The sequence below is a fragment of the Polaribacter staleyi genome (genome assembly GCF_038024045.1).
Taxonomy (GTDB): Bacteria; Bacteroidota; Bacteroidia; order Flavobacteriales; family Flavobacteriaceae; genus Polaribacter; species Polaribacter butkevichii.
This window is the reverse complement of sequence record NZ_CP150665.1, coordinates 3,165,001-3,222,671: the sequence shown is the minus strand read 5'-3', so window position 1 is coordinate 3,222,671 and position 57,671 is coordinate 3,165,001. Positions and strand designations below refer to the sequence as shown.

The window sequence follows — 57,671 nt, the reverse complement described above, 5'->3', positions numbered from 1 at the left end:
GAATTAAGTCTTCAGAAAAAACATTTTGTCCGCTATTAAACTTATTGGCAACTTTATGTAAAATACATTTGGTAATTTCTGCTTTGGTTTTTCTTATCATCAGTTAAAATTTTGGAGCGTAAAAATAGTCGAAGTTTTTAAATAATTAGAACTTATTCTATAAAGTTTACAAACAAGTTTAGCCCTGATTGAACGGTTTGTTTGAGCTCTTTTTTGCCTTTTTAGGCAAAAAAAGCGAGTAGTGAAAGCAGGAAATAGCTTCTAAAAAATGTTTTATAACTTTAATTTGGTTTGTTCTGGCAACAGTTTAAAGGTTTTTCTGTGGTATTTAGTTGCACCAAATTCTCGTATTCCGTTTCGGTGTTCTTTTGTTGGGTATCCTTTATTTTTTGCCCAATTATAGACAGGAAATTCTACATGAATTTTTGCCATATACTCGTCTCTATACGTTTTTGCGAGGACAGAAGCTGCGGCAATACTTAGGTATTTGGCATCTCCTTTTACGATAGCTTTGTGCGGAATATCTTTATAATCTTTAAATTTATTACCGTCTACAATAATAAATTCTGGCTCAATTTTAAGCATTTCTATAGACCTGTGCATGCCGGTTATAGAGGCTTGCAAAACATTTATTTGATCTACTTCTTCTTGCCAAACAAAAGAAACGCCAAAGGCAAGAGCATTTTTTTCTATAAAAGGACGCAATTCTTCCCTCTTTTTTTCTGATAATTGCTTAGAATCATTTAAAAAAGGATGTGTAAAATCTTTTGGTAAAATTACGGCTGCTGCTACTACAGGGCCACATAAACAGCCTCTACCGGCTTCATCTGTACCGGCTTCTAAAGAAAAACCACTATAATTTGATGCTAACATTTTACAAAGAAAAGAAAAGTTTAAATAAACATGGCTTAATTAACAGATTTCATGATAATTATTAACAATTATTTTCGTTTAATTATTTTACATTTGCCATTGCAGAAACAATCTATGAACAAATTACGATTCTTCTTATCAATACTTGGTTTTCTAGTGGCTGGTTCTTTATTTTCACAAAGAACTCTAAACCCTATTCAAGAAAATAATGGTTTTAATACGATTCAGAATGACACCCTTAGAAATACGGGAGAAATTACGGTAAAATTATCTGGTAAAACAAAGTATACAGACTACAAAATATTTTCTCACGAAAGAGATACCACGTATATAGACACCACATTAACCATACAAAAAGATTATAAATTTAATTATTTAAGAACGGATAATTTTGAGTTATTAGCCTTTCATAACCAAGGGCAAACCTTTACCAATTTAGGGTATAATTTTAGCAATTTAAATTTCTTGCCAGACATTGGTTTTACTGCAAAACAGTTTAGCTATTTAGATATTGATGAAATTAAATATTACGAAGTACCTACACCAACAACCGAAATTACTTACAGAACAGGGTTGCAACAGGGGCAAGTTTTAGATGCTATCTTTACCGTAAATTTTTCACCAAGATTAAACGTATCGCTTTCTTACAAAGGAATTCGTTCTTTGGGAGCTTACAGAAGATCTTTAGCGAGTCATGGTAACTTTAGAGGTGCTTTTCACTACAGAACAGAAGAAAACCAATACGAAATTCGTGGTCATATAACCTCTCAAGATTTTTTTAATGAAGAAAGTGGTGGATTGCCACAAGATGAAATTGATAAATTTGAAAGTAACGATGACAACTATACCACAAGGGCTAGATTAGATGTAAATTTAGATGATGCCGAAAATGATTTTGAAGGTAGAAGGGTTTATTTTGATCATAGCTACAAACTGTTATCTAGTAAAGATAGCATCAACAAAAAGGATTTTAGCAACTTAAAAGTTGGACATGTTTTTACTACGGAAACAAAAGAGTATAGTTTTACACAACCTACAAGTACTACAACTATTTTTGGTGATGAAAACTCTGCTGGTGCTAGTAACAACCTAGCAAAAAACACCATTACAAATAACGAATTAAACCTAGAATTTAACTCTAAATACGTACTTGGTAAATTTAAAGCCAAAATAAATATTACCAATTATTCTTACGGATATGATACTATTTTAAACACAAATAGTAATATTTCTAAAGTTAAATTAGAGGGAAGTGCCATTTCTGTAGGTGCAGATTGGAACGCAAAAATTAAAAACTTTCATTTAAATGCTACCGGAAATCTATCTCCTGGAAGCGGCAGATTGTCTGGTACCTTTTTACAAGGAGAGGCATTGTATAAAAAAGACAGTCTTTTTGCAGTAAAAGGAAGTTTATTAATTAGCTCTAAATCGCCCAACTTTAATACGCTTTTACACCAAAGTAAATATGACGATTACAACTGGCAAAATGATAATTTTACGTCTGTTAATACAAGAGACCTAGGCTTCTCTTTTAGTTCTAAATGGCTAAATGCAGCTCTTAACTTTACAAATATTGACAACTACACTTATTTTGGTGAAGACAACAAACCGCATCAATTCGATAGCCAAATTACTTATTTAAAAGTAAAAGCGAACAAAGAAATTAAGTATTGGAAACTAGCTTTAGATAATACGGTAATGTACCAAAACGTTAGTAGTGGTAGCTCTGTTTTTAGAGTACCAGAATTGGTTACAAGAAACACATTATACTACCAAGACTACTGGTTTAAAGGAAAACCAATGTTAGTTAACATTGGGGCTACTTTTAATTATTTTACAAAGTATAAAATGAATGCCTACAACCCATTGTTAGCGGAGTTTACATTACAAGATACGCAAGAAATAGGTTTTCCTTCTGTAGATGTTTTCTTTAACGCACAAGTGCGAAGAACACGCTTGTATTTTAAAATTGAAAACGTAACTTCTAGTTTTACATCAAAAAACTATTACTCGGCTCCTAATTATCCATATAGAGATTTTACTATTCGTTTTGGATTGGTTTGGAACTGGTTTATTTAAACTTTAATGTGTTAAATCATTTATGAAAGACCAACTTAAAAACAACTGGAAATTATTTTTAATGGCTAGTTTAACTTTAGGACTTGCCCCTTTTAATCCGCCACATATTTTAGGTAAAGTTCAATGGATTTTAGGTGGAGGTGCTTTTATAGGAGCACACCCAATGCAAGCTAAAGATTGGTTTGATGTTTTACTACACGGAAGTCCTTGGGTACTTTTATTAATTTCTATTGTTTTAAATCTTTTTGCATTAAAGACAAAAAACGTCCCAAAATAGCACTCCCTATTTGCCCCTTTTCTACAAAACCTTGAGATTTATAAAAAGGAATAGCATTAGGGTCTGCAACTAACTCTATGGTTTTTGCATTAGAAATTGTTGCTTTTTCTAAGGCATGTGCTAATAATTTTTTACCGATACCTTTACCAATAAATTTAGGTAAAACAAACAGCATTTCTAATTTAACGAAATCTTCTTTCGGATTATTTAAAACGTAAAAACCTACAACTACATCTGCAACCATAAATTTAAACACGTTGCAAGTTTCTATGGTAGTAGATGTTACTGTTAAATCATTTCTCCAACCTTCTATCAACTCTTTAGAATACCCCCAAAAAGCTTTCGATTCTAATGCAACCTCAGTAAGTTGTTTTGCATCCGAAAGAACAGCAGCAACAATCATATTATTTTTTTACTAACTGTTTAATTTTAATATTAAAAGCAGCAAAAATTAAAGTCATAATAGGACTTAACCAGTTAAAAATAGCAAAGAAAAAGTACTCTGAAACACTTACACCTAAAACACCCGATTGATATGCTCCACAAGTATTCCATGGAATTAAAACCGATGTTACTGTACCAGAATCCTCTAAAGTTCTACTTAAATTTTCTGGTGCTAAGCCTTTATCTTCATAAGCTTTTTTAAACATTTTCCCGGGTACAACAATGGCTAAATACTGGTCTGAAGCCGTAACATTTAAAGCTAAACAACTGGCTACAGTACTTGCAAATAAACCAAAAACAGAAGATGCCATACTTAATAACGCCTTACTAATTCTTGCCAAAGCACCAATTGCATCCATAATCCCTCCAAAAACCATAGCACAAATTATCAACCAAATAGTACCTAACATACCACTCATACCACCTGCAGAAAACAAATCGTTTAATTCTACACTTGTAGTTTCCACTGCAGAATCTATTGTAATTGCATTCATAACGCCTCTATATGCAGAATTAAAAGTTAAAGAATCTGCGCCTGCAACATTCATCACTATTTCTGGTTGCGCAATAATAGCTACAACACCTGCAAATAAAGTACCCACTAACAACGCTACCAATGGTTCTGTTTTTTTTATAATTAGAAAAATTACCGTTATAGGAACCATAAATAACCAAGGAGAAATATTAAAGGCAGCATCTATAGCTGCTAATTTATCTGATACATCTGGCGTACCTGTTGTTTCTATAGAAAAACCAATAATTAAAAAAACTAATAGTGTAATTAAAATTGTTGGCACTGTTGTTAAAGACATGTATTTAATATGTGTAAACAGATCTCCACCGGCCATTGTAGGCGCCAAGTTTGTTGTATCTGATAAAGGAGACATTTTATCTCCAAAATAAGCACCAGATAACACTGCACCTGCCGTCATACCCGCAGAAATACCCAAAGTATTTCCAATACCTACCAAAGCAATACCAACGGTTGCAGAGGTGGTCCAAGAACTACCGGTTGCAATAGAAATAATGGCACAAATAACAACCGAAGCTGCCAAAAAGATAGTTGGGTTTAAAATTTGTAATCCGTAATAAATCATAGAAGGAATGATACCACTTATTAACCAAGTTCCGGCCAAAGCACCTACCATTAACAAAATTAAAAGAGCTCCAGAAGTAGATTTTATATTTTCAGAAACCTCTTCCATCATTTGTTTGTAAGAAACCTTGTTTCTAAAACCAACAATTGCAGCTACCGCTGCTCCCATTAACAAAATAAATTGATTACTACCACTTAAAGCATCATCACCATACACAAAAAAAACATTGTAAAACAACATACCAACCAACGCAAAAACCGGTATTAAGGCTTCCCAAATATTAAGTTCTTTATTTTCTATAATATTCTCGTCTTCCGGGTTTGTTGGTGTAATATTCTTGCTCTCCATATAGTTAAAATTTCGTTTTGTAATGTTACGATTTTACGGAGTTTTACGCAAATTGATTTCAGCAACTTATATTTACCCTTTCGGATTTGTCAACTCTATTTTTTTTAGTCTGTTTTTTTAAAGAATATTTTTTTTAGAATAGTAAAAAATAATAATTTGTTTTTTTATAAAACCCCTACACTAATCATACAAGATTTCATTGCCTGATAGGTTCTTTCAATATTATTATCTAAACCAATAGAAAAACGGATTAACCCCTCTGACAACCCCATTTCTACTTGTTCTTCTTTAGGTATTTCTGATGATGTTGAACTGCCAGAAGCAGAAAATAATGTTTTGTAAAAGCCTAAACTTACCGCTAAATACCCTAAATTTTTATGCTGCATTAACTCCATTAATTCATTGGCTTTCTCTAAAGAACCAACATCAATTGTTAAGATTCCTCCAAATCCATATTCCTTATTCATAATTTCTTTAAAAAGCATATGAGAAGGATGAGAAGCCAAACCAGGATAGACTGTTTTTAACCCATCCGCTTCAAATTTTTCTGCCAAAAAAGCAGCATTAAAACTGTGTTGTTTCATTCTAAGATGCAGCGTTCTCATATTTTTTAAAATCGATGAAGCCCTTAAACTATCCATCGTAGAACCCAATAACATACTAGCTCCGCTATTTACATTTCGTAAATCGTTGATAAATTCTTGTGTACCACAAACTACACCACCAACAGTATCTGAAGAACCATTAATAAATTTTGTTAAGCTATGTATTACAACGTCTGCCCCTAATTTTGCAGGAGAAATTGATAATGGAGAAAACGTATTATCTATCACCAATTTTAAATTATATTTTTTTGCTAACGCAGATAAACCTGCAATATCTGCTACTTCTAAAAGCGGATTACTTACAGATTCGCAATACAAAACTTTTGTTTTTTCTGTAATAGAAGCTTCTACAACTGCCAAATTTGTAATGTCTACAAAAGTGGTTTTAATATTAAATTTTGGGATGAAATTTTTTAAAAACGCATAGGTTCCTCCGTAAATAGTTCTACTAGAAACAATATGTTCTCCTGCATTTACCAATTGCAACAAAACAGGTGTAATGGCCCCCATACCAGATGCAGAAACGTTTGCTGTTTCTGTACCTTCCATTGCAGCTAAAGTTTCTCCTAAATATAAATTTGAGGGTGATGAATGTCTTGAATACAAATAACAGCCATCTGCATTACCTTCAAAAGTATCGAACATGGTTTTTGCTGATATAAATGTATAGGTAGAGGAATCTGAAATGGATGGATTTACGCCACCAAACTCTCCAAAATATTGTAAATCTTGAATTTTATCTGCGGGTTTAAATTTCATAATTATTTAGTTTTATTGATTACAAAAAAACGACTAACAAGAAATAAAATCAACATAAACTAAAAAATATAGTTTTATTATCTAAATTTATAAAATAAACTAGACTTAAAAACTAAAATAAGTTCTATTCCGATATCTTTTCAGAAAATTTAAAACCATGGCATTAGATTCTACCGATAAAAAACTCATTAATTTATTACAAGAAGACAGTAAACAAACCACAAAACAGTTATCACTTCAATTAAACTTGTCTGTTACGGCTGTTTATGAACGTATCAAAAAATTAGAAAACCAAAATGTGATTGAAAAGTACGTAGCCATCATCAACAAAAATAAAATTGATAAATCGTTCTTAGTTTTGTGTCATCTAAAACTGATTCAACATTCTAAAGAATATGTAACTACTTTTGAGCGAGAAATTTTAAAATTAGAAGAAGTATCAGAATGCTTTCATGTGAGTGGAGATTATGATTATATTCTAAAAATTTATGTAAAGGATATGGAAACTTATAGAAATTTTATGGTTACCAAATTAACTGCCATAAAATATATTGGCAGTACACATAGTATCTTTGCTATTGAACAAGTTAAAAACACAACCGCTATAAACTTATAAAACATGCAAACTACTCGTTGTAAATTTTTTGAACTTTTATTAATTTTTGTGCTAATTCCAATAAGTTTTGCATTTGATTATTCTCCTATTTTAAAATTGATTATAGGTCTTTTAGGTTTTACTTATATTACCTATGTACTTTTTAAAGTTGAAAAAATTAAATTCAGAATTGAGAAAAACATCAACTGGAAACATTTTTGGACAACTACATTGATAAAATTTTTAATTATTGCCCTTATTACCACTTCTTTTGTTTGGTTTACAGATAAAGAAAATATTTTTACCGTGATGTTAAATAAACCTAGCTTATGGATTTTAATCTTGCTTTTTTACACTTTCTTTTCGGTGTATCCCCAAGAGCTTTTGTATAGAACTTTCTTTTTTAAACGCTATCAAAATCTATTTAAAAACGAAAGCTTATTTATACTTGTAAACGCCCTTTTATTTTCTGCTGCGCATCTAATGTTTAGAAATACACTTGTATTATTTTTAACCTTTATTGGTGGAATTTTATTTGCTATAACGTACAATAAAACAAAGTCTACACTTTTAGTTTCTATTGAGCATAGTATTTATGGTTGTTGGTTATTTACGGTTGGCATGGGCAATATGCTTGGTTTTCCTTCTTAATAATAGCAATGCAATTGTACTCTTTTTCATTCAATTTATTTTTGTGTAATAGCAATTCTTAAATTTTCATATTTAGCAATACTTCTTCTAAAACTTCTGTAGTTTTTATATGCTTCTTTAGGGTAAACGCCTTCTTTAATAACCATTGTTTTATGATACTTAAAGGTTGTATCATCTACTTTTGTAAACGTAACTTTATAGGTTCCAAATTTTGATGAAATATTTTTTTCTGAAGGTAAAACCCCCAAAACATAGCCTTCAGGAATTATAATTTCATACTGATCTTCATCTTTATATCCTCTAGAAATTTTTAATGGCAACTTTCTACTTCTGTATCTTTTAGGTATAAAATTGTTTCTATTAAAAACATTAACTCTAAACAAATATTCTTTGTTATTTACAGAAGCATAGTTTTTAATGGTTACTTTTAAATCTTCTTTAAAAACTACCTTATCTTTATCATTTAACAAATCTACAGCATCAATTTCTAAATTGTTATTATAACTCCAATCGTTAGATTTGTATTTTTTTGTAAGTTCTTCTTTTGATAAAGTTTCATAAAAAGATTTATCATCATATTGAATTCCTTTAGAAACTCTATGTAAACTAGCTGTTAAACTTCCGTTTTTTTCTAATTGAATTTTTCCGTTTAACTCTTGTAAGTTTGTTTCATTCTTGTAGGCAGGAGTTCTTTTTATAACTCCGCCTTCTGGTGTTATTACCAACACATTTCTGTCATCTGTAAAATCTCCCAAAAACCCAAACGGAATTGTTTGACTGGTACACTCCAACCAAATATCATTACCATTATTAGGGATATTTAGAATAACATGGTTTCCTTGAGCTAAGGAAGCAAAATCTGTATCGAAAGAAACTTTATCATCTCTATTGGCCTCTACATGCACGTAATTAGATTGAACCCCTACAACATCTAACAATGCTTTTGTATAATTAGTTAACCCCTTACAATCCCCGTAACTAACCTTGTCTACCTCGTTTGCTGATATGGGCTGAATACCTCCAATACCAACTTGTACACTTATATAACGCGTTTTATTTTGCATAAAATTGTAAACAATTTTCGCTTTTTTAATAGGATCTTCTACTCCTTTTACTAAACTTAAAATTTTTTGTTTAGTTGTTTCCTCTAAATTAGACTTTCCTCTTAAAATACTTTCGTTCATCCAAACACCTAGCTCTTTCCAATTAGAATAACTTCCTTTTATATTGTCTGTTTGAAAATCTAGAGGAACCACCATTAATGTTGGTAAGATCTCATTGTAAGAAACACTATTTTCTTCATATTTAAGTGCCGGTTGATTTTTTAGAGTTGAGTGTAACTCATAATCTGTATGTTTGTTTTCTATATTATAACCCTCAAAGTTTTTTTCTTTCTTATTAAAATTTATTTTTAATGGATTTTTAAAAACATAACTACTTTTTTCAATAGAAACAAAATAGCCTTTAATAGGGTACCAATTAGGTATAAAACCTGTTGATGATGTTTTATATTCAGACTCAAAAACCACTGTATACGGATAAGAAACTGGCGTATAATCTAAATATTTTACTCTAGAGTCAGAATACAAAGTCCCTCCACTTACAGCACTTTCGTCTAAAAATTTATTTTTAGAAAACTTATTTATTTCCTTACCAAAAGCATTATAAATAACCGCAGATAGTTCTGTTATTTTAGTGGTATTATCATAATACTCATACATAGAAGCTTTACTGTCTCCTAATTTATTTAAGACAGTTACTACTTTTGTTTTATGCACAACCATATCATCTACATCATCTAGCGTAATATGTAAAGTATTATCTCTTATAACAGCATTTGCATTTTCTTTTAACTCTGTAGGAATTAATAGTGCAGCGTAATTTGGTTTTTGACTAAATGTGTTGGGTACAATTAACAATAAGGCGGCTAAAATAGCGCCGAAAATAAACTTTTTCATAGATTTTTTTGATAGCAACCAAAGTTAAAAAAAAAGCACAAAAAAGAGGCTAAAAACAAAAGTTTTTAGCCTCTAAAATTGAATTTGAATTAATCTAATTTACGCTTTCGTTTTTACAACAAAAGAGAATGTCATTATATCGTTTATAAATTTATCTTTTAATCCTTCAAAGAATTTTTTAGATCCGTATTTTACATTAAAATCTGCTCTGTCTACATTAAAAGCTTCACTTTTAAAAACTGTAACTCCGTTTTCTGTAGAAATTGTTGCAGGTATTGTAATACTTTTTGTTACATCTTTAATTTGTAAGTTTCCTGTAACAGCTAATTTACCAGCTACTTCTTCTACTTTTGTAATAACAAATTTTGCTGTTGGATATACTGCAACATCAAAAAAGTCTTCATTTTTTAAATGTCCTTCAATTTTACCTGCTCCTTCGCTACCTGCCATGTCTACGTTTTTAATAGTAGCCATATCAATTACAAACTCACCACTTGTAAGTTTACCATTTTCTATTAATAAACCACCACTTTTTAAAGCAACAGTTCCATTATGTGCTCCTCCTGGTTTTGTTCCTTCCCAATTTAATACAGAAACAGCAGTATCTACATTATTTAATTCAGCTACGTTAACGGCAACTTTAACAGCTTCCTTTACTTCTACTTTTTCTTTCTTTTCTCCTTTACATGCAGTTAAAACTGATGCTACTACTACTAATGATAAAATTATTTTTTTCATGTTATTTTAAATTTAATGGATATTATTTTATTTCCCATGGCAAATATACAATATTTATTTCCCTTGGAAACTATTTTTTTCTATTTATGATAAAATTAACTACAAAAGCTGCTGCTTGTAGACCAAAAAGTGCTGGCATATAGCTTATAGTACCATAATACGATTTCTTAAAATGGGTTCCGTCGGTTCTTTTTACACTTTTAGAAATTTGCATTTCTTCAGAATACACCGCTTTTACACCTTTATTTACCTTACGTTCTTTTAATCGCTTTCTTAACACACGTGCCATTGTACAATTTTTAGTATTAGCAATGTCTTTTATTTTTACTTTGGTAGCATCTAATTTACCACCTGCTCCCATAGAAGAAATTATTTTTACTTTTTTTCTTCTTGCCGCTACAATCAAATTTACTTTAGGTGTAATACTATCAATGCAATCTAAAACATAATCAAACTCTTTTGTTACAATTTCAAAGGCTCTTTCTGGTGATAAAAACTCTTCTAAAACTGTTAATTCAATTTCTGGATTTATATCTATTAACCTTGCTGCCAAAACCCTTGCTTTCGATTTTCCGATGGTAGAATCTAAAGCTGTTAATTGACGGTTTTTATTGGTTTCATCAAAAACATCACCATCTACAATCATCATTTTTTGTACTCCTGATCTTGCAATAAATTCTGCCGCATAAGACCCCACACCTCCTAAACCAACTACTAAAATATTGGCTTTTTTAAGTTTTTCTAACCCTTCTTTTTGCACTAATAATTCAGTACGTTCTAACCAACTCATATTACTTTTATATATTATTTATGTCTGGTCAAGCGCAGTGGAGACCTCATTAAAATTCTATAAATCATTAAAACCTCTCTGCGCTTGAGGTATCAAATTGATGAAATTTTGTGTTATTTTTTGTTGAAGCTTTTCAACCGAAATATTTTTTATTTCTGATGCTTTTTTATAAATTTCTGATATATCAATTTCATTATCATCTGTTTCTAATACTATTGATGACAACGGAAGTGCTAAAAAAGTTTCTTGTAATTTTTTGTTTTTGATAAAAGCTGCACCAAACGAAAGCATCAATCCGTTTTTTATACAGTTTTCTGCCAATTGTTTACTTTTATGAAAACCATGTAAAATCCAAACTTGATTGGGGTTTACCTCCTTTTTAATTGCTATAATTTCTTGATGTGCTCTTACACAATGAATTATTATAGGTTTTTGGTATTTCTCTGAAAGAGCCACCTGCTTTTTAAAGACATCTTTTTGAATGTCCAAATCAGTTTTTGATAGTTTGTCTAAACCACATTCGCCAACGGCAAAACAGTTATCTTTTTGCAGCTGATGTTCTACAAATAAAAGTTCTTCTTTTAAAGTTTCTTGGTTTATAAACCAAGGATGAATTCCGATTGAAAATGGTTGGGAAAAACTAGTGCTATTTGGGTATGTATTTACTATTGAAAACACATTCTCATTAGAATATATTTTATGTGTATGCACATCTAAAAAAAGCATAAAAGTTACTCTTTATTTTTAGAATCTATGATAATAGTAACGGGACCATCATTAACCAAAGCTACTTGCATATCTGCACCAAACTGACCGGTTTGTACTTTTTTACCAATTTCTTTTTCTAAAGTTTGTACAAAATTGGTATACAATGGTATGGCAATATCTGGTTTTGCGGCTTTAATATAACTTGGTCTATTTCCTTTTTTGGTAGCCGCTTGCAATGTAAACTGACTTACTACAATTGCTTCTCCTGCAATGTCTATAAGCGATTTATTCATTACTTCATTTTCATCGTTAAAGATGCGTAGGTTAGCTGTTTTTCTTACCAAGTAATTAATGTCTTCCTGATCATCATCTTCTACAATACCTAATAAAACTAAAAGTCCGCTTTGTATTTCTGCAACTTTATGGTTCTCTATGCTTACACTTGCTTCAGATACGCGTTGAATTACAATTCTCATGACTTATTCATTATCTTCTTCGTTCCAAACATCGGTTCTAAAATGCTCTTTATCTTCATCTCCACTTAAAATTTGAAGGTAACTTTTATAACGAGACCAAGAAATTTTTTCTTCTTCTAAGGCTTCTTTTACAGCACATTGAGGCTCTTTTGTATGTATGCAATTGTTAAATTTACAATGTTCTTTTAAGGCAAAAAACTCAGGAAAATAATCACCTAATTCGTATTTATCAATATCTACAACTCCAAAACCTTTAATACCTGGTGTATCTATTATTCTTGCATCGAAACTTAAATCGAACATTTCTGCAAAGGTAGTAGTATGTTTTCCTTGGTTGTGTTGATCTGAAATTTCTTTAGTTTTTAAATTTAAAGAAGGCTCTATAGCGTTTACTAAAGTAGATTTACCAACACCAGAATGCCCAACAAACATAGAGGTTTTACCAATCATCATATCTTTAATAGTATCTACATTTTTATGCTGAGTAGAGGAAACCTCAACGCATCTATATCCAATAGCTTCGTAAATATCTTTTAAATACAGAATCTCTGCACGTTCTTCTAACTCGTAAGAATCTATTTTATTAAAAACCAATATAGTATCTATTCTATACGCTCTTGTTGCAACTAAAAAACGATCTATAAAAGTGGTAAAAGTGGGTGGATTATTTATGGTAATTAGTAAAAAAACTTGATCTATATTGGCTGCAATAATATGTGTTTGCTTAGAAAGGTTTACAGATTTACGAACAATAAAATTATCTCTATCTAAAATCTTTTTAATGACGCCTGTTTCTTCATCATTCTTTTTCTCTAAATCGAACACCACTTTATCACCAACCGCAATTGGGTTGGTGCTTTTGATGTCTTTAATTCTGAATTTTCCTTTAATTCTACATTTGTAGAATTCTCCGTTTTCAGCTTTTACTTGATACCAACTTCCGGTAGATTTATAAACGATTCCTGTCATTAGTACAAAGATGCAGAATTAAAATTGATTTAAGAAAAATTGGGTTGAAATCAATAGTTATTTCGTGATACTCCTTTAAAAAATCGATTAAACTCTAAAAAAAACGTTAAAATTACCACTATATTCGCTTTTTAAAATTTTAAAAAAATATTATGAAAAAAATTATTACTCTATTTGCTATTGTAATTGGTATAACAGCAACAAATGCACAAACTAAATTATATGTACATGATGATGCTGAAACTTATGTTGAAAACACCAAAACAATAGCTATTCTTCCTTTACATGTTCAAGTAAAATTAAGACCAAAACAATTGAAGGATTTTAGTTCTGAACAAATTATTGAAATGGGTAAAAATGAGGCTTTAGACATACAAAAAGCGATGTATTCTTGGTTTTTAACTAGAAAAAAAAGAGGAACTCTATTGGTTGCTGTTCAAAACCCTACAAGAACTAATGCTTTATTAAAAAAGAAAGGAATAGATATTCATGCTTATGACGAATATTTACCAAGTGAATTAGGAGAAATTTTAGGAGTAGAAGCAGTTATTACAGGTACTTATGAAACTTCTAAACCAATGTCTAACGGAGCCGCAATAGGACTGGCTGTTTTAACTGGTGGAATGTTTGCTACAAATAGTGCAACTATGAATATGGATTTTACAAGTACTATAGATGATGAATTAGTGGTTAATTATCATAAAAAAATAAAAGGAAGTCTTGGATCTGATGCTCAAGATTTAATTAATGTATTAATGAGAAAAGTGTCTAGAAGGATTCCGTACACAAAATAACAAACGATTATTTATAAACTTTAAAAACCGCCAATTGGCGGTTTTTTTTTGTTAAACTCATGCTGTTTTATCGAATCAAAGTAAGTTGTTTGTCATTTCGACCTTTTGAAAGAAATCACATAAAATTTGATTGAGTTTGACTTATCACTGTTATGGGGTTTCTCCCATCGTCGAAATGACACGATTATAATGACAAGTTTTTTGTAATGAGAATGCTTTTTAAACTTTCACTATGCGTTAAGGATTGAGCAATTGTTTGAGCTCTTTTTTGTTTTTCTACAAAAAAAGCGAGTGCGAAAGCCTGACCATGCTTTTTTGCATGGTAACGCCAAAAAAAATACCTTCAAATTATAAAAACTTGAAGGTATTTTAAATAAATGTGTATGCTTAAGAAAATTATGCGTTGATAATTTTTTCTTGATGATTGATAGATTCTTGGTGAATTGCTTTAAACATTTTTAAAACAAACTCCTCACTTAAACCTTTGCTACTACCTTCTAAAACCATGTTTCCTAAAATCTCGTTCCAACGACGCGATTGTAAAACGGCAACGTTTTGATCTTTCTTTAATTGACCAATTTTATCGGCAACTTGCATTCTTTTACCTAATAAATCAATTAATTGATCATCTACCACGTTAATTTGTGCTCTTAAGTTTTCTAAAGGTTCTCTGTAACTAACTGCAGTTTCAGTTTCTTTTTTAACTTTTAAATCTACCATAATTTGCTTTAAAGCATCTGGCGTTACTTGTTGTGCAGCATCTGACCAAGCATTTTCTGGATCGAAATGAGTTTCTATCATTAAACCATCGAAGTTTAAATCTAAGGCTGTTTGACAAACATCAAAAATCATGTCTCTCTTACCTGTAATATGAGAAGGATCGTTGATTAAAGGTAAATCTGGAAATTTATTTTGAAACTCAATAGCTAATTGCCATTCTGGTGTGTTTCTATATTTTGATTTTTCGTATGTTGAAAATCCTCTGTGAATTGCTCCAAGATTTTTAATACCTGCAGTATATAATCTTTCGATACCACCTAACCATAAAGCTAAATCTGGATTTACTGGATTTTTTACTAATACAATTTTATCTGTACCTGCTAATGCGTCTGCAATTTCTTGCATAATAAAAGGTGATACTGTAGAACGTGCACCAATCCATAATAAATCAACATCGTTTTCAATTGCTAATTTAACGTGTGCAGCGTTTGCTACTTCTGTACAGGTTTTCATACCTGTTTCTTCTTTTACTTTCTTTAACCATCTTAAACCAATTTCTCCAACACCTTCAAACATTCCTGGTCTTGTTCTTGGTTTCCATATTCCAGCTCTAAAATAGCTTACATCAGAATCTTTTAGTTCGTGTGCAATTTTTAAAACCTGTTCTTCGGTTTCTGCACTACAAGGCCCTGCTATTACTAGTGGATGATTTAATTTCATATCGTCCAACCATGTTCTTAATTCTTTTGTATTCTCCATTTTTCTACTTGTTGTGGCTTATTATTTTATGCCGTTTAAAATTTGTTTTATATAATTTGTGTTCTCCATTTCGTTAAAAATTTCAGAGAAATCATCTTTTTGCATCAACTCTTTAAATTGTTGTAAATTGTTGATGTATTCTTCTAACGTTTCTATTACGTTTTCTTTATTTTGTTTAAAAATTGGTGTCCACATTGCTGGCGAACTTTTTGCCAAACGAACTGTGGATGCAAAACCAGAACCTGCCATATCGAAAATATCGCGTTCATTTTTTGCTTTATTAATAACCGTTTTACCTAACATAAATGAACTTATGTGAGATAGGTGCGAAACATACGCAATATGCTTGTCATGAGAAACCGGATCCATGTAACGAATACGCATTCCAATGTCCATAAAAAGCTTTAATGCTTTTTCTTGCAATTTAAAAGTTGTCTTTTCTACTTCGCAGATAATGTTCGTTTTTCCAACGTATAAGCCGGATATAGCTGCTGTTGGCCCAGAATTTTCTGTTCCTGCAATAGGATGACATGCTAAAAAATTTCTTCTTTTTGGATGATGTTCAACCACCTTACAAATTTCTTCTTTTGTGGATCCAGCATCAATTACCAAACCATCATCAGAAATTTTATCTAAAATTGTTGGTAATAATTTTACGGTAGCATCTACCGGAATAGACACAATTACCAAGTCTGCATTTTCTATATCATCTAAAGTTGCCTTCTTATCAATTAGGTTTAATTCTAATGCCTTGTTTAAGGTTTCGTCTTTTCTACTAATTCCGTGAATTACAACATTTGGATTGTTTTTTTTAATATCGATAGCAAAACTACCACCTATTAAACCAATACCAATCATGTATATATTTTTCATTTATTTTTGCTTTATGCCTTATGCTTTAGGCTTTATGCCTAGAGTTTAAAGCTTATTGCTTATAGCTTATAGCCTTGAAATTGCTTCTTTAATTATATCTGTTGTTACACATAATGAAAAACGAATGTATCCTTCTCCTTGAGAACCAAAAATGGTTCCTGGTGTAATAAAAATATCATAATCGTATAAAACTGAATCTGTTACTTCTTCTGATTTTTTACCTGCTGGTATTTTTGCCCAAACAAACAATCCTGTGGAGTTTTTATTATAAACAGCATCTAATTTGTCTGCCAATTGCCAAATTAAGTTTCTACGTTCTTGGTATATTTTATTTTGTGCTAAAAACCAATCGTCTGATAATTGTAATGCTTCTATGGCTCCTTTTTGAATTCCGTAAAACATACCAGAATCCATATTAGATTTTACTTTTAAGATCTCGTTGATGTAAGATTCTTTTCCGATTACCATTCCAACTCTCCAACCTGCCATATTAAAGGTCTTACTTAAAGAATTTAATTCTAAAGCAATGTCTTTTGCACCTTCTACTTGTAAAATACTAATAGGATTATCATTTAAAATAAAACTATACGGATTGTCATTAATAATTAAAATATGATGCTTTTTTCCAAAAGCTACCAACTTTTTAAATGTTTCTAAAGTTGCATTTGTACCTGTTGGCATGTGCGGATAATTTACCCACATAATTTTTACATTCGTTAAATCTTGTGCTTCTAATTCTTCAAAATTTGGTTGCCAATTAGTTGCATCACTTAAATTATAAAAAAGAGGTTCTGCGCCTACCAACTTCGTTACAGAAGTATAGGTTGGATACCCAGGATTCGGAATTAATACTTTATCGCCTTCGTTTAAAAAAGCCATAGATATATGCATAATCCCTTCTTTACTTCCCATTAAAGGCAATACTTCATTTTCTGGATTTGACTCTACAGAAAACTTGTTTTTGTAAAAAGTAGCAATCGCATTTCTTAATTCTGGCAATCCTTGATAAGATTGATATTTATGCGCACTCGCATCTCCTAAACTACCCTGAATTGCTTCTAAAACCGTAGTTGGTGGTTGCAAATCTGGAGACCCAATTCCCATATTGATAATTGGTTTTCCTGCTGCTGCTAACCCCCTTACTTCTCTTAATTTTTTAGAGAAATAGTATTCTTGAACTGTATCTAATCTTTTGGCTGGTTTAATCATAATAACTGTGTTATTTTCTACCGTTTTTATAAGTTCCTAAAATCTTGAACTCTTCTGCCATTATTTCTATAATAGCTTTTGCTTTTTCGTAATCTTTATATGCTTCAAAAGTTACATCTACAAAAAAGGAATATTTCCAAGGTGTTTCTATAACTGGTAAAGATTGTATTTTGGTTAAGTTTAGCTTGCAATCGCTCATTACATTTAAGATTGTGGCTAAACTTCCTCTTTTATGACTCAATTGAAATTTTAAGGATGCTTTATTAACTGCTTCATTAACTGCTGGCTCTTCTGTTTGTACTATTACAAAACGAGTAGAGTTGTCTTTAATGGTTTGAAGTTTATCTTCTATCACTTCTAAATTAAAAATTTCTGCCGCAATTTTTGGTGCAATTGCTGCAATACCTATTAAGTTTTCTTTAGATATTCTTTTGGCAACTTCTGCCGTATCTACATCTTCTACTAATTTAATATGCGGATGTTTTTTAAAAAACTCTTTGCATTGCAACAATGCCATTGGATGCGACCAAACTTCTTTTATATCTTCTATTCCCTGACCTTTTAAAGCCATTAAATGGTGATGAATATTTAAATATTCTTCTCCTATAATATGAAGATTATTTTGATCTATTAAAGCATAATTAGGTATAATAGAACCTGCAATTGTATTCTCTAAAGCCATAATACCCAAATCTGCAGAGTTGTCTAACAAACTATCTACCAAGACATCAAAAGACATGCATTCTTTTAAATCTATTGAGGTTCCATAAAAATCGCGTGCAACTTTATGGTGGTTTGAGCCTTCGGCTCCCTGTATGGCTATAATTTTATTCATTAATTTCAAATAATGTCAAAAAAAAAGCCTCGAATGAAATTCGAGACTTTATATGATATGAATGTTAGTTAACAACATGATACAAAGTCTCCTCTCTTACTAAAAAAGTAAAAGTAGAAATAGAAACGAGTATAATTGTTATTTAACATTTGTATTCTCTTTGTTTAAAGGAACAAATCTAAAGATTAAATTGAAACAAACAAATTAAATAGCATTTTTTATAACAATTTTGATAAATTATTAAAAACTACATAAAATGTAAGGGTTCTATTATGAAATTCTTTAACGAAAAAGGATTTAGAAACAATATTCTAAATCTGAAACCACTCTTTTACCAATTCTTTCTCTATTGGAGCAACTGTTTTATGGCTATAATCGTTTTTAATGGCTTCATATTGATAGTCTTTAGACCATTCTTTAATATTTACTGAAAGCTCTTTTAAAGATGTACAGATAAAATTTAATTCTTCTGTAGTAATAGTGGGATGCACAGATAAACGAACCCAACCTGGTTTTTGAGTATTGCAGCCGTGTAAAATTTCATCTTTAATTCTATTAGAAGTTTCATGATCTACATTTAATAAAAAATGTCCATAGGTTCCTGCGCAAGAGCAACCTCCTCTTGTTTGAATTCCGAATCTGTCATTTAAAAGCTTTACAACTAAATTAAAATGATATTTTTCAAAATAGAAAGAAAAGATACTCAATCGCTCTTTATGGTTTGGTGCTAGAATTTTAACTCCAGGTAGACTTTCTAGAGTATCAAAAATAACCTCGTTAATTTCTTCTTCTCTTTTTTTAATGTTTGCAACGCCCATTTTTTCTTTTAACTGAATAGAAAGTGCTATTCTAATGGTTTGTAAAAAACCGGGTGTTCCACCATCTTCTCTGGTCTCTACATCATCAAAATAATCATGTTGCCCCCAAGGGTTTGTATAACTTACGGTACCGCCACCTGGATTATCGGGAATGGTATTTTTGTATAATTTCTTATTAAAAATTAACACACCAGAACTTCCTGGTCCACCTAAAAATTTATGAGGAGAAAAAAATATGGCATCTAAATATTCTTCTTCATCTTCTGGATGCATATTAATATTAACATAAGGTGCACAACACGCAAAATCTACAAAACACAATCCGTTATAACTATGTATCAGTTTTGCAACTTCGTGATAAGGAGTTTCTATACCTGTTACATTAGAACAAGAGGTTATAGAAACTATTTTTATTTTTCTATCTTGATGTTTTTGAAAACACTTTTCAAACTCTTTTAAACACAACAAACCTTCATTATTACAAGGTACAACCTCAACATCGGCAATGGTTTCTAACCAAGAAGTCTGGTTAGAATGATGTTCCATGTGAGAAACAAAAACAATAGGTTTTAAATCTTCTGGAATCTCTGTATAATTCTTTAAATTTTCGGAAACCTTTAAACCTAGAATACGTTGAAACTTATTAACCGCTCCTGTCATTCCCGTACCTGTAGTAATTAAAACATCATTTTTTGTTGCATTTACATGTTGCTTAATAATATTTCTAGCTTCATGATACGCCAAAGTCATGGCTGCTCCAGAGGTAGATGTTTCTGTATGGGTATTTGCAACAAAAGGGCCAAATTGATGCAGCATTTTATCTTCAATTGGTGCATAGAGTCTACCACTTGCAGTCCAATCTGTATAAATCAACTGCTGCTCTCCATAAGGTGAAAGAAACGTCTGATTGATACCTACAATATTTTCTCTAAATTGATTAAAATACTGCTCTAAATCTAACTTCCCTATATTTTCTTTTGATGATATCATACCTTATAAAAGTTTCAATTTTATTCTTTATTACTCGTTTTAAAAACTTCTAACCCACATTCTAAAAACTGTGCATAATCCTCTTTATCTGGCGTATAACCAACTGCTTGATTTAATATTTTTGTTCCATCAGAATTTAATAAAACATAATAAGGTTGCGAATTTGTTTTAAAAAACTGCGTTTGAAAGTTAGCCCATTTATGACCGTAATTATCAAGCCTTCTAGTTCCGCCGTTAATACGGTTTACTAAAATTTGTTCTTCTTTTGGCAATGCCTTTTTATCATCTACATAAAGTGATATTAAAACATACTCATTTCTTAAATAGTTATCAATTTTCGTATCAGGCCAAACATGCTCTTCCATTTTTCTACAATTTACACAAGCATATCCTGTAAAATCTAAAATAATTGGTTTATTTACTTTTTTAGCAAATTCAATTCCTGTTTTTAAATCTTTAAAACAATCTAAATTATTAGGACAATCATTTGGATATAAAAAACTATACCCAACTGGTGGAGCCAAACCACTTAATAATGTTAAAGGTGTATAGGTTTTTGTTTCTTTATTCACCATAAAACCAGAGGCTAAATAAATTACAAAGGCTATCACTAAAACACCTCCTGCAATTCTAGGAAAAGATAATTTTTTAATAGGAGAATCATGTGGAAACTTTAGTTTCCCTAGTAAAAAGAGTGCCAAACCTGTAAAAATCACAATCCACAGTGCTAAAAAAGGTTCTATTTTTAAAAGATTCCAATGCGCTACTAAATCTGCATTCGATAAAAATTTAAAAGCTAAAGCCAACTCTAAAAATCCTAAAATTACTTTGGTTGTATTTAACCATCCGCCAGATTTTGGCAAGGCATTCATCATATTAGGAAACATTGCAAAAAGAGCAAAAGGCAATCCTAAAGAAACTCCAAAACCTGCCATACCTGCTGTTAATTGCCATGCACCACCATCTGCAGTTAAAGAACCCGCTAATAAAGATCCTAAAATAGGTCCTGTACAAGAAAAAGAAACAATAGCTAAGGTTAATGCCATAAAAAAGATTCCGATAATACCACCAGAACTTTCTCCTTGTGTGGTTTTATTTGTCCAACTTGCAGGAAGTGTTAACTCATAATATCCGAAGAAAGAAAAAGCAAAAAACACAAAAATGACAAAGAAAATAATGTTTAACCAGATGTTGGTAGAGATTTCATTTAAAATATCTGGATTTACAGAATCTAACAAATGAAAAGGAATGCTTAAAATAATGTAAACTGCAAAAATAAAGAAACCGTATAGCAATGCTTTAGAAACGCCACCGCTTTTATTTTGTCCGTTTTTCTTTGTAAAAAAACTAACGGTTAAAGGAATCATCGGAAAAACACAAGGCGTTAATAAAGCTAACAATCCACCTAAAAAACCGAGTCCAAAAATACTCCATAAAGTTTTACCTCCTTGTTGTATTTGGTTTGAACTACTACTTACTTCACTATCACATTTTATGGTTGAAAACGTTAAATCGTCTGTATTTATACCATAGAGAAGACTATTTGTAACCGCATTATCTATTTTTGATTTAGCTACCGAATTTACTTTCTCCCCATTTAAAGAAAACGTAAAATTCTCATCAATTTGTATGCACGCTTCTTTACAAACTTGTCCGGTTAAATTTAAAGTAACCGAAGACAATTCTTTATTTAATTTTATTCTTTGTTTTAAAACTCCTTTTTTCTCAAAAAAAGTTTCTTCTACTTTAAAAATTTCACTAAATTTTTTAACAGTAGCACTTTCTATTGCTTTACCTACTAATTGATAATCGTTATTTTTATCCGCTTTTGTAATGATAATTGGTAATGAACCTCCGTCTTCCGTATATTGAGAATACAAATGCCAATCTTCTAATAATTCGGCATTTATAATTAAGTCGTATTCATTTTTAGAAATTTTTTCTATAGATGTTTTCCATTTAACCGGACTTAATATTTCATTTTGATTACCGAACGTATTATTTACTTTTTCAGGTATATTAAATACCAAATCAATTTCTGTTGGTGCTAAACATTTAGAATCATCACACACCATAAATTCTACAACACCGTTAATTGTACTAGCATCAGAAGTTGTTTTAATTTTTTGTTTAAAAACAGCTGAATTTTCAAAGAACTTAATCCTCATACCAAAAATAGGATCGTCTATTGTATGACCTTCTTCTTCTATTGTATTTCCATCTAAAGAAAAACCTCCTTTGGACACATCATAGGTAAATGTTGTTGGTATTGGTCCATCATCCGGAACATCTTGTGAGTACAAATGCCATCCTTTTTCTATACTAGCTTCTGAAATTAAAATAAACTCTGTATCAGAAACTTTTTTTACAGACGTAGACCATTTTACAGGATCTTCTATTTGAGAGAATATTCCTAAACTAAATGTTAGAAATAAAAAAATAAATATATTCTTCATAAATTAAAATAATAATAAAAGGGCTGATTAAAAGGATACTAACCTACTTTAATTTCTTTCACTTATCAAAGATAAATAATTAGAGAATACTAAGTTTAACGAAAGTAGATTTTAACAAAAGAGTAGCATTTCTTACACCTATAATTCAAACAACAAATAAAAAAAAACACAGTTTAAAATTCACTAAAAATAAATGTGTTTTTTTTTCTTTTTTATTGTTTGATACAAATTATTTGTATATTTGCATCCGTTAAGAGGATTCATCTTAACACCCCCCTTAAACATTTATCGCTTCCCCCAAAAACATTTTCAAAAAAGAAACCATGGAAAAAACTACTTTTCAGGTATGTGAATTTGGGGAAATTCAACGCCTATTAAAAAACAAAACAAACAGAACCTTACTTCTTGTAACACTGCTATTTACATCCTCATTTATTACAAATGCACAAGTACCTGTAGACAATAATGACAACATTAGCTTCTACAAGAAATTCTCTGGCGCAAACCTAACCTATAAACAGATAGGAAATAGTGAAATTAAATATAATAGAAATAGTGGTGTAACATCTCAATGTTCTAAAAGTGATGGTGCCCCTACAAGCGCTAACTTAGTTTTACCTGCAGATGCTGAAATACAAGCAGTATATGTACAGTGGTTTGCACTTGTAAAACACGATAGAAATGGCATAACAAATTATGCTCCTTTAAAAACATCTATTCCTATCACTTTTCCTAATGGAGTTACAAAAACCATTTATAAAGACAAAGGCTATAGAGAAACTGTACCATTTAGCGGTCTCCTCCCAAAGTACGAAGGTTATATAGCAGACATCACAACAGAGGTTTTAGCACAACCAACCCCTACCGGAACCTACACCGCAGATGTACAATTAACAAATGACTATAGAGCTCTAAGAGAAGCCTGCGCGTATTCTCAGGAAAATGTAAGAGCATGGCAAATGCTTGTGGTATATAAATCTCCAACAGACGAAAGTGGTATCAATCAGGTATATGTATATGATGGTTTAAAAGGCTTTGTTTACGGAACTATCGATGTCCCTGTTACTGGCTATAAAGTATATTCGGGAGATGTGGCAGGAAGTATATCTGTAGCTACTTTACAAGGAGACGCTGCCATTTCTGGGGAAACTATTAGTGTTTCAGATAATGCTTTTGCTAACTTTCCTATTGATTTTGCAAATTCAGGTGGTGTTTCAAATCCAGCTCCTGGTAATAATGCCAACACAGGAGATCCTTATGGAGCTTGGGATATTGACGTTGTAAATAGTAATTTTACACCAAATACTGACAAGTTAACTTTAAAGGCAGGTTCTTGGCAAGACCTTATAATGTTAGATTTAATTGTACTAAAAATACCTACCGGAGGATTAGTAGTAACTAAAAAAACCACTACTCCTAATGTAAATATAGGTGAAAACGGTACCTATGAAATTACCTTAACAAATACAACTAATGTAGATTTAAAAGGAATTACGGCTCAAGATATATTACCTTCTGGCTTTACCTATGCAACTACAGCAAACTTAGTTTTAAATAAGGCAACACAAACATCCACAACAACTCCATCTAAAGGAGATACAACACTTAATTGGGGAACTTTTAATATTGATGGAAAAGGAAGTGTAACTATTATTTTTGATGTAACTGTTTCTGAAAATGAACCTTTAGGCACCTATCACAATGCAGCTACAGCTTCTGTTTCAACTCCAAACGATACTGTTATCACAAACTATGATGGTAGCTCACATGACGAAGACATTACTGTAGGTAACCGTTGTGATGCCATTTCTTCAGGTAATTTAGACACTGATGGAGATGGAATTAGTGATATTTGTGATTTAGATGATGACAATGATGGTATTTTAGATGTTGATGAAAACATTTGTGGTAATAGTGGTACTCCTTTACTTATAGAAGACTTTGGCATAGGTAACGCCACCACAAGTACCCCTTTACCTTCAGGTGTCTCTACAAATTACACCTATTTAGAGCAAAAAAATCCACGTAGCAACAATACTACTCGCGATTTACAAGATGACTTTTACGCTGTTTTTAACAACATACCTGCATCAGCAAGTTGGGCTAATGTAAAATGGCAAACTGTGGGAGACCACACTAGCGGTAGCCTTACTCCTACTAGAGATAATATGCTAATGGTAAATGCAGGTGAAACACTTGATATTATTTATCAAAAAACAATTACAGGAGTTACAGCAGGAGCTCTATTAGATGTGTCTTTTTGGGTACTAAATTTAGATGTAGATAATGCAATTAATGATGATCCTCAAAGAGTTTTACCTAACATACAAATAGAACTTTGGCAAAACGGAGCACTTTTAGGACCTCCGGTAAACACAGGAAATATTGTTCGTGAAAAAGCAGGTAGTAGTACCGCTTGGAAATATTATAAAACAATTGCTCCTTTAACCACCTTAAACAGCAGTAACATTACCGTTACTATTAGAAATAACACAAAAGCAGTATATGGTAATGATTTAGCTATAGATGACATTATAGTAAGACAATTATGTAATACCGATTCAGATGGTGATGGTATTCCTAACAGTTTAGATTTAGACTCAGATAACGATGGTATTCCAGACGTTATAGAAACTGGTGGTATAGATAATAATCATGATGGAATGGCTGACGGATCAGTAGGTAATACTCCATCTACAAACGGAATTCCAAATACTGCAGACACTGGTAGCTCACTAACATCTACAGATAATGATGGAATACCAGATTACATAGATATAGATGCAGATAATGACGGTATTCCAGACAACATAGAAGTACAAACTACGGCAGACTATATTGCTCCTAGTGGCGTTGGTACAGCAATGAAAGATGATAACAACAATGGTATAGATGACCGTTATGAAGCAGGTGGAAAAGTTTTTACTCCTGTAGATACTGATGGTGATAAAATACCAGATTACTTAGACCCAGACTCAGACAATGATGGCATTCTTGATATTACTGAAAATGGAGACCCACAAAATAGTCTTTCATCAACAGACACGGATGGTGATGGTTTAGATGATGCTTTTGACGACAACACAGACAACCCTAATACTGGATTTACAGTAAATGACGGTGTAAGTCCAGATAAGAGAGTTACAAACTTAACTACTTTAGAAAACTCTTTTGGAGATGAAGATAATGACTTCAACCCTAGCAACCCAGCTACAGGAAATCTTGATTATAGAGATATTAGAGACAATGATAAAGATGGTATTGCAGACAGCATCGATTTAGATGATGATAATGATGGTATACCAGATACTGTTGAAAACGGAGGAAACTTAGCAGAAGGAGATGAAGATGGTGATGGTATTCCTAACTATTTAGACACTCATGACGATGGAGATGGAGATGGCAGTACTACAAACTATACAGATGCTGATGGCAATGGTATTCCAGATGTATATGATAATGACGGTGATGGTGTTCCAAATCACTTCGATTTAGACTCAGACAACGATGGTATTCCAGATATTGTAGAAGCAGGTGGTATTGATAGTGATGGAAACGGAAAAGTAGATGACATCAACACCAATGGTACATTAGTAAACGACAAAGATAAAGACGGTTTAGATGATCGTTACGACACTAATGTATCAGGTGGTACTAATGGAAATGCCATTACAAACCCAGATTCAGACGGAGACGGCATTCCTGATACTCGAGATTTAGATTCAGACAATGATGGTATTCCAGATATCGTAGAAGCGGGTGGTACAGATACCAACGGAGACGGTAAAGTAGACAACATCAACCTTGATGGTTCTCTCAAAAACGATACAGATAATGATGGTTTTGACGATCTTGTTGATGGCGATGTTGGCCAACTTGGTACACCTAATAACAAAGACAATGCTTTAATTATTACTGGAAGTACGGACGAAAACAACGATGGTAAACCAGACTCATATACTACTGGAGACACAGACGGTGATAGCATTCCTAATCACATAGATCTAGATTCAGATAATGATGGTATTCCAGATTTAGTAGAAGCTGGTGGTATTGACACGGATGGAAATGGGTTAGTAGATACTATTAGAAATAATGGAAAACTAAGAAACGACGTAGATAAAGACGGTTTTGATGATGCGGTAGACGGTAATGTTAACGGCACAAATAATCAAGCAAAAGCCTTAATAATTACAGGATCTGATACAAACAATAATGGTAGACCAAACACCTACCTTAATGGAGATACAGACAATGATGGCATACTAGATAACCTAGACCTAGATGCAGACAACGATGGTATTCCTGATTTAATTGAAGCTGGCGGAATAGACACAGACGGAAACGGAATGGTAGATAACATTACAAGTAAAGGAAAATTATCTAACGATACCGATAACGACGGTTTTGATGACGCTGTAGACGGTACAGTTGCTGGTACCTCTAACAATAAGGACAATGCATTGGTAGTTACGGGTACAGATACTAATAACGATGGAAAACCAAACTCTTATGATACTGGAGATAGCGATAAAGACGGTATTCCTAATTATCTAGATTTAGATTCAGACAACGATGGTATTGTAGACATTATTGAAGCTGGAGGCGAAGATGCTAATAGAGATGGTAAAGTAGATGCTATCGCTACAAATGGTACATTAACAAAAGACATCAATTATGATGGGTTTGATGATAATGTTCAAAATACACCTTTAGTTACTACAGGACTAGATACGGATAATGATGGTAACCCTAACTCTTACACAAAAGGAGATACTGATAGCGATGGAAAACCTAACTTTTTAGACATTGATGCTGATGATGATGGTATTCCTGATAATATCGAAGGACAAACAACAGCTGGTTACAAAAAACCATCTGGTATAGGAAACGGAATCATAGATAACAACCATAATGGTGTAGATGATACTTACGAATCAGGTGCAATTATTGGCTTAATACCAGAGAACACCGATGGTGATACAGGAGCTAATTATCTACCAGACTATTTAGACACAGATGCTGACAATGATGGCATTCCTGATATTGCTGAAAATGGAGACCCACAAGATACTCTTCAAATGAATGCTGGTAAATTAAAAGATACTGACGGTGATGGTTTAAATGATGCTTTCGATGATAATCTTGATAATTCTAATAACGGTTTTACTGTAAATGATGGTTTAAACAGTAATAAAACAGTAGAAGATTTATTATCATTAAAAAACTCTTTTGGAGATACTGATAATGACTTCGATCCTGACAACCCTGCAACTGGTAATCTTGATTATAGAGATATACCTACCGCTGCAAACGCAATGATTACCCAAGTATATCAATTTGGCACAGAAAGATGGATAGAAATTACCAATATAGGAGATTCAACAATTCCTGCAAACACTATTAATGTAGAACTTTACAAAAATAAAACGATTGCTGAAATAGAAGCTCTAACAAATGTAAATCCAGATGCAGAAGGTCTTGTAGATTCTGAATTGAAAGCAGGTGAATCTATTTTATTTAAAAATAACAAAAATAAAATTACTCATTTAGGAACTGCAACAATTATAGAAGACAATCAGTTAACAGATTTCGATAATGTAAATAACGTTATTACACTATCATCTGTTACGGGAGTTTATGCTTGGCCTAACAGATACGATGTTGCTTCTAAAATTGCAAACAACACTTCTGTGGTTAGAATTGATGAGGCTACAACACCAAATAAAAACTTCGATGCAACCAAGTGGGTTACCTTTATAGATGATGCAATAGCAACTTATCAATCTGGATATGATATAAAAGATAGCAGCACTAAAAGACATTCTCAAGATCCATTAATTTCAGAAATAACAACTTCTGATATGCAAGCAAATACTTTGCTAGGGTTACACCGAATTAAAAAAACAACTACCAATACAGATGGTACTTGGGATAATGGTTTTCCAGATAGATCTCGTTATGTAGTAATTGATGAAAATTATACGCATACAGACAATAGATTAAGTGCTAGAAAACTAAAAGTAGCAACAACTAATAAATTAACTGTAACAGATCAATTATTAGTAGTTACCAACGGTATCGAATTAGATGGAGATATTCGTTTAAAAGGTGCTTTAGCTCAATTGATACAAACACATGCTAATACAAGTACAGTTACAGGAAACGGTCAATTATTGGTAGATCAAAACTCAGAAGTACCTAGCACATATCGTTACAACTATATGAGTTCACCAGTTACATCTGTTGGCAAGTCTACTTATTCACTCGAATCTGTTCTTAGAGATGGTACCGATTTAGACAACCCTAAAGCAATTAAATTTGTTTCTGGTTATGATGGTTCTTTTACAGGAACTAACATTTCAGTAGCCGACTACTGGATATACACATACGCTGCAGCAAGTAATGGAAGGTCTAACTGGTCACATAAATATAAAAATGGAGCTATCAATAGAGGTGATGGATATATATTTAAAGGACCTGGTAGAAACCAAAACTATACATTTGTAGGTACGCCTAATGATGGTAACTTTAGTACTAGCTACGAAATAAATGAAGGACAATCGTATTTAATTGGAAACCCTTTTCCATCTGCTTTAAATGCTAGAAAATTTATTGATGATAATGATAGCACTATTTCAACACTTTATTTTTGGCAACATGTAGCCGAAGTTAACGCTAATGGAACAGCTGGACACAATTATAATGGATATATTGGTGGTTATGCAACACAAAACACATCAATGGCCACTGCTGCAAATTATGGTAAAAACGAACCTGTAAACAGCACCCTAGAAGCCGAAAATGCGAGTGAAACAACGGGTATTACATTCCCAATAGGACTAGGTACTGGTAAATATGAAGTTTCTTTAAATCTAAATGACCACATAACGTATTCTAACGTTCCAAGTGGTGTAGATTCTTTAAGAATAATATATAGAGCCATTGGTAGTAAAAAACTAAAAGTTAAAATCAATAATATTGAAAGAGGTGAATTTACCTTTCCAAGTACACTCAACGGGATATTAACATCTTACCAAGAGATAAAATTTGCTATGTGTATAGAACCAGGAAGTGATATTACATTAACTTCTAGCTCTAATTCTTTAAACCCTATTTTTATAGATAAAATAATATTAAAAGATCAAGACGGTAAAATTGCTTGTGCACCAAACACTGGTAGCGATGAATATGCTGATAAATACAAAACTCCTGAACCTTATATTGCAATTGCACAAGGATTCTTTGTTGTAGGACACAACACGGGTAAAATTAATTTTAACAACAGTCAAAGAGAATACAAAACAGAAGGAGACGGCAAATCTATCTTTTTAAGAAGTAACAAGAAAGCCTCTGAGAAGAAATCATCTAATTCTGAACTACCTGTTTTAAAACTAGGCATGAACTACTCTAACACAATAGGGAGCAGTCTACATAGACAAATTGGAGTTTCTTTTAGTAAAACAAACTCTTTTGCTTATGAAAAAGGTTATGATTCTGAAATGTATGATGTAAATCCTACAGATTTCTATTGGAAATTTTCAAACGATGACAATAATTATGTTATTGCAGGTGTACAAGAAATCTCTGACGATTTAGAAGTTCCTTTAGAAATTGTGGTAAGTAAAAATAGTGTTGTCACTATTGTTATTGATGAAATTAGTAATATCAATCAAGACGTATTTATAAAAGACAAACTTACAGGAAGAACACAAAAAATTAATAATGCAAGTGCTAGTTATCAATTAAAAACAGGTACATATACAGACCGATTTGTTTTAGCTTTTGTAGCTGTTGATGATACAACACTTAGCTTAGAAGATGATATACTAACTAAACAAACAAGTATTTTTGCAGATAATAAAAACCACAACATTGTTATCTCTAAAAATCAAGAAGTAAACATAAACAATGTAGAATTATATGATATACTTGGTAAAGAAGTAATTCTTTGGAATATCAAAGAACAAAAAGAAACGTACCAATTAGAAATCAGAAAACAAATACCAACAGGTATCTACATTGTAAAAATGAATACAGACAAAGGAACCATGAATAAGAAAGTAGTAATTGAGTAACAGATAATGTACATCTCTTTTGTTTTACAAACCGAGGTGTACATTACATTAAAAACTATAAAGAAAAGGTTGTAAGAGTTTTTTTTTAAGAAAATTTTAGCTCTTGTATAATTTTCAATCATCCCAACGGTTGCACCCCTTTTCTTTGTAGTTATTTATATAAAAATACTTCTACCTTATTAAAATAATTACAAATATTATTCTTGTTCATTATCTAGTAGCCTTAACCAACATCAACAGTTTAAATAAAAGCACTCAACAACTATCTTACAGCATTTATAGGTCTAAATGATGTTCTTTAAATTATTAAAATTGATGTTTTTAAAAGAATCTTACTAAGATTCTAAATTTGATATTAAGTACTTAATTCTTTATGAAAGATTTGAGGTTTCTTTAAAAGTCTCAGTCAAATAATCTACCAATTTAACACCCTTTTCTTTGATTCCCAATTTATTGGTAATTCTATACCTTTTACTTTCTACAGACCTAACAGATGTATTAATAAAAGCACCTATTTCCTTGTTTTTAAAGCCCATAAAAAGGTAGTAACAAATAATCACTTCAGATGAATTTAACTCTGGATGAATTGTTAATATTTGATTAAAAAACTCTACATTAAGATTATTAATTAAATCTAAATGATCTTCACCTTTATCTAACAACACAGAAGAACTATGATGAATTTCTTTATGTAACTCTTTAATTCTACTTTTTTGATCATCAATATTTGTAATTGATGAAATATTCTTAATTTCTTTTTTTAACTCAACAATATAATTCTCTAACCCTATAACTTTTAGCTTTAATTTATCGTGGTTATTTTGAAGGAAAGAATACTCATTTGTACGTTTAGAAAAATCTTTAAAAATTTTTTTAACACTTTTATATTTCACAACCACAACAACAATAACACCAATCAATAAACAGGTTAAAAATATAATCCAATTTCTATTTAAATTTTTCTTAGCTGTTTCAACTTCTAAAATTTTTGTATTCTCAAGAAATGACTCATTAATACTAAAGCTAGCGTCTATATTTTCTTTGATAAGGTTTTCATGAAGAAACTTAAGAGAATCTAAATAATTATTTTTACTCTTTTCATCGTTCAATGCATCAAAATAGGCAACATAATTCTTAAAGTGATTTTCTTTATCCGAGTTATTCATAGCACTATGCATACGATCTACTTTATCTAAAAAAAAAGAAACTGAATCTAATTGTTTATTATTTAAACACATTTCGGTAAGACTAATATTTAACGAAACATCATGAATCTTATACAACAATTCTGAAATTGTAGTGTCTTTTTCTAATGCCTCAAAATCGTTATAATACTTTTTAACCTTCACCTCATTTTTTAAATAGATATAATTAGAAGTAATCATAAACAAAGCATACATATAATAAAAAGAGTCTTCTTTTATAGATTTATAATAGTCTAATTTAGGAAGAAGTAAAAGATTACTTTCTTCATATTTTTTATTATAAAATTTAATATATGCCTGCATTTGCATAACATCTACAAGGCCCAATTTATTATTGTCTATAGTATAATATTTCTCCGATTTTTTTAAATAATTTAAAGCAGTGGTGTCCTTTTTTACAATGTACATGTTATAAAACAACTCCAAACTTGCTGCCCCAGCAAGATCATAGTTTTTTTCTTTTTCAGCATATTTTAAACAAAGTATATTATAATGATAAATTTCTGCCTGACGACTTAAGTAACTACATAAAACAGCCTTTAGGTGATAATATTCTGCAATTCTGCCATTAATAGAATGTTCTAAAGGTTTAGGAATAGAATCTAAAAATTTCTCTGCTATTTTAGGTGAATTATCTACACTAGTGTTAGCAGCATCTAAAAATTTTAAATATTTTTCATTAGCTTCTTGTGCATAAAAAAAAACACTAAAAAAAAAGATAGACAACTTAAAAAAGAAAAGAAAAAATTTTGACACAAAAAATATATTGAAATTAATATTAGGCACTCTAAACAAAAATACAAAAGCTTAAATAAAACACAAGCTATAATTACAGATAACATTCCCGTTTAAAACAAACACAACTTTTTAATTTTACAAAAACCCCATAAAGACAGACAGGGAAAAGAAAAATATTATTTGAGTAGTTTATGAGTAGCACTATTTATTTATACCGTAGCATTTAAATTAAAAAAATAATACATTTGTATATAACACATTCTCAATATAAAAAGAACATGAAAAAATTATTACACATCGTTTATTTTACATTATTGTTTTTTGGTTGTGCACAATTAAATGCGCAAACAATAAATTATAAAAAAGAAGCTCTAAAGGAAAATAGTAATTTTTACGAAATAGTAAAAAAGACTAGGCAACAATTTATAAATAAAAAATTACATTCAAAAAGTGTAGAAACTATTTTAGACAAAAAAGAAAAGAAATTATTTGAACGTTGGGTTTGGATTTGGAAAGATAGAATAAACCCAGATGGAACTTTTCCACAAAAACAAGTTAATAAAGAAGAATACTTAAACTTATTAGAAAACAACACCAAAACGCAAGCTAGATCTTCTTCTACAACAAAACCTTGGACACAAATAGGTCCAACTGCCATTGTAAATAAAAACGGTAATTTTGATTACCCAGGCCCAGGTAGAGTTGATGTTGTGGTTGTAGACCCAGGAAATTCTGATATAATGTATATCGGTACAACTTCTGGTGGACTATGGAAAACTACAGATGCTGGTGCTACTTGGACTCCAAAAACAGATCATTTAGCAGGTTTGGGAGTTACAGATATCCTATTAGACCCAAATAATACAGATATTTTATATATGGCAACGGGAGATAGAGATAGTTCTTACATTAGTTCTATTGGTTTATTTAAATCTACAGATGCCGGTGAAACTTGGGCACCAACAGGCCTTACTTTTTCATTATCTCAAAACGAATACATTAGAGATATTTCTTTTGGAAGAACGCCTGCCGGAGCAATAGTTTCTACAACTATCTTTGCTTTAACAAATGAGGAAATTAAAAGATCTACAGATAGTGCAGCTAATTGGTCAAATATACCAGTCAGCTATACTTTTAGTCCATTTCAAGAAAAATTCCAATCAATGGTTTTTGACCCAAATGATGGAAATAAAATAGTTGTTTCAGATTATTATGGTGGTATTTATTACTCAACTAATGGTGGTAACAGTTTTAAACTACATGATGTTTATCAAGGTGGTAACAATCAAAAAATATTAAGAATTACTGCAACACCCGCAGATAATGATCATTTTTACGGAATAAATCAAGATGGTACTTTTCAAAAATATCGTTTTGCCTTTACGGAAGATGCTGCAGATTTAATTAAATCTACAGATGTAACAGCAGATATTAATGGCACACCTACCCCATTTAATTCTCAAGATGGATACATACAATGTATCGCTATTTCGCCTACAAACGCAAACAACTTAATGGTGGGTGGTGTACAAGGATGGAAATCTACAGATAACGGAGATAATTTTACTCCTATTTTAAATGCATATTCTAATCCACTACCTAGTGGTCAAATTCATGTACATGCAGATCATCACTTTTTATTATTTACCGATGATTCTCATATTATTAACGGAAATGATGCAGGTCTTAGAATGGGATCTTTTTCACCAACTTCTGATGAAGATTTTCCAGACATTTCTAGTGGGTTAATTATTACGCAAATCTATAATATTGCCATCACACATGGTTTAAATGGCGACGATTACATGATGGCAAACCAAGATAATGATGGTTTTTCTAAAGTATGGAAAGACGGAAAGCAGCAATGGGTTGCCGCTGTAGCAGGTGATGGAACAGGAACAGCTATAGATATTGTAGATCCTACTATTAGATATTTAGGAGGTACAAGTGGCCAATTAAATAGAACTAATAATGGATATGCAAATGGGTATGATTCTGCTATCAAAATTCTTAGGTCTGATGCAGCAAATGCAGAATTTATTTCACCTCTCGCTTTGCACCCAACAAATGCAAATATTGTTTATGTAGGTCATGGAGATGTAAAAAAATCTACAGATAAAGGAGGTAGTGTTGACCTTGAATATAATGCCGGAGTTTCTGATACTTTTACAGCGCTTAACTCGGGATTAACACAAACTTCTTTTTTAGATGTTTCTTTTAACAATTCGGTTATTAGAATCTTTGCAATTGGAAACATCTCTGATGAGTCTACACTTAGAAGAAGTATAGACGATGGTGTTAATTGGACTACAATAGCAAGTCCTGCTGGTGTAAAAATAAACAGTGTATATGCAGTACCAAATACAAACGTAGTTTACGCAACAGCCTCTAGTTACAGTGCTGGTAATAAAGTCTATAAAAGTACAAATAATGGTGATACTTGGACCAATATTAGTGGTGATATGGATAACATCATTATGAAAAAAATTATTTTAGATCCTAATAAAAATAATGAAACTATATACGTAGCTACAGAGTTAGGCTTATACTATACAGACAATAGTACAACAAGTTGGAAAAAACTAGGCACAGGTTTACCAAACGTTATAGTTACTGACATTAAAGTTAGCAAAAATAATGGAAACGTTTATATAGGTACTTTTGGTAGAGGAATGTGGGTATATGATGATCAAAAATACTTTGACAACACCACTCCTGAAAACGTATATTGGTCAGACGTAACTAGTTGGGAAGGTAAAACTTTACCTACAACTACAGATGATGTTTTTATAAAAGCAGGCGAAGAAGTAACATTAGATTTTAACGGTGCAGTTGCAAAATCTGTAGAAATTGCCGATAATGGTTTTTTATATATTGAAAAAAATGCCGATTTAACCATTGAAAATAATTTTGATTCTAATTCTGCAAATAGTGGTGTAAATATCTATTCTGATGCAACGGATAGTGGAACCTTAATTGTAAAAGGAAACAGTACAGGTAATATTACTTATGTTAGAGGTGGTTTATTAGCATCAAAATGGAGTCTTGTTACTCCTCCTGTTGCAGGACAAGCCATAAAAGATTTTGCTGTAAAAGTTGATAACGACATCAGAAAAAACACAAATACAGGTACTGATCCAAATAGATTTGCAATTGCTAAATATAATGACGCAAATGCAACTGGTGAGAAATGGGAATATTTTGACGTAAACGTTGCTACAGACGTAGAGTTTGAAAAAGGTGCTGGATACTCTATATCTAGAAATACCGATGGGGAAGTCAACTTTACAGGTACCATACAAACAAGCTCTTTAAATGTAAATGCTACGCATGATAAATGGGTGGCAGTAGGTAATCCTTTTACAGCCTATTACCCAGCAAACAAGGGAACTTCTGGAGATTTTGTAACAGAAAACACCTCTAAACTAGCGTCTGACGCACCTTCTGTGTATGTTTGGGACAATAACCAAGGTAAATATGTTTCATATTCAGATGAATCTATTGAAGCTAAAGTATTAGCTCCTGGTCAAGGATTTTTTATAAAAATGAAAGCTTCTGGTACTGATGAAATGGTTGCTTTTAATAATCAATATATAGGCGCCAAATCATCACTTACAGGGAACTCTATTTTTAATAAAAGTTCTGAAACAAAACCTTATGTTAAATTATTTATTTCAAATGGACAATTAAAGGTAAATACAGACATTATATTTTCTAAAGAAGCAACAATAGGTTTTGATGCTGGAAAAGATATTATCAATTTTAATTCTTCAGAATTTGATTTAACAACAAAATTATTAGACAACTCTTCTAATAAAGATTATACACTTCAATCTATACCAAGTGATGATTATGAAAACCAAGTGATTCCTTTAAATCTAAAAGGTAAAGCCAACGAAAAAATTACTTTTTCTGCATTAAATAGTAATTTACCTGATGGAATGAAAATCTTTTTAGAAGACAAAGAAACCGGTAATACTTACGAGTTAAGTGAAACTAAAAACTACACATTAACTTTAGCTAGTGATACAAGTGGTTTTGGTCGTTTTTACGCACACTTTTCTACAAAAGTATTAAGTGTTGCTACAAGTGATGTAACAAAAATTGAAATTTATAATACAAATAATTTATTACAAATTAACGGAACAACTGGTCATCTAAAAATTGATTTATTTGACATAAACGGTAAACGTATTTTTAATCAAAACCAAACTTCTAACAAATTTAGTCCCGTAGATTTAAATGGTTTTTCTAGAGGAGTATATCTTGTAAAAGTTACTTCTGAAGGAAAATCGGTTTCTAAAAAAATAATTATAAACTAACTATTAATCATCATCATGAATATTAAAGACAATAAAAAAATAGATAGAAAAGAAGCTTTAAAAGAAATAGGTAAATATGGTAAATACGCTGCTTTAACAGCTTTAGGTACTTATATGATCTTAAGTCCTCAAAAAGCACAAGCTTCCTCTGTTCCAGAATCTCCCGGAGCAAATTTCTAAAATAAATTTAAAACTCGATACTAAATTTAGTATCGAGTTTTTTTTACAACATACCATTCTAAAAAAAATATTGATAACAACTTACCTGTAAAAACTACAATAAAAGCATCCTATAAAATAAGATTACACGTATCTTTAGACCCTAAAACACCCAATAAAATTATTGGTTAGTGCTTATTTTTAGACCTAAAATAGTTAATGAAAACAAAACTTCTTATTTTTAAAACGGTTGCAAACCATCTAAGTTTTACAAAAGCTGCAGAACAATTATTTATCTCTCAGCCTGCCATTTCTAAATCTATTCGAAATTTAGAAGAAACCTATAAAACCACCTTATTTTTAAGAAAAAGAAACTCCATAGAATTAACAAATGAAGGAAAGGCTTTTTTAATTTACACTAATAAAATTTTAGCAATTTATGCCGAAATGGAAAATCAATTTTTGCATAAAAATGAAACCTATCCAGATTTAATAAACTTTGGTGTTAGCACAACGTTGGCAAATTATATAATGCCAAAAATAATTGCAAAATTTAGAGTGCAATTTCCAAAAACAAAATTCGAAATTACTGCCGGAAATTCTGATGATATTGAAGAACTTATCTTAAACCAAAAACTAAATTTCGGAATTATAGAAGGTAAAAACACCAACCGAAAACTACAATTTAATAAGTTTGTAAAGGATGAAATTGTTTTGGTTACCAATACTAAAAACAATACTTTTAAAAAAGGAATTATCAATCTAGAAACACTGCAAGAAGTGCCATTTATTATGCGAGAAATGGGCTCTGGAACAAGAGAAATTGTATTTGAGCATTTAGACAAACATCAAATTAAAAAACTAAATACCGTTGTAACTTTAAACAGCACAGAAGCCATTAAAAACTATCTTTTAAATTCTGACAACTTTGCTTTTATCTCCATTCATGCTATTTCAGATGATTTAATGAATAATAAACTTAAAATAATTGATGTAAAGGATTTATCTATAGAAAGATGGTTTTATTTTGTATCAAGAACAGGATATCAATCTAACTTAATGAATTACTTTGAAAAGTACACGTTAAACAACCATAACATTTAGTTATATCAAACAACAATTTAATTTGCTTAATAGTTATTCTTAGTACCTAGTTTTGTATCAACAAATAGTAATGATATGAAAACTACAGTACCTAAAACTATCTTCCTCTTAATTATTATAATCACTTTCTTTGGATCAATAAATAGCCCTACAGCTTTATTACTAGGTTTTGTATTTGCTATCATTTTTAAAAACCCCTTTAAAACAAAAAGTTATAAAGCAATTCACCTCCTTTTAAAAGTAGCGGTTATAGGTTTGGGCTTTGGAATGCTAATTAAAGAAACATTAACAACAAGTAAACAAGCCTTTAGCCTAACTTTTCTCTCAATTAGCTTAACAGTAAGTTTAGGGCTGTTATTAACTAAATTATTTAAAATTGATAAAAAACTAGGGCATTTAATTACTTCAGGAACTTCTATTTGCGGAGGAAGCGCCATTGCTGCCATTGCGCCAGTAATAAAAGCAGACAGTAAATCTATAAGTGTTGCTTTAGGCGTAGTTTTCTTATTAAATTCTGTAGCCTTATTTGTTTTTCCTGCAATAGGTCATTTTTTACATTTAAGTCAAGAACAATTCGGTTTATGGTGTGCCATAGCCATACACGATACGAGTTCTGTTGTTGGTGCTGCTTTAAGTTATGGTAATGATGCGCTAAGAATTGCCACCACCGTTAAACTATCTAGAACACTTTGGATTATCCCCTTGTCAATGTTATCAATGTTTTTGTTTAAAACAAAAGGAGAAAAAATTAAAATTCCGTATTTTATATTACTCTTTATACTCGCTATTTTTATAAATAGCTATCACATAATTCCTACTACTCTAACCAATGAAATTGTATTCTATTCTAAAAGAATATTAGTAGTAACCTTATTTTTAGTAGGTGCAACAATTTCTACACAAGATTTAAAATCAACAGGCATAAAACCCATACTACTTGCTTTAAGTCTGTGGATATTTATCTCTATTTTTTCACTTATATATATTACCTATTAGAAAATAATAGCATCAGCATACATTATTGTTTACTTATTTAATAATCTGTTGCACATTTTGACCTTCTTTAACTCAAAAATGTCAGTTCGAGTGATTTTTGAGGTACTAAAAATTGTATTAAGAATAATTTAATAACTTAAAATTCCTATTCTATATACAAATTTCACACATTGCAATCGTAAAACTTACTCGAATTGACAGAATTTCATCAAAATACACAATAGGTTTAATAATAATGTTTTAACAATTTAATAAATATAGAAATTCAAAGAACTTATCCTAAAAAAGTAACTTCACAACCATTAGTATCAATAAAAAACCAGAACATTTTGCAACAAATTATTTCTCAATTAATCAATTTATAAAGCCTATACCATAAACAAATAAAATCACTTTGTAAAGCACTGTTTAAGCAAGCAACAAAATTATTATAAACACGTACAAAACAACTGTATATGTATTTAAAAATAAAACACACAAAAGCTACTCTTAAAAAAAGGTTAATTCATAGATTTTACTATATTTGCTTTTTTTAAGAAATTAAAAAATAACCAAAATTGCAATCCCTCCCCATAATAGATTTTATCTATTTTTTTTATAGATTTTTATAGATTTTAATGTGTGAATTTAACCAAACAAGCATGAAAATTAAAAAACCATTGTCCTTTAGTCATAAAAGGAAAATTTACTACATTTCTTTTTTATTGATTTGTGGAGTACTGTTAAATACCTATGCAGATTTAAGCAATACTAAATTATTAGACTTATTGGTAAATGTGCCTGCTACAGTTGCTGGTAGTAATAACATAAACACCATTAAAACAAAAGTAGATCCAATTGCAGATTTTACTTTCATGAATGATGGAGCTTGCTCTGGTGAAGAAATACAATTTACAAGCGATGTAACTGGAACCACAGGAGACCTAACGTATAGTTGGGACTTTGGTGATGGTAGTGATCTTTCAATTGAAGAAAACCCAACCCATGCTTTTGAAGCGCTTGGTTGTGACAAAAAAGTATTTAATGTAAAACTAACCGTTACAGATGACACCGGTTCTGAATCTATAACAAAAATAATTACTGTCCTTGAAAAACCAGATGTAGAATTTGGAGACGCAGATGGAAAAGGTTTTAATAAATGCGACAACACATCCTCTTCAAGCGCAGATTACGAAATTACAGTTCAAAATTTTTCTGATGCTATCGGACTTAGTTGTGTTAATAATATTTCTATAGATTGGGGTGACGGTACTAGTAGTAATCCAAGCTCTACTTTTACTACTATTCCTCACACATATACATCTGTAGGTTCTTATCTAATGAAAATAACTGCAGAAAATAGTACTAATGGTTGTAAAAATGTAAAAACATATACAGTAAGTAACTCATCTAACCTTGTGGGTGGTTTTAATCTTTCAGATATAAATGGAGGTCCATGTGCTCCTGTAGATTATAAATTTGAAATATCAAGCTGGGGAGAAAACTCTGACGACACAAAATATATTGTAGCTTTTGGCGATGATGAAGAAAAGATACTTACACATGCTGATTTAAAAGCATCACGATTCTACAATGCTGCAGATCCTAAAAGTTCTGCGAACTTCCCTGTACTTCATACGTATACAAAAGGAAGTCTACGAACAGCAGATAAAGAATACACCGCCACACTAACAGTTACAAATGCATGCTATTCTAGAAGTTTCACTGTATCAAATATTACTATACTAGAAGCTTCTATACCTACTTTTGAAGCGGTAGAACTTGGTTGTATTAATGAATCTATTTTATTTAAAAATACGTCTCAAATTCTTGACAATCCTAGCGACTTAAATAAAGCTAATTTTACATGGAACTTTGGAGATGGAACAATCATAACAACAACAACTAAAACAAATATAAGCCATACTTATGACACCCCAGATACTTACACAGTTATTTTAGAAGTTACTGGTACCTGTGGTACTAATAAATATGAAAAGGAAATCTGTATCGAACCAAAAATGACTCCTCTTTTTTCTGTGGATAATGAAGAAGGTTGTATTCCTTTAGAGGTTTCTGCAACAAATGATACAGATGTTACAAAACTATGTAGCATACCAACCTATTTATGGACGGTAACTTATGCTGCCGACAATTGCGGTACTATTGCTGATTGGGAGTTTATAAATGGTACTGATGAAACCTATGAAAACCCACAATTTAATTTCAAAACTCCTGGGAAATATACACTTACACAAGAAATTACAACAGCCTGTGATAAAGCAACAACTACAAAAATTATTGATGTAAAAAAACCACCTACCGTAAGTATAAATGACATTGCTGATATTTGTGTAAATACAATGATAAGCCCAACGGCTACCATAGAAAACTGTACCAGCGATGCTAGTGAAATAACTTACAATTGGACTTTTACGGGAGGTTCTCCTGCCAATTCTACCAGCTTAATCCCTGGAGACATTACTTACGCAACTCCTGATACTTATACCGTAACTTTAGAAATAACTAGTGCTTGTGGAGTTGTCAAAGCAATTGATAAAACCTTTGAAGTTTATGAAGTACCTGTAATTACAAATACGGACTTAACACAAGAAATTTGTTCAACAGAAAGTACTTCAGAAATCACTTTAAACACTGATGACTCTAGAACCACATTTTCTTGGACAGCAACAGCAAGTAGTACAGATATTTCTGGTTTTACAGCTAATGGAAGCACTAATAAAATTCCTGCTCAAACATTAACTAACTCCGGAAACAGTGCAGGAACCGTTACTTATACCGCAGTTCCTCAATTAGGTGGATCTTGTGAAGGAGCTCCTGTAGATTTCGTTATAACTGTAAATCCATCTCCAGTAATTACAACACAACCAATTTCTTCTGAAGTGTGTTTAAATGGAACCGCTACACTCTTAGAGGTTGCTTATGAAAAAGGAACAGGAACACCTACTTATCAATGGTATTCTAATACCAGTGATGCTTATGGTGGATCACTAATAACTGATGCTAATAATGCTACCTTTATTCCACCAACCGATACTGTTGATAAAACTTTCTATTATGTAGAAGTTAACTTCCCTACCGGTGGTTGTTCGTTAATCAGATCTAATATAGCAAGTGTAAATGTTGTTCAACAAATTACTATTGACCCTGCTACAAGTCCGCAAATTATTTGTGAAGGTGGAGTTATTAATGAATTAGAAGTAAGCTATACTGGCGGAACAGGAACGGCAACCTATCAATGGTTTTCAAATACAACAAATACAAGTGTGGGCGGAAATCCTATTTCAGGAGCAACAAATTCTAAATTTACACCAAGTGGACTTTTTACCGCAGGAGATTACTATTATTATGCAGAAATTAATTTAACCGGAAACGGTTGTACTTATGCTGCAAGTGGTGTTTATGAAATTATTGTATCAACACCTCCTGTTATAGATGCACAACCACTTACTAACCAAGAAGTTTGTTTAAACCAAACCCCAACAGACTTATCTGTTACAGCTTCTAGCGGAACTACAACTACTAAAAACTACCAATGGTTTGTTAACACAAGTAACAGTGCTACAGGAGGAACTGCCATAACAGGTGCAAATTCAACAACATATACTCCAGATACATCAACTGCTGGCACCTTTTATTACTATGTAGAGGTTTCTCAAACCGAAGCAGGATGTTCTGTTACAAGTGATGTATCAACATTAATTGTAAAACCTGCTCCAGAAATTACTACACAACCAACTTCCTACGCAATTTGTTTAGGTGAAGCTGCTACTAATTTAGAAGTTGATTTTATCAACGGAACAGGAAACATACAATGGTATTCTAATATTAATAATGCAAATACCGGCGGAGATATAATAACTGGTGCAACTTCAAATTCTTATACACCAGCAGTTACCTCTACCGGAACAATCTACTATTACGCAGAAATCACTTTTACTTCTGGCGTTTGTTCTTCAATACTTATTTCTGAAGCAGCAAGTGTTACTGTAAATGAAACACCCGTAATTGCAAATGCAAATATTACAATTTCTAGTAAAGTACCCTTTATTTTTAACCCGAAGACCATTATAACAAACAAGGTTCCTACAGGCACAAAATATACTTGGTCTACTCCTACTTTTAGTCCTGCAGGTGCAATTTTAGGCTCTTCTGCCGAAACCACACCACAAGACGACATTAGGCAGACTTTAGAAAACACTGGTACATCCCCAGTAATAGTTACCTATACAATAACTCCTACAACAGGTACTTGTTCTGGTACTCCTTTTACCTTAGAGGTAACTGTAAATTCGGGTATTGCCAGTAATGCTGTAATCACCAATAATAGTTGTCACAGATCTAATGATGGTGCAATTGAGGTTACTATTTCTGGAGGAACTCCTTTTGCTACCGGTAATCCTTATATAATTTCTTGGACAGGTCCTAACGGATTTACTTCTTCTGCGACTACTATTACAAATTTAGAAGCTGGAGATTATATGTTAACAGTTAGAGATGATACTACTGTACCTTTTACTCAAACATATACAGTTACACAACCCGGTTTTTTAGAAATTACTACAGATCTAAAAACAAATATTTCTTGTTTTGCTGGAAATACTGGTAGAATTAATGTTAGTATTTCTGGAGGTACAGCGCCCTATACTTATAACTGGACAACTACAGACGGAAGTGGAATTGTTTTAAACGCAGAAGACCAAAATACATTAACTGCTGGAACCTATAACTTAGAAATCATTGATGTAAATAATTGTACTACCTCAACAAGTTTTACACTTTCTCAACCTATAAAAGGGGTAGAAATAACAGCTTCTAAACAAGATATTGCTTCTTGTTTTGGTGATTCAACAGGAGCTATAGACATTAATGTTACTGGAGGAACATCTCCATATTCTTATAACTGGACAACAACCGATGGAAGTGGATTGGTTGCAAATGCAGAAGACCAAAACAGTTTAACATCCGGAACGTATAACGTAACTGTTACGGATAACCTAGGTTGTTCTACAAACGAATCTTTTACCATTAATGAACTATCTACAGAAATAATGATAGCCGTTACAAAAAAAGACATTGACCCTTGTATGGGAGTAAATTATGGAGAAATTACAGTAACTCCAAGTGGAGGACAACCTCCATATTCAATATCATGGAATCATTTAGCCAACGGATTCTCACTCTCTAATTTAGATGCTGGCACTTATATAGCAACCATTACAGATGCCAATAATTGTACAAAAGAAGAAACCATAATTATAACACAACCAGATTTCTCTATAAATTCTACCACTATAACCCCCATTATTTGTAATGGAGATAAAGGTGCTATTTCTCTAGTTTTAAATGGTGGCATAGGGCCCATTACGGTAACATGGGATGATGATGCTACTGCTGGACTAGATCGAAATAATCTTTCTGGTGGCACCTATACCGTTCATATTACAGACAGCAACCCTGCTAATTGCCCAATACAAAGAACTTTTACCATTATAGACCCACCTGCAATTGCTATTTCTAGTACGGTTATAGACGATACAGATTGTAATCTAATTGGTATGGGAAGCATTGATTTAGATATTGCCGGAGGAGTTGCACCTTATACTTTTTTATGGAGTAACGGAGAAACTACTGAAGACGTAACAAACCTTTCTGCTGGAGATTATTCTGTAGAAATTACAGATGATAATGGCTGTAGTACTACAGAATACTTTAATATCTTTAGACAAGATCCATTAAGCATCAATTTTGAAGAAATAGTAACACCAGATTGTGATTTAAAAACGGTAAGTCAAACAACCACAGCTAAAGTAACCGGAGGATTTTTACCCTATACCTATACTTGGTCTGCTGGTACAGTATCTGACGTAGACAACAGTATTATGACTACTGATCAGAATGGAGCATATACCCTAACCATTACAGACGCTAAAGGTTGTACAGAAAGTCAATCAATTTTAATAGACTTACCATCAATAGGAGATATCGATTTTAATTACAACTCTTTTACATTAAACGAGTATAATTTACTCTCCATACAAGACCCCATACAATTTACCAATTTATCTACAGGAAATTACACAAATTTATCTTGGGATTTTGGAGATGGCACACCAATTGTAAGAGATGTAAACCCAACGCACACCTATGATAAAGTAGGTACTTTTACCGTTACCTTAAAAGCTGATTTTGAACCAGGTTGTACAGTAATTCAAGAAAGAGTTTTAAATATTACCAAAGGATATCTTTTAGTCAGTCCAACAGCATTTACACCTAATAACGATGGTTATAATGAAACTATTAGACCTTCTTATAGAGGCTTAATAGAAATAGAAATGACTATTTATAATACTTGGGGAATTGCAATTTATTATGAAAAAGACATCAACCTAGAACTAAAAGGATGGGATGGAACAATAAAAGGAAAGCTCGCAGAAAACGGAAACTACATAATGCTTGTTAAAGGACTTACTTTTTACAATACAGAAATAACATCATCAACACCTATAACACTTATAAAATAAGATGAAGAAAATTATACTCCTACTTTTTGTTTTAGTCAGTACACTAGCATATACACAAGATGTTATATTCTCTCAGGGGTTTATGGTTCCAGAAACCATAAACTCTTCGTTTACTGGAGCCATCAGAAGTACCAAAGCGGGTGCCGTATTTAGATCTCAATGGAGAAATAGTGCCTTTAAAACAAATTCTAATTATGCTTTTTTCGACACTTGGTTCGAAGGCTTTAAAACTGGTATTGGTGTAAGTTTCTTAAACCAAACAGAAAGTGCCTCTTCGTATACTTTTAATCAAGTAAATTTAAACTATGCTATGGCGTTTCAAATTAGTAATACTTGGTATTTTAGACCTAGTATTTCTACAGGTTTCGGAATGAAAAATTACGGATTTCAGAACCTATTACTAGAAGATCAAATTAATTTGAATAGCAATATTATAAATACTTCTACATTTGATCCTGCATTGTTAAAACAACAACGAAATTTTTTCGATTTTAGTTCTTCTATATTATTTAATAATGATGATTCTTGGTTTGGTTTAACCGTAAAACATTTAAACAAACCCAATATTTCTTTAACTGAACGAGGTAATGCTCCACTAGATGTTTTTTGGTCTGTACATGCAAAATATTATGTACCTCTTTTAGAAAATTACAATACCTGGTTCGCCAAAAAAAGTAAAATTTATCTATTATCTAACTTTATGATGCAGGGAGAGTTTAATAGATTAGATTTAGGTGCACAATATGTTTTTGATGATCAGTTTTCTTTTGGTATGACAGCAACCACGTCTCCAATGAAAATTGAAGACAGCACTTCCTCTTTAAGCGCTATTAGTACTTTTGCAGGCGTTAGATGGCAAGGTTTTCGCTTTGGTTATTCTTACGATTTTAGCACTTCTAAACTAGTAAACACCGGTGGTATTCACGAGTTCTCTATTGCATATGATTTCGAAATTAACATAAGAGCCTTAAACAGATATAAGTGTGTTCCTTTCTTTTAATTATTAGAAGCAAGAAAATAACAAAAACCTCTTCTTAATAATTAAGAAGAGGTTTTTATCTTTTAGCAATCTAATATTGATAAATATTAATTTTAACTATTTAATTTAATCATTAAGCATGTTTAAATCTGCAATTCCTGTTACTTCTGTAGAAAGTTCTCCTAACCATCCCATATTTGCTTGAATTGCTGTCTGAATTTTAATAAAATCGATACCTGTTAAATTCACGGTATTCCCTTCTTCATCTATCGCTAAATCAATATCAATTTCATCACCACCAGCTGTATTATCTGCATAACCACTATCAAAAGGAGCGCTTGTAATAAATCTAGGATTACTCATATCTATATTATTACTAGACAAAATAGTCCCTGTTAAGGTATAAGAATCTTCTGTAACAGCTTCTGGATAATAAGATTGTTTATGAAACACATTTGTTGCTACAACACCACTATTCCCTTCACTATCTGTCCAAGTTACATCTGCAGTTATAGGATCTGGCTTGGTATAAGTTACACTGTATTTTTTTATGGTACCGGCTAAATCATCTGCACTTCCTTTAATTTCATACCAAGTATCATCTGCAATACCATTTGCATTTTCATCTTGCATTACCCAAACAATACCAGGTTCTGCAAAATTTGGCATTGCATTTCCATAAACCCTTAAATCATTGCTATCGGCTGTATTTATTACCGTATGATCAAAAGCATAAGAAACCGAGCCTCCCCAGCCACCTAAACTAACCAAACCTTTTTTACCTTCTATAGTTTTAGCTCCTACTTCACTCCCTAAAGAGGTATTAATAAATTGACCTGGAGCAGGTAAATAATCAATTAAACTAGTTACATAAAGATTACTTTCATCAGTAACTGGACGAATTACCGCTTTTACTTTAATTGTATATTTATTTCTAAATACTCCTGCATCATTAGATGATTTATAAGTTAAGATATATGTACCTGATTTTTCTGGAATAAAATCATAAGTAGCTAGAGAAGATGTAACATTATCTCCTAAAGACCATTCTTCATCATATTCTGAATCATTCATTTTTGTTGCCGAAAAATTAAGGGTTTCTCCCATAAACATTTCAATATTATTACTTTTTTGAGATAAGTCAATTACAGGCGGAACACTATAAAGATCTATTTCTTTAGTACAAGAAGCCATTATAATTACTAAAAGGCAGGGAATAATAAAAGCGACACTTGGTTTTAAATTTTTAAAAAAGTTGTTCATAATTTTGAAATTAAAGTTTGATTTTTGGGTTATAATTATTACTATTTAAATACTATTTTGTTAGGGATATCTCCGGTTTCTAAAGACCATTTTAAATCTCCTTCAGATGAAAAACAGTAGAGTTGTCCTGGAGTAACATAATCTTTAGCATCTGTAATTAAAACGTCTTTTGTTTCTGGATTTATTTTGATACCATACGGAATCTTAATAAGATCCTGACCTTCATCCGAAATAAAAGTGTCTTCAAGAATGGTTTCTGTTTTAGCGTCTAACCTGTTATAAGAAATTGTATTTTCTCCTGTTATATAACTAAATTCGGTGCTGTAGATATAAATGATATCTTTAAAAATGGTCATATTTCCTACCGCTATGTCAAACGATTTTTTAACCTCGTCTATATTTGTATCAACCACAAAAAGTTTAGAAGGCGTTTCGTAATAATCTCCTCTAGAAGAAACATACAAATCTCCCTCACTATCAATTTGCATACGATGAAGATTGATACCTACTTCTATACGTTTTGTTTCTTCAAAACTAGCAATATCAACTACAGAAACAGTAGATTCATAATCTGGTGGACTGTAACCGCCCGAATTAGCAACATATATTTTATCATTATAAACCACTAATTCTTCTGGTTGTCTACCAACATTTACAGAACGCGTAACACTAAGACTTGTAGTGTCAATTTCCATAATTTTTCCATTGGCAGCATTCGGGTCTCCAATAACACCTAAGTAGGTACTTAAATAAGCTTTCCCTTTGTAGAACTTTATATACCTACAATTATCAACATTTATTTGTTTAATTTTTTTGCGTGTTTTTACATCTAAAACTTCTACTTTGTTAGAAGCATTTACAACTATATAAAGTTTAGAACCATAAATTCCCATATCATTTCCAACATCACCCAAACCACCAACTTCTTCTGGGTTTGCAGTTCTAAAAACTTCTTTTTCATAAATTCCGGTCTCAAAGTCCATATAATCTAAAGCCGCTTTATTCATAGACATATTACCTTCGTTCAATAAATAAAAACCTTCAATTTTTGAGGAAGGTTCTGTTGGAACTTCTACCTTAATAGAATCTTCGAAATTATCTTCAGTTCTACATCCATTTAAAAAAAACACAACCGCTAAAGCTGATGCAACTTGCAAACCTAATTTTCTTTTTTTCATAATATAAAATTTAAAGTGAAACGATAGGATCTCCCTGGCATAGGAAAGTTTTTAACTACCGCAAATTGTTGATTAAATACATTGTTTATTGCTACTAAAACTTTTAATTTCTTTTGATTAAATAAGAGTGTTTTTCCCAAACTTAAATCGTGTGTAAACCACGGATCTAAATAATTAGAACTAATGTTTGCCTTTTGGCTATATCTTTCTCCCGTATAAATAAAACTGTAGTTCAATTCTAATTTTCGGTAATCTATCATAGCACTTATACTACCGCTATGAACTGGTATATACGGAATCTGATCTCCATAATTATTTACACCAGCAGTAACATCAATAGATTCTTGATACGTGTAACTTAGGTTGGTGCTGTACTTAAATTTTGTGCCCAAACTACCAATTGCCTTTATATTTGTTTCTATTCCGGCAGTTTCTACTTTACCTAAATTAAACATAGACCAACGGAACAGATTTGCACCAGGAACTGCTACAATTTTGTTGTCTATCCAAATTTTATAGACATCTGATTGAAGATCAAATGCTACTTTTTTAAACTCAGTTTGATAAGAAAATCCAAGATTTACCTGAGTTGCGTCTTCTGGATCTAAAAAGGTATTTCCTATAAATGTATAATACAAATCATTAAAAGTAGGTTGCCTAAAAATTTCTTTATAAAAGCTTCTTACCCTAAATTTATTAGAAGTAAAAGGTTGCCAATTCAACATAATGGTAGGTGAGTATTTCTGCAAATCTTCTGCTGCTTCATAAAAAAGTACCGTTTCATCTACTGTAGTACTCAATAAACTACCTTGTATGTGAACTTTATCAAAAGTAAAATCGGCAGCTAAGGATGATAAAAGCGTAATTCTTTTAGGGTATGAAAATCGATACAAATTTGCATCCATCGTATTCCTTTGTAAGTCTGTTGCTAGAGATAATTTGCAAAAAGGAGAAACCTGAAACGTATTTACCATCGATAAATAATATTCTTCTTGCGTATATTTGTTGTCTAATTCCCCGTCTACCTTTATAATTTCTGGATCTACATATCTAGAATAATTATGAGCATATTTACCTCTTAACACAAAAAAATAGAAATCGTTTACATGCTTTGTAAATGCTCCTTGTAGAAAATTATTTCGATCCCATAAACGTTGTGGACGCTTAAAACGATTAGCAACAATAGCTCCTGGCAATCCACGTTCAGAATCATAATGATATAGTTTTACATTCCACCCATTCTTAATACCTTGTGCACCATGCACAGAGACTTCCGCTCTAAAAGATTCAATATCTGCATTATTACGTGTTGCTATTGTATCATAGCTACCGTTAGTGTATCTAAATTTATATTTACCATTGGCATTAAGATACTCTGTACTAATACGCCCACTTAATTGATTATTAATTTTAAAATCTACATTTACAGAAGGATTTACCAAGCCAAAGGATCCTGTTTTTAAACTAACATTTGCATTACTACGTTTACCATCTAAAAATTGAGGTGTTTTAGACTTTAAATAAATACTATTTGAAGAAGCATAGGATTTAGCGGATTGATCTAAATCTGATCGTTGACCTTGGTATAACGATACAGCTTCCATGTTTTGTACAGAATATTTCCCTAAATCTATTTGCCCATTTTGTGCGTTTCCTAATTGAACACCATCATAAAAAATCCCTGTATGTTGTGATCCCATACCTCTCACATTTATGGTTTTAATACCGCCAATTCCTCCATAATCTTTTAACTGAACTCCACTAAAAAAACGAATAGCATCTGCAACACTAGAATTACTTAAACGCGTTAAAGACTTTCCTGTTAAAGTCTGAACAGAAATAGGAGAAAAGTGCTTTTTTAATTTCTCTTTATTGGTAATTAAAAAAATTTCTTTAAGCTGTACGGCATTTATTGAATCAATTTTTTGGGCATATAAAAAATTAGAATTATAGCAACATATAATAAAGAAAATAAACAAAAAAGAGTGTAAAAAAGAAGTCCTCATACCTAAATTTTGCGTAAGAGGATAGAATAAGAAAAGTACTACGTATCCAAATTTTAGATAGATAGGCTCCTAATTCTAGCTTCAATCCTCGAAAGCTTAATGAATTATAAAAAAATGGCAGGTCTTCTGACTTACTCCATCCACCCGGTCTTCCCATTCTTTCGAAAAGTGACCATTCGAGTTTCAACTTTAGAGCTTACAGCTGCGGGACAGTTCTAGATTTACACTAGATTCCCATTTTAATATCAAGTTTTTAAACCCGATAACCATTCTTAGTTAAAAAATATGATACAAATTTATCTACAATTTGTTAATTGACAATGCAGTTTTATGCTTTATTTTTAATTACACATTTATATTCTTATTAAACAAGCTACATTAATATATTAAATTAAAAATACCAGGCTATCTAGAAAATTACAACAAGAAAAATTAAGAAAAAAACAACCTCAAATAAAATAATTTAGCTCGTATAAATATTGCCCCCCAACACTATTTTTTACTAGCCAATTATATTAAATGAAGTTGCATTAAAGTTATTTAAATTAGAAACAATATTTATTCATTTCTATATTTTACAGTAAAGAAAACAAACACCTTAAATTATCTATAATAATTTGTATCAAAAAGAAATAAAAGCTAAAAACAATTCGTTATTACAATTATTTCTTATTGAAATTACATTTTTCAAATGTATTGCAATAAAACAAAAAAAGCTTACGGAAACCCGTAACCGGGTTGTTATATAACAAGAAAAAAAACAACCCAAAATCACAAAAAAATTTCTTTATTTTTCAGTGAATATTACTTTAAAAAATCAATCTTGGCAAAAAAACGCTTTATAAAATAGGTTTTTGAGGTCAACTTTTAAATCAAATTTAAAAGCTTCAATTTTGGAATAACTATAAAACAAAATACTTTAAACGTTTTTATACTAAAAACTCATCAAAAAAATTATTCTTTAATTAACTTATATGTATGTATTTTAGGTTTGTTTGCTGTGTATATTTTGGTTCTAATACTACTTAAATCTTTCCATAAAGAATCTCTTTTAGGAAGCAATTCGAAATATTCTTTAGTCATTTTTAAACCATACGGATACCAAGGTTTCCCTCGCTGAGATTCATTTTTTTTTCTAAGAAAGCTTTTTTAGACTCCATCGTATCATCACCTAGATAATCCCTAAGTGTACGAAATTCCATTAAAGCTAAAGTTCTCAATTTTTCATTTGTTTTTTTATAACCCAAACACCAATCATACACTTTTTGAGCTTGTTTATATTGTGGCGTTTTAGCGTTTAAAGACAAATCAATTCCTTTTTTTAATTTTTTAGAATTATAAGTACCTACTTCAATACCGTCAATAACTAATTGATAAACTCCCGCTCTTAAATTTTTAAATAAAAAAAACTCTTGCGTATATTCCTTTCTATCTTTTATTAAACCCAATGCCGGAGCTAAATTTTCTTGAAGCGCAAAAGGTAATGCATTTTCAAACACCGTAAATTCTTTTGTACCATCTATTAAGTTTACCTCGCAATTATATGAGGTTATTACTTTTTTAGCCTTTACATCAATCTCTACTCTAGAAGTATACTTTACAGGAAAAACTGTTTTAATCAACTCATAAGCCATAATTAAATGACCTAATTCACCAGGATGTGTTCTATCTACTCCTATTATGGTTGCAGTCTTATCTTTCTTTTGCACTTGCTTGTTTGCCTTTAACATTACTGCATTCAAGTCTACTAAAGGAGAATTATACTTCTCTGCCAATTTTTTAATTTCATCAGCAAAAACCACCAAACCATCGTTTTTACGTTCTACATTATTAGTGCCCTTAATCTTAACCGTTTGATCATAAATAGAAGGTGTCATAAATATGATACTTACCCCCCTTTCATTTAACTTAGATGCAATGGCAGACATGTTAGCTATGTATTTTTCTAATACAGCCTTACGATCCTTTAACATCTTATCATCAACCTTTTTAAAGTCTTTAGGGAACAAATGAGCTCTTACATCATTCATCCCTAACATAATTATAGCATGATTAGGATTATGAATTAAAATATCTTTTTCTAGCCTTAATAAAGTTCCAGAACCATCATCACCAGATATACCTCCATTAAAATAATTTACTTTTTGATTAGGGAATTGTGTGGCATTAAAAAATTGTAAAAAAGCATGATACAAACCTCCATGTGTAATACTGTCTCCTATTAAAACCACATTATCTCCGTTTTTATATACTGGTATTTCTTGAGATATAGTATATGTACTATAAATGAGTGCTATTAGTAATATGAATCTTTGGAAGCTATTTTTCATTTTAAATGATGATTATTTATTGTAAAAATAAAGAAATAAGTTTTTATAATATAAAAAAGGGTACTATCTATTCTAGATTTAAAAAAGACAGTACAAATAAGGGTCAAGTCAAAAAGTTGTGGAGTAAATTAAAAAGCATGAACTTTGCTTTCTAATAAACCTCTATTTTGAATACTTCAATTGAACTAACAAAACTATTATTACCAGAAATTCTTGTTGACTATTTTAAATTAACGAAACACGAATTTAAAAATGGAGAACTCCATTTCCATTTCACAGAATTAAATACGATTCCTGAAGAATTCAAAGCACTTAAATTAAATTCTAAAGGCTTTTTTCCTGAAGCGACTATTCAAGATTTTCCAATTCGAGGTAAAAACGTTTTTCTACATGTTATTAGACGACGTTGGGTTGAGGAAAATTCTAAAAAAGTAGTTACAAGAGATTGGCAATTAGTAGCAAAAGGCACTAGAGTAACTAGTGAATTTGCTGCTTTTTTAAAAGATATCAGTCAGTAATAACGCTACTAGCACAAGTACTGTAGCTAATTTCTACGGGGTAAATCCTAGAAGTTTACAAAGACAGTATAAAGATTATTTAAGTCATTTTAAAGCTTGGGATCAACAGAAGCACGCAACAGATTGGTTATTGTTTGCAAAGAATTTAGGGACTCACTTATCACTTGATGAAACTGCCTTTTCCAACGGTGATTTATATACCATAATAACAAATAAATCAGCTAAAGGAAAGAAAGGCGCAATAGTAGCCATGATCAAAGGAACTAAAGCTGAAGTTGTCATAAAAATACTCAACAAAATTCCTTTAAAACATAGGAAGAAAGTTATGGAAGTAACCTTGGATATGGCGGGTAATATGGGCCTTATAGTCAAGAAATCCTTTCCAAACGCTGCCTTAGTAATAGACCGTTTTCATGTGCAAAAATTAGCATTAGATGCACTGCAAGAAATAAGAATTAAACATAGATGGGAAGCGATTGATACTGAGAATGATGCCATTGAAATTACCAGAAGTAAATCTTTAAAATACACCCCAAAATTATTACCTAATGGAGATACACTCAAACAACTATTAGCTAGAAGCAGATATCTATTATATAAATCAAGTAGTAAATGGACTAAAAATCAATCTATAAGAGCAGAAATACTGTTTGAAAAATATCCTGATATAGAGAAAGCATACAAATTATGCCAAAATCTATATTGGATATTCAATAACACTAAAGATAAAACATCAGCACTTATAAGACTTGCTAAATGGGATGAAAAAGTAAGACAGGCACAGTTTAAAAGCTTCAGCACGATAGCTAGAACGATGTCGATACATTATCAAAATATCTTAAACTATTTTGATAATCGAAGTACAAATGCATCAGCAGAATCATTCAATGCTAAAATTAAAGACTTTAGAACCCAATTCAGAAGCGTAAGGAATGTGGATTTTTTCTTATTTAGACTTAGCACCATTTTTGCGTAATTTTTAAATCCCACAACTTTTTGACTTGACCCAAACCTATAATAGTCTAAAGATTCAAGTGTAGCTATTCTTGATTCTGTAAAATGCTAATATAAGCTTCATTATAGAGCATAAAAAAAACCTCATACCGTAAGATATGAGGTTTAAAGATACGGACTTTAGTCCGTATTAAAGAAAGGCGGCGACCTACTCTCCCACATAAATGCAGTACCATCGGCGCTATTGGGCTTAACTTCTCTGTTCGAGATGGGAAGAGGTGAGCCCCAATGCTATAACCACCCTAAGATTTTAGTTCTAAGTTTAAAGTTCTAAGTTTTAAAGTTTTTCAACTCATAACTCAACACTTATAACTCATAACTCTTTAGCTATTGCTAAAGTATAAGTTAACATATGGTAAAATAATATCTAAATCGTCTTATAAATAAAGAGTCTGTGCTCCCGCCTTTCGGCGGGAAGCGTACATAAGTCTATGGGTTATTAGTATCACTTGGCTATGACATTACTGCCTTTACACCTATGACCTATCAACGTTGTAATCTCCAACGACCCTTTAAAGAAATCTCATCTTGTGGTGGGTTTCGCGCTTATATGCTTTCAGCGCTTATCCCTTCCCGACGTAGCTACCCTGCTATGCTTCTGGCGAAACAACAGGTACACTAGAGGTCAGTCCAACTCGGTCCTCTCGTACTAGAGTCAGATCCACGCAAATTTCTAACGCCCACAGCAGATAGAGACCGAACTGTCTCACGACGTTCTGAACCCAGCTCGCGTGCCACTTTAATGGGCGAACAGCCCAACCCTTGGGACCTTCTCCAGCCCCAGGATGTGACGAGCCGACATCGAGGTGCCAAACCCCCCCGTCGATATGAGCTCTTGGGGGAGATCAGCCTGTTATCCCCGGAGTACCTTTTATCCTTTGAGCGATGGCCCTTCCATGCGGAACCACCGGATCACTATGCTCTTGTTTCCAACCTGATCGACCTGTATGTCTCTCAGTCAAGCACCCTTATGCCATTGCACTCTACGTACGGTTACCAAGCGTACTGAGGGTACCTTTAGAAGCCTCCGTTACTCTTTTGGAGGCGACCACCCCAGTCAAACTACCCACCAAGCACTGTCCTCATCTCTGAGTTAGACTCTAGATAAGCAAAGGGTGGTATTTCAAGGACGACTCCACAACGCCTAGCGACGCCGCTTCAATGTCTCCCACCTATCCTACACATTACTTATCCAAAGCCAATACTAAGCTATAGTAAAGGTTCACGGGGTCTTTTCGTCCCGCTGCGGGTAATCGGCATCTTCACCGATACTACAATTTCACCGAGCTCATGGCTGAGACAGTGTCCAGATCGTTGCACCATTCGTGCAGGTCGGAACTTACCCGACAAGGAATTTCGCTACCTTAGGACCGTTATAGTTACGGCCGCCGTTTACTGGGGCTTCATTTCAGATCTTCGCCGAAGCTAAACCCTCCACTTAACCTTCCAGCACCGGGCAGGTGTCAGGCCTTATACATCATCTTTCAATTTAGCAAAGCCCTGTGTTTTTGATAAACAGTCGCCTGGACCTTTTCACTGCGGCCCTGTATTGCTACAGGGCGACCCTTCTCCCGAAGTTACGGGTCTATTTTGCCTAGTTCCTTAGCCATGAATCTCTCGAGCACCTTAGAATTCTCATCCCAACTACCTGTGTCGGTTTACGGTACGGGTTCTTATAATCTGAAGCTTAGAGGTTTTTCTTGGAAGCCCTTAGACACACTATCCAATTGTCCGAAGACGCTTGGTACTATCACACTTCACCTAATTCTGCGGATTTACCTACAAAACTAATAGCTACATGTTTCAACGAACTATTCCGTCAGTTCGCGGTGCTTTCATTACTCCGTCACCCCATCGCAATTATAAGAAGTACAGGAATATTAACCTGTTATCCATCGACTACTCCCTTCGGATTCGCCTTAGGACCCGACTAACCCTCAGCTGATTAGCATCGCTGAGGAAACCTTAGTCTTTCGGTGTGGGGGTTTCTCGCCCCCATTATCGTTACTTATGCCTACATTTTCTTTTGTAACCAGTCCAGCATACCTCACAGTACACCTTCTACCCAGGTTACAATGCTCCCCTACCACTAACGTGTCTTTCAACGTTAATCCATAGCTTCGGTAATATGTTTATGCCCGATTATTATCCATGCGAAATCGCTCGACTAGTGAGCTGTTACGCACTCTTTAAATGAATGGCTGCTTCCAAGCCAACATCCTAGCTGTCTAAGCAATTTCACCTCGTTTTTTCAACTTAACATATATTTGGGGACCTTAGCTGATGGTCTGGGTTCTTTCCCTCTCGGACATGGACCTTAGCACCCATGCCCTCACTGCTGAGAAACATTTTATAGCATTCGGAGTTTGTCAGGAATTGGTAGGCGGTGAAGCCCCCGCATCCAATCAGTAGCTCTACCTCTATAAAACTTTTACT

At 32.0% G+C, this 57,671-nt stretch carries 37 protein-coding genes, 2 rRNA genes and 1 riboswitch (2 of these 40 only partly in view); of the genes, 14 read left to right on the top strand and 25 right to left on the bottom strand.

Features of this window, described 5'->3' with window-relative positions:
• Both WHD07_RS13525 and WHD07_RS13520 read right to left on the bottom strand, forming a co-directional pair.
• On the bottom strand, positions 1 to 100 hold the 5' end (the start) of the coding sequence (locus WHD07_RS13525) for a nucleoid-associated protein (protein ID WP_105047431.1). It extends 953 nt beyond the left edge of the window; the window shows 100 of its 1,053 coding nt (coding positions 1-100); its start codon is at positions 98 to 100; its stop codon lies beyond the left edge, outside the window.
• Between the two features lie 173 nt (positions 101 to 273).
• Positions 274 to 873, bottom strand: coding sequence for a ribonuclease HII (locus WHD07_RS13520; protein WP_343328832.1), 600 nt, complete (start codon positions 871 to 873; stop codon positions 274 to 276).
• A 114-nt stretch (positions 874 to 987) separates the two neighbouring features.
• Between WHD07_RS13520 and WHD07_RS13515 the strand changes: the two genes are divergently transcribed.
• Both WHD07_RS13515 and WHD07_RS13510 read left to right on the top strand, forming a co-directional pair.
• The gene (locus tag WHD07_RS13515; RefSeq protein ID WP_105047429.1) at positions 988 to 2,952 is read left to right on the top strand and encodes a putative porin; all 1,965 of its coding nucleotides are present in this window, start codon (positions 988 to 990) and stop codon (positions 2,950 to 2,952) included.
• A 22-nt stretch (positions 2,953 to 2,974) separates the two neighbouring features.
• Positions 2,975 to 3,229, top strand: coding sequence for a hypothetical protein (locus tag WHD07_RS13510; RefSeq protein WP_105047428.1), 255 nt, complete (start codon positions 2,975 to 2,977; stop codon positions 3,227 to 3,229).
• Here the strand turns inward: WHD07_RS13510 and WHD07_RS13505 are convergent.
• The 3 genes from WHD07_RS13505 to WHD07_RS13495 all read right to left on the bottom strand — a co-directional run bounded on the left by WHD07_RS13505 (position 3,180) and on the right by WHD07_RS13495 (position 6,482).
• Positions 3,180 to 3,632, bottom strand: a complete 453-nt coding sequence (locus WHD07_RS13505) for a GNAT family N-acetyltransferase (RefSeq protein ID WP_343328831.1) — start codon at positions 3,630 to 3,632, stop codon at positions 3,180 to 3,182. The genes WHD07_RS13510 and WHD07_RS13505 overlap by 50 nt on opposite strands.
• Before the next feature lies 1 nt (position 3,633).
• The gene (gene nhaC / locus WHD07_RS13500) at positions 3,634 to 5,118 is read right to left on the bottom strand and encodes a Na+/H+ antiporter NhaC (RefSeq protein ID WP_105047426.1); all 1,485 of its coding nucleotides are present in this window, start codon (positions 5,116 to 5,118) and stop codon (positions 3,634 to 3,636) included.
• A 164-nt stretch (positions 5,119 to 5,282) separates the two neighbouring features.
• Positions 5,283 to 6,482 (bottom strand): aminotransferase class I/II-fold pyridoxal phosphate-dependent enzyme, encoded by a 1,200-nt coding sequence (locus WHD07_RS13495; protein ID WP_343328830.1) that lies wholly within the window; start codon positions 6,480 to 6,482, stop codon positions 5,283 to 5,285.
• Between the two features lie 157 nt (positions 6,483 to 6,639).
• On the opposite strand from WHD07_RS13495, the gene WHD07_RS13490 reads away from it, so the two are divergent.
• Positions 6,640 to 7,098, top strand: a complete 459-nt coding sequence (locus WHD07_RS13490; RefSeq protein ID WP_158839158.1) for an Lrp/AsnC family transcriptional regulator — start codon at positions 6,640 to 6,642, stop codon at positions 7,096 to 7,098.
• Between the two features lie 3 nt (positions 7,099 to 7,101).
• Positions 7,102 to 7,728, top strand: a complete 627-nt coding sequence (locus WHD07_RS13485) for a CPBP family intramembrane glutamic endopeptidase (protein WP_343328829.1) — start codon at positions 7,102 to 7,104, stop codon at positions 7,726 to 7,728.
• A gap of 35 nt (positions 7,729 to 7,763) precedes the next feature.
• Here the strand turns inward: WHD07_RS13485 and WHD07_RS13480 are convergent, their stop codons facing one another.
• From WHD07_RS13480 to rsgA, 6 genes are all read right to left on the bottom strand, one after another.
• Positions 7,764 to 9,686 (bottom strand): DUF3857 domain-containing protein, encoded by a 1,923-nt coding sequence (locus tag WHD07_RS13480; RefSeq protein WP_343328828.1) that lies wholly within the window; start codon positions 9,684 to 9,686, stop codon positions 7,764 to 7,766.
• Between the two features lie 99 nt (positions 9,687 to 9,785).
• Positions 9,786 to 10,424 carry a YceI family protein gene (locus WHD07_RS13475; protein WP_343328827.1) on the bottom strand — a complete coding sequence of 213 codons (639 nt, stop codon included), beginning with the start codon at positions 10,422 to 10,424 and terminating at the stop codon, positions 9,786 to 9,788.
• A gap of 70 nt (positions 10,425 to 10,494) precedes the next feature.
• A complete protein-coding gene (locus WHD07_RS13470) occupies positions 10,495 to 11,214 on the bottom strand; it encodes a tRNA threonylcarbamoyladenosine dehydratase (RefSeq protein ID WP_343328826.1) in 720 nt (239 codons plus the stop codon).
• Between the two features lie 57 nt (positions 11,215 to 11,271).
• Positions 11,272 to 11,940 carry a TatD family hydrolase gene (locus WHD07_RS13465; protein WP_343328825.1) on the bottom strand — a complete coding sequence of 223 codons (669 nt, stop codon included), beginning with the start codon at positions 11,938 to 11,940 and terminating at the stop codon, positions 11,272 to 11,274.
• Between the two features lie 5 nt (positions 11,941 to 11,945).
• Positions 11,946 to 12,398, bottom strand: a complete 453-nt coding sequence (gene dtd / locus WHD07_RS13460) for a D-aminoacyl-tRNA deacylase (protein ID WP_343328824.1) — start codon at positions 12,396 to 12,398, stop codon at positions 11,946 to 11,948.
• 3 nt (positions 12,399 to 12,401) lie between these two features.
• Positions 12,402 to 13,367, bottom strand: coding sequence for a ribosome small subunit-dependent GTPase A (rsgA, locus tag WHD07_RS13455; protein WP_105047416.1), 966 nt, complete (start codon positions 13,365 to 13,367; stop codon positions 12,402 to 12,404).
• A gap of 152 nt (positions 13,368 to 13,519) precedes the next feature.
• Here rsgA and WHD07_RS13450 point away from each other — a divergent pair, with 152 nt between their 5' ends.
• Positions 13,520 to 14,161 carry a hypothetical protein gene (locus WHD07_RS13450; protein WP_343328823.1) on the top strand — a complete coding sequence of 214 codons (642 nt, stop codon included), beginning with the start codon at positions 13,520 to 13,522 and terminating at the stop codon, positions 14,159 to 14,161.
• Positions 14,162 to 14,557: 396 nt separating this feature from the next.
• Here the strand turns inward: WHD07_RS13450 and WHD07_RS13445 are convergent, their stop codons facing one another.
• From WHD07_RS13445 to WHD07_RS13420, 6 genes are all read right to left on the bottom strand, one after another.
• Positions 14,558 to 15,640: a bifunctional 3-deoxy-7-phosphoheptulonate synthase/chorismate mutase type II gene (locus WHD07_RS13445; protein WP_343328822.1), complete on the bottom strand. Its 1,083-nt coding sequence runs from the start codon at positions 15,638 to 15,640 to the stop codon at positions 14,558 to 14,560.
• A gap of 21 nt (positions 15,641 to 15,661) precedes the next feature.
• Positions 15,662 to 16,513, bottom strand: a complete 852-nt coding sequence (locus WHD07_RS13440) for a prephenate dehydrogenase (RefSeq protein ID WP_343328821.1) — start codon at positions 16,511 to 16,513, stop codon at positions 15,662 to 15,664.
• Positions 16,514 to 16,579: 66 nt separating this feature from the next.
• On the bottom strand, positions 16,580 to 17,722 hold the full coding sequence (locus WHD07_RS13435; protein ID WP_343328820.1) for a pyridoxal phosphate-dependent aminotransferase: 1,143 nt from the start codon (positions 17,720 to 17,722) through the stop codon (positions 16,580 to 16,582).
• 10 nt (positions 17,723 to 17,732) lie between these two features.
• Positions 17,733 to 18,557 carry a prephenate dehydratase gene (locus WHD07_RS13430; protein WP_343328819.1) on the bottom strand — a complete coding sequence of 275 codons (825 nt, stop codon included), beginning with the start codon at positions 18,555 to 18,557 and terminating at the stop codon, positions 17,733 to 17,735.
• Positions 18,558 to 18,868: 311 nt separating this feature from the next.
• The gene (locus WHD07_RS13425; protein ID WP_343328818.1) at positions 18,869 to 20,365 is read right to left on the bottom strand and encodes an aminotransferase class V-fold PLP-dependent enzyme; all 1,497 of its coding nucleotides are present in this window, start codon (positions 20,363 to 20,365) and stop codon (positions 18,869 to 18,871) included.
• A gap of 20 nt (positions 20,366 to 20,385) precedes the next feature.
• A complete protein-coding gene (locus tag WHD07_RS13420; RefSeq protein WP_343328817.1) occupies positions 20,386 to 22,821 on the bottom strand; it encodes a protein-disulfide reductase DsbD family protein in 2,436 nt (811 codons plus the stop codon).
• A 323-nt stretch (positions 22,822 to 23,144) separates the two neighbouring features.
• On the opposite strand from WHD07_RS13420, the gene WHD07_RS13415 reads away from it, so the two are divergent.
• The gene (locus WHD07_RS13415; protein ID WP_343328816.1) at positions 23,145 to 30,899 is read left to right on the top strand and encodes a T9SS type A sorting domain-containing protein; all 7,755 of its coding nucleotides are present in this window, start codon (positions 23,145 to 23,147) and stop codon (positions 30,897 to 30,899) included.
• Between the two features lie 371 nt (positions 30,900 to 31,270).
• Here WHD07_RS13415 and WHD07_RS13410 read toward each other — a convergent pair whose 3' ends face one another.
• Positions 31,271 to 32,860, bottom strand: a complete 1,590-nt coding sequence (locus WHD07_RS13410) for a hypothetical protein (RefSeq protein WP_343328815.1) — start codon at positions 32,858 to 32,860, stop codon at positions 31,271 to 31,273.
• Positions 32,861 to 33,120: 260 nt separating this feature from the next.
• Between WHD07_RS13410 and WHD07_RS13405 the strand changes: the two genes are divergently transcribed.
• The 6 genes from WHD07_RS13405 (at position 33,121) to WHD07_RS13380 (ending at position 46,947) form a co-directional block, all read left to right on the top strand.
• Entirely contained in the window at positions 33,121 to 37,164 is a 4,044-nt protein-coding gene (locus WHD07_RS13405; RefSeq protein ID WP_343328814.1) for a T9SS type A sorting domain-containing protein, read from the top strand.
• A gap of 15 nt (positions 37,165 to 37,179) precedes the next feature.
• Positions 37,180 to 37,344, top strand: a complete 165-nt coding sequence (locus tag WHD07_RS13400; RefSeq protein ID WP_170062846.1) for a hypothetical protein — start codon at positions 37,180 to 37,182, stop codon at positions 37,342 to 37,344.
• Between the two features lie 198 nt (positions 37,345 to 37,542).
• Entirely contained in the window at positions 37,543 to 38,427 is an 885-nt protein-coding gene (locus WHD07_RS13395; protein WP_343328813.1) for a LysR family transcriptional regulator, read from the top strand.
• A 75-nt stretch (positions 38,428 to 38,502) separates the two neighbouring features.
• Positions 38,503 to 39,423, top strand: coding sequence for a YeiH family protein (locus WHD07_RS13390; RefSeq protein WP_343328812.1), 921 nt, complete (start codon positions 38,503 to 38,505; stop codon positions 39,421 to 39,423).
• Between the two features lie 641 nt (positions 39,424 to 40,064).
• Entirely contained in the window at positions 40,065 to 45,947 is a 5,883-nt protein-coding gene (locus tag WHD07_RS13385; RefSeq protein WP_343328811.1) for a PKD domain-containing protein, read from the top strand.
• A 1-nt stretch (position 45,948) separates the two neighbouring features.
• A complete protein-coding gene (locus tag WHD07_RS13380; RefSeq protein ID WP_343328810.1) occupies positions 45,949 to 46,947 on the top strand; it encodes a PorP/SprF family type IX secretion system membrane protein in 999 nt (332 codons plus the stop codon).
• A 105-nt stretch (positions 46,948 to 47,052) separates the two neighbouring features.
• On the opposite strand, the gene WHD07_RS13375 is transcribed toward WHD07_RS13380, so the two are convergent.
• The 5 genes from WHD07_RS13375 to WHD07_RS13355 form a co-directional block, all read right to left on the bottom strand.
• Positions 47,053 to 48,189: a hypothetical protein gene (locus WHD07_RS13375; protein WP_343328809.1), complete on the bottom strand. Its 1,137-nt coding sequence runs from the start codon at positions 48,187 to 48,189 to the stop codon at positions 47,053 to 47,055.
• 41 nt (positions 48,190 to 48,230) lie between these two features.
• Entirely contained in the window at positions 48,231 to 49,367 is a 1,137-nt protein-coding gene (locus WHD07_RS13370) for a YncE family protein (RefSeq protein ID WP_343328808.1), read from the bottom strand.
• Positions 49,364 to 51,373 (bottom strand): TonB-dependent receptor, encoded by a 2,010-nt coding sequence (locus tag WHD07_RS13365; RefSeq protein ID WP_343328807.1) that lies wholly within the window; start codon positions 51,371 to 51,373, stop codon positions 49,364 to 49,366. Before WHD07_RS13365 ends, WHD07_RS13370 begins: the two co-directional genes overlap by 4 nt.
• A gap of 99 nt (positions 51,374 to 51,472) precedes the next feature.
• Positions 51,473 to 51,659: riboswitch (cobalamin riboswitch) on the bottom strand.
• A gap of 668 nt (positions 51,660 to 52,327) precedes the next feature.
• Positions 52,328 to 52,456 (bottom strand): hypothetical protein, encoded by a 129-nt coding sequence (locus WHD07_RS13360; protein WP_343328806.1) that lies wholly within the window; start codon positions 52,454 to 52,456, stop codon positions 52,328 to 52,330.
• 2 nt (positions 52,457 to 52,458) lie between these two features.
• A complete protein-coding gene (locus WHD07_RS13355) occupies positions 52,459 to 53,703 on the bottom strand; it encodes an SGNH/GDSL hydrolase family protein (RefSeq protein WP_343328805.1) in 1,245 nt (414 codons plus the stop codon).
• 167 nt (positions 53,704 to 53,870) lie between these two features.
• On the opposite strand from WHD07_RS13355, the gene WHD07_RS13350 reads away from it, so the two are divergent.
• Both WHD07_RS13350 and WHD07_RS13345 read left to right on the top strand, forming a co-directional pair.
• On the top strand, positions 53,871 to 54,221 hold the full coding sequence (locus WHD07_RS13350; RefSeq protein WP_343328804.1) for an ISAon1 family transposase N-terminal region protein: 351 nt from the start codon (positions 53,871 to 53,873) through the stop codon (positions 54,219 to 54,221).
• Positions 54,208 to 55,197 carry an ISAon1 family transposase gene (locus tag WHD07_RS13345; protein ID WP_343331012.1) on the top strand — a complete coding sequence of 330 codons (990 nt, stop codon included), beginning with the start codon at positions 54,208 to 54,210 and terminating at the stop codon, positions 55,195 to 55,197. Before WHD07_RS13350 ends, WHD07_RS13345 begins: the two co-directional genes overlap by 14 nt.
• 173 nt (positions 55,198 to 55,370) lie before the next feature.
• On the opposite strand, the gene rrf is transcribed toward WHD07_RS13345, so the two are convergent.
• Together rrf and WHD07_RS13335 are read right to left on the bottom strand one after the other, a co-directional pair.
• Positions 55,371 to 55,480, bottom strand: a 5S ribosomal RNA gene (rrf, locus tag WHD07_RS13340).
• Between the two features lie 174 nt (positions 55,481 to 55,654).
• Positions 55,655 to 57,671 (bottom strand): 23S ribosomal RNA (locus WHD07_RS13335) (it continues 869 nt past the right edge of the window).

What these genes read in the sequence shown, in the direction of transcription:
- nhaC (WP_105047426.1), bottom strand. Translation starts at nt 5,118, where the DNA reads ATGGAGAGCAAGAATATTACACCAACAAACCCGGAAGACGAGAATATT.
- WHD07_RS13445 (WP_343328822.1), bottom strand. Translation starts at nt 15,640, where the DNA reads ATGGAGAATACAAAAGAATTAAGAACATGGTTGGACGATATGAAATTA.
- WHD07_RS13425 (WP_343328818.1), bottom strand. Translation starts at nt 20,365, where the DNA reads ATGATATCATCAAAAGAAAATATAGGGAAGTTAGATTTAGAGCAGTAT.
- WHD07_RS13355 (WP_343328805.1), bottom strand. Translation starts at nt 53,703, where the DNA reads ATGAAAAATAGCTTCCAAAGATTCATATTACTAATAGCACTCATTTAT.
- WHD07_RS13385 (WP_343328811.1), top strand. Translation starts at nt 40,065, where the DNA reads ATGAAAATTAAAAAACCATTGTCCTTTAGTCATAAAAGGAAAATTTAC.
- WHD07_RS13515 (WP_105047429.1), top strand. Translation starts at nt 988, where the DNA reads ATGAACAAATTACGATTCTTCTTATCAATACTTGGTTTTCTAGTGGCT.
- WHD07_RS13495 (WP_343328830.1), bottom strand. Translation starts at nt 6,482, where the DNA reads ATGAAATTTAAACCCGCAGATAAAATTCAAGATTTACAATATTTTGGA.
- WHD07_RS13480 (WP_343328828.1), bottom strand. Translation starts at nt 9,686, where the DNA reads ATGAAAAAGTTTATTTTCGGCGCTATTTTAGCCGCCTTATTGTTAATT.
- WHD07_RS13485 (WP_343328829.1), top strand. Translation starts at nt 7,102, where the DNA reads ATGCAAACTACTCGTTGTAAATTTTTTGAACTTTTATTAATTTTTGTG.
- WHD07_RS13450 (WP_343328823.1), top strand. Translation starts at nt 13,520, where the DNA reads ATGAAAAAAATTATTACTCTATTTGCTATTGTAATTGGTATAACAGCA.
- WHD07_RS13470 (WP_343328826.1), bottom strand. Translation starts at nt 11,214, where the DNA reads ATGAGTTGGTTAGAACGTACTGAATTATTAGTGCAAAAAGAAGGGTTA.
- WHD07_RS13395 (WP_343328813.1), top strand. Translation starts at nt 37,543, where the DNA reads ATGAAAACAAAACTTCTTATTTTTAAAACGGTTGCAAACCATCTAAGT.
- WHD07_RS13380 (WP_343328810.1), top strand. Translation starts at nt 45,949, where the DNA reads ATGAAGAAAATTATACTCCTACTTTTTGTTTTAGTCAGTACACTAGCA.
- WHD07_RS13490 (WP_158839158.1), top strand. Translation starts at nt 6,640, where the DNA reads ATGGCATTAGATTCTACCGATAAAAAACTCATTAATTTATTACAAGAA.
- WHD07_RS13365 (WP_343328807.1), bottom strand. Translation starts at nt 51,373, where the DNA reads ATGAGGACTTCTTTTTTACACTCTTTTTTGTTTATTTTCTTTATTATA.
- WHD07_RS13420 (WP_343328817.1), bottom strand. Translation starts at nt 22,821, where the DNA reads ATGAAGAATATATTTATTTTTTTATTTCTAACATTTAGTTTAGGAATA.
- WHD07_RS13405 (WP_343328814.1), top strand. Translation starts at nt 33,121, where the DNA reads ATGAAAAAATTATTACACATCGTTTATTTTACATTATTGTTTTTTGGT.
- WHD07_RS13400 (WP_170062846.1), top strand. Translation starts at nt 37,180, where the DNA reads ATGAATATTAAAGACAATAAAAAAATAGATAGAAAAGAAGCTTTAAAA.
- WHD07_RS13505 (WP_343328831.1), bottom strand. Translation starts at nt 3,632, where the DNA reads ATGATTGTTGCTGCTGTTCTTTCGGATGCAAAACAACTTACTGAGGTT.
- WHD07_RS13520 (WP_343328832.1), bottom strand. Translation starts at nt 873, where the DNA reads ATGTTAGCATCAAATTATAGTGGTTTTTCTTTAGAAGCCGGTACAGAT.
- WHD07_RS13510 (WP_105047428.1), top strand. Translation starts at nt 2,975, where the DNA reads ATGAAAGACCAACTTAAAAACAACTGGAAATTATTTTTAATGGCTAGT.
- WHD07_RS13370 (WP_343328808.1), bottom strand. Translation starts at nt 49,367, where the DNA reads ATGAAAAAAAGAAAATTAGGTTTGCAAGTTGCATCAGCTTTAGCGGTT.
- WHD07_RS13415 (WP_343328816.1), top strand. Translation starts at nt 23,145, where the DNA reads ATGGAAAAAACTACTTTTCAGGTATGTGAATTTGGGGAAATTCAACGC.
- rsgA (WP_105047416.1), bottom strand. Translation starts at nt 13,367, where the DNA reads ATGACAGGAATCGTTTATAAATCTACCGGAAGTTGGTATCAAGTAAAA.
- WHD07_RS13430 (WP_343328819.1), bottom strand. Translation starts at nt 18,557, where the DNA reads ATGAATAAAATTATAGCCATACAGGGAGCCGAAGGCTCAAACCACCAT.
- WHD07_RS13390 (WP_343328812.1), top strand. Translation starts at nt 38,503, where the DNA reads ATGAAAACTACAGTACCTAAAACTATCTTCCTCTTAATTATTATAATC.
- WHD07_RS13465 (WP_343328825.1), bottom strand. Translation starts at nt 11,940, where the DNA reads ATGCTTTTTTTAGATGTGCATACACATAAAATATATTCTAATGAGAAT.
- WHD07_RS13435 (WP_343328820.1), bottom strand. Translation starts at nt 17,722, where the DNA reads ATGATTAAACCAGCCAAAAGATTAGATACAGTTCAAGAATACTATTTC.
- WHD07_RS13375 (WP_343328809.1), bottom strand. Translation starts at nt 48,189, where the DNA reads ATGAACAACTTTTTTAAAAATTTAAAACCAAGTGTCGCTTTTATTATT.
- WHD07_RS13440 (WP_343328821.1), bottom strand. Translation starts at nt 16,513, where the DNA reads ATGAAAAATATATACATGATTGGTATTGGTTTAATAGGTGGTAGTTTT.
- dtd (WP_343328824.1), bottom strand. Translation starts at nt 12,398, where the DNA reads ATGAGAATTGTAATTCAACGCGTATCTGAAGCAAGTGTAAGCATAGAG.
- WHD07_RS13360 (WP_343328806.1), bottom strand. Translation starts at nt 52,456, where the DNA reads ATGACTAAAGAATATTTCGAATTGCTTCCTAAAAGAGATTCTTTATGG.
- WHD07_RS13475 (WP_343328827.1), bottom strand. Translation starts at nt 10,424, where the DNA reads ATGAAAAAAATAATTTTATCATTAGTAGTAGTAGCATCAGTTTTAACT.